Source organism: Alloactinosynnema sp. L-07 (assembly GCF_900070365.1).
Classification (GTDB): Bacteria; Actinomycetota; Actinomycetes; order Mycobacteriales; family Pseudonocardiaceae; genus Actinokineospora.
Genome location: NZ_LN850107.1, coordinates 3,660,890 through 3,717,062, shown reverse-complemented (window position 1 = coordinate 3,717,062; position 56,173 = coordinate 3,660,890). Strand labels below are relative to the sequence as shown.

59 protein-coding genes (2 of these 59 cut by a window edge) are annotated in these 56,173 nt (G+C 70.3%); 35 read left to right on the top strand and 24 right to left on the bottom strand.

What is annotated here, in order from left to right; translation table 11 throughout:
- A protein-coding gene (locus BN1701_RS16330) for a DUF4097 family beta strand repeat-containing protein (protein WP_054049802.1) crosses the window boundary here: on the bottom strand, window positions 1-725 show its 5' portion. It extends 82 nt beyond the left edge of the window; 725 of the gene's 807 nt are visible here — the first part of the coding sequence; it begins with the start codon at window positions 723-725; the stop codon falls past the left edge of the window.
- Entirely contained in the window at window positions 722-1,216 is a 495-nt protein-coding gene (locus tag BN1701_RS16325) for a toxin-antitoxin system HicB family antitoxin (RefSeq protein ID WP_054049800.1), read from the bottom strand. Before BN1701_RS16325 ends, BN1701_RS16330 begins: the two co-directional genes overlap by 4 nt.
- Before the next feature lie 98 nt (window positions 1,217-1,314).
- Here BN1701_RS16325 and thyX point away from each other — a divergent pair, with 98 nt between their 5' ends.
- The 9 genes from thyX (at window position 1,315) to BN1701_RS16285 (ending at window position 8,506) form a co-directional block, all read left to right on the top strand.
- Window positions 1,315-2,067, top strand: coding sequence for an FAD-dependent thymidylate synthase (gene thyX, locus BN1701_RS16320; RefSeq protein WP_054049798.1), 753 nt, complete (start codon window positions 1,315-1,317; stop codon window positions 2,065-2,067).
- A gap of 4 nt (window positions 2,068-2,071) precedes the next feature.
- Window positions 2,072-2,458 (top strand): ACT domain-containing protein, encoded by a 387-nt coding sequence (locus BN1701_RS16315; RefSeq protein WP_054049796.1) that lies wholly within the window; start codon window positions 2,072-2,074, stop codon window positions 2,456-2,458.
- 56 nt (window positions 2,459-2,514) lie between these two features.
- Window positions 2,515-3,981, top strand: coding sequence for a serine/threonine-protein kinase (locus BN1701_RS16310; protein ID WP_054049795.1), 1,467 nt, complete (start codon window positions 2,515-2,517; stop codon window positions 3,979-3,981).
- Between the two features lie 23 nt (window positions 3,982-4,004).
- Entirely contained in the window at window positions 4,005-4,631 is a 627-nt protein-coding gene (locus BN1701_RS16305) for a TIGR03085 family metal-binding protein (RefSeq protein WP_054049793.1), read from the top strand.
- Between the two features lie 45 nt (window positions 4,632-4,676).
- A complete protein-coding gene (locus tag BN1701_RS16300; protein WP_054049791.1) occupies window positions 4,677-5,354 on the top strand; it encodes a hypothetical protein in 678 nt (225 codons plus the stop codon).
- Between the two features lie 50 nt (window positions 5,355-5,404).
- Entirely contained in the window at window positions 5,405-5,527 is a 123-nt protein-coding gene (locus BN1701_RS37855; RefSeq protein ID WP_255364629.1) for a hypothetical protein, read from the top strand.
- A gap of 80 nt (window positions 5,528-5,607) precedes the next feature.
- Complete coding sequence (gene dapA / locus BN1701_RS16295; protein ID WP_054049789.1) at window positions 5,608-6,624, top strand: 4-hydroxy-tetrahydrodipicolinate synthase; 1,017 nt, start codon at window positions 5,608-5,610, stop codon at window positions 6,622-6,624.
- An 8-nt stretch (window positions 6,625-6,632) separates the two neighbouring features.
- Entirely contained in the window at window positions 6,633-8,318 is a 1,686-nt protein-coding gene (locus tag BN1701_RS16290; RefSeq protein WP_157368442.1) for a ribonuclease J, read from the top strand.
- An 8-nt stretch (window positions 8,319-8,326) separates the two neighbouring features.
- Window positions 8,327-8,506: a 2-hydroxymuconate tautomerase gene (locus BN1701_RS16285; protein ID WP_054049785.1), complete on the top strand. Its 180-nt coding sequence runs from the start codon at window positions 8,327-8,329 to the stop codon at window positions 8,504-8,506.
- A gap of 22 nt (window positions 8,507-8,528) precedes the next feature.
- On the opposite strand, the gene BN1701_RS16280 is transcribed toward BN1701_RS16285, so the two are convergent.
- The 3 genes from BN1701_RS16280 to BN1701_RS16270 all read right to left on the bottom strand — a co-directional run bounded on the left by BN1701_RS16280 (window position 8,529) and on the right by BN1701_RS16270 (window position 13,226).
- Complete coding sequence (locus BN1701_RS16280; RefSeq protein WP_231949614.1) at window positions 8,529-9,620, bottom strand: ScyD/ScyE family protein; 1,092 nt, start codon at window positions 9,618-9,620, stop codon at window positions 8,529-8,531.
- 202 nt (window positions 9,621-9,822) lie between these two features.
- Window positions 9,823-12,081: a SulP family inorganic anion transporter gene (locus tag BN1701_RS16275; protein WP_157368021.1), complete on the bottom strand. Its 2,259-nt coding sequence runs from the start codon at window positions 12,079-12,081 to the stop codon at window positions 9,823-9,825.
- A gap of 185 nt (window positions 12,082-12,266) precedes the next feature.
- Complete coding sequence (locus BN1701_RS16270; RefSeq protein ID WP_054049781.1) at window positions 12,267-13,226, bottom strand: DMT family transporter; 960 nt, start codon at window positions 13,224-13,226, stop codon at window positions 12,267-12,269.
- An 82-nt stretch (window positions 13,227-13,308) separates the two neighbouring features.
- Here BN1701_RS16270 and BN1701_RS16265 point away from each other — a divergent pair, with 82 nt between their 5' ends.
- Window positions 13,309-14,205, top strand: coding sequence for a spermidine synthase (locus BN1701_RS16265; RefSeq protein WP_054049779.1), 897 nt, complete (start codon window positions 13,309-13,311; stop codon window positions 14,203-14,205).
- 64 nt (window positions 14,206-14,269) lie between these two features.
- Here the strand turns inward: BN1701_RS16265 and BN1701_RS16260 are convergent, their stop codons facing one another.
- Entirely contained in the window at window positions 14,270-15,094 is an 825-nt protein-coding gene (locus BN1701_RS16260; protein ID WP_054049777.1) for a 1-acyl-sn-glycerol-3-phosphate acyltransferase, read from the bottom strand.
- Between the two features lie 98 nt (window positions 15,095-15,192).
- Here BN1701_RS16260 and BN1701_RS16255 point away from each other — a divergent pair, with 98 nt between their 5' ends.
- Window positions 15,193-17,598 (top strand): DNA translocase FtsK, encoded by a 2,406-nt coding sequence (locus BN1701_RS16255; protein ID WP_054049774.1) that lies wholly within the window; start codon window positions 15,193-15,195, stop codon window positions 17,596-17,598.
- A gap of 108 nt (window positions 17,599-17,706) precedes the next feature.
- Window positions 17,707-18,177 (top strand): hypothetical protein, encoded by a 471-nt coding sequence (locus BN1701_RS35605; protein ID WP_157368019.1) that lies wholly within the window; start codon window positions 17,707-17,709, stop codon window positions 18,175-18,177.
- A gap of 21 nt (window positions 18,178-18,198) precedes the next feature.
- Here the strand turns inward: BN1701_RS35605 and BN1701_RS16245 are convergent, their stop codons facing one another.
- The 9 genes from BN1701_RS16245 to BN1701_RS16205 form a co-directional block, all read right to left on the bottom strand.
- Window positions 18,199-18,654, bottom strand: a complete 456-nt coding sequence (locus BN1701_RS16245; protein ID WP_067520758.1) for a phospholipase — start codon at window positions 18,652-18,654, stop codon at window positions 18,199-18,201.
- Between the two features lie 91 nt (window positions 18,655-18,745).
- Window positions 18,746-19,495, bottom strand: coding sequence for a nitroreductase family protein (locus tag BN1701_RS16240; RefSeq protein WP_054049771.1), 750 nt, complete (start codon window positions 19,493-19,495; stop codon window positions 18,746-18,748).
- 4 nt (window positions 19,496-19,499) lie between these two features.
- Window positions 19,500-20,690: a YcaO-like family protein gene (locus BN1701_RS16235; RefSeq protein WP_054049769.1), complete on the bottom strand. Its 1,191-nt coding sequence runs from the start codon at window positions 20,688-20,690 to the stop codon at window positions 19,500-19,502.
- Window positions 20,687-21,190 (bottom strand): hypothetical protein, encoded by a 504-nt coding sequence (locus BN1701_RS16230; RefSeq protein WP_157368018.1) that lies wholly within the window; start codon window positions 21,188-21,190, stop codon window positions 20,687-20,689. Before BN1701_RS16230 ends, BN1701_RS16235 begins: the two co-directional genes overlap by 4 nt.
- Window positions 21,187-21,693, bottom strand: a complete 507-nt coding sequence (locus tag BN1701_RS16225) for a hypothetical protein (protein WP_054049766.1) — start codon at window positions 21,691-21,693, stop codon at window positions 21,187-21,189. The genes BN1701_RS16230 and BN1701_RS16225 overlap by 4 nt, the downstream gene beginning before the upstream one ends.
- On the bottom strand, window positions 21,690-22,469 hold the full coding sequence (locus BN1701_RS16220; protein WP_054049764.1) for a hypothetical protein: 780 nt from the start codon (window positions 22,467-22,469) through the stop codon (window positions 21,690-21,692). Before BN1701_RS16220 ends, BN1701_RS16225 begins: the two co-directional genes overlap by 4 nt.
- Window positions 22,466-23,338 carry a MerR family transcriptional regulator gene (locus tag BN1701_RS16215; protein WP_067520756.1) on the bottom strand — a complete coding sequence of 291 codons (873 nt, stop codon included), beginning with the start codon at window positions 23,336-23,338 and terminating at the stop codon, window positions 22,466-22,468. The genes BN1701_RS16220 and BN1701_RS16215 overlap by 4 nt, the downstream gene beginning before the upstream one ends.
- 62 nt (window positions 23,339-23,400) lie before the next feature.
- Window positions 23,401-23,901, bottom strand: coding sequence for an amino-acid N-acetyltransferase (locus tag BN1701_RS16210; protein WP_255364628.1), 501 nt, complete (start codon window positions 23,899-23,901; stop codon window positions 23,401-23,403).
- 9 nt (window positions 23,902-23,910) lie between these two features.
- Window positions 23,911-24,198 (bottom strand): hypothetical protein, encoded by a 288-nt coding sequence (locus tag BN1701_RS16205; protein WP_054049762.1) that lies wholly within the window; start codon window positions 24,196-24,198, stop codon window positions 23,911-23,913.
- 112 nt (window positions 24,199-24,310) lie between these two features.
- Between BN1701_RS16205 and BN1701_RS16200 the strand changes: the two genes are divergently transcribed.
- The 9 genes from BN1701_RS16200 to BN1701_RS16160 all read left to right on the top strand — a co-directional run bounded on the left by BN1701_RS16200 (window position 24,311) and on the right by BN1701_RS16160 (window position 32,741).
- On the top strand, window positions 24,311-25,519 hold the full coding sequence (locus tag BN1701_RS16200; RefSeq protein ID WP_157368017.1) for an acetyl-CoA C-acetyltransferase: 1,209 nt from the start codon (window positions 24,311-24,313) through the stop codon (window positions 25,517-25,519).
- A gap of 194 nt (window positions 25,520-25,713) precedes the next feature.
- The gene (gene rimO / locus BN1701_RS16195; RefSeq protein ID WP_054049756.1) at window positions 25,714-27,111 is read left to right on the top strand and encodes a 30S ribosomal protein S12 methylthiotransferase RimO; all 1,398 of its coding nucleotides are present in this window, start codon (window positions 25,714-25,716) and stop codon (window positions 27,109-27,111) included.
- Complete coding sequence (gene pgsA / locus BN1701_RS16190; protein WP_054049754.1) at window positions 27,108-27,743, top strand: CDP-diacylglycerol--glycerol-3-phosphate 3-phosphatidyltransferase; 636 nt, start codon at window positions 27,108-27,110, stop codon at window positions 27,741-27,743. The genes rimO and pgsA overlap by 4 nt, the downstream gene beginning before the upstream one ends.
- Window positions 27,740-28,249 carry a CinA family protein gene (locus tag BN1701_RS16185; protein ID WP_054049752.1) on the top strand — a complete coding sequence of 170 codons (510 nt, stop codon included), beginning with the start codon at window positions 27,740-27,742 and terminating at the stop codon, window positions 28,247-28,249. The genes pgsA and BN1701_RS16185 overlap by 4 nt, the downstream gene beginning before the upstream one ends.
- A gap of 235 nt (window positions 28,250-28,484) precedes the next feature.
- Window positions 28,485-28,940: a helix-turn-helix domain-containing protein gene (locus tag BN1701_RS16180; RefSeq protein ID WP_054049749.1), complete on the top strand. Its 456-nt coding sequence runs from the start codon at window positions 28,485-28,487 to the stop codon at window positions 28,938-28,940.
- 189 nt (window positions 28,941-29,129) lie between these two features.
- Entirely contained in the window at window positions 29,130-29,969 is an 840-nt protein-coding gene (locus BN1701_RS16175; protein ID WP_054049747.1) for a PspA/IM30 family protein, read from the top strand.
- A gap of 10 nt (window positions 29,970-29,979) precedes the next feature.
- Complete coding sequence (locus tag BN1701_RS16170) at window positions 29,980-30,750, top strand: hypothetical protein (protein WP_054049745.1); 771 nt, start codon at window positions 29,980-29,982, stop codon at window positions 30,748-30,750.
- A gap of 346 nt (window positions 30,751-31,096) precedes the next feature.
- On the top strand, window positions 31,097-31,318 hold the full coding sequence (locus BN1701_RS16165) for a hypothetical protein (protein WP_054049743.1): 222 nt from the start codon (window positions 31,097-31,099) through the stop codon (window positions 31,316-31,318).
- A 151-nt stretch (window positions 31,319-31,469) separates the two neighbouring features.
- Window positions 31,470-32,741 carry a uracil-xanthine permease family protein gene (locus BN1701_RS16160; RefSeq protein WP_369800676.1) on the top strand — a complete coding sequence of 424 codons (1,272 nt, stop codon included), beginning with the start codon at window positions 31,470-31,472 and terminating at the stop codon, window positions 32,739-32,741.
- On the opposite strand, the gene BN1701_RS16155 is transcribed toward BN1701_RS16160, so the two are convergent.
- Window positions 32,716-33,729, bottom strand: coding sequence for a quinone-dependent dihydroorotate dehydrogenase (locus BN1701_RS16155; RefSeq protein WP_054055897.1), 1,014 nt, complete (start codon window positions 33,727-33,729; stop codon window positions 32,716-32,718). The two genes, BN1701_RS16160 and BN1701_RS16155, sit on opposite strands and share 26 nt — an antisense overlap.
- A gap of 43 nt (window positions 33,730-33,772) precedes the next feature.
- Between BN1701_RS16155 and BN1701_RS16150 the strand changes: the two genes are divergently transcribed.
- Window positions 33,773-34,561, top strand: coding sequence for a hypothetical protein (locus BN1701_RS16150; protein WP_157368016.1), 789 nt, complete (start codon window positions 33,773-33,775; stop codon window positions 34,559-34,561).
- Window positions 34,562-35,194: 633 nt separating this feature from the next.
- On the opposite strand, the gene BN1701_RS36480 is transcribed toward BN1701_RS16150, so the two are convergent.
- From BN1701_RS36480 to BN1701_RS16135, 3 genes are read right to left on the bottom strand one after another with little or no spacing between them, the layout of a single operon-like run.
- On the bottom strand, window positions 35,195-35,512 hold the full coding sequence (locus BN1701_RS36480; RefSeq protein WP_067520753.1) for a hypothetical protein: 318 nt from the start codon (window positions 35,510-35,512) through the stop codon (window positions 35,195-35,197).
- Window positions 35,513-35,555: 43 nt separating this feature from the next.
- Window positions 35,556-36,353, bottom strand: coding sequence for a DNA-formamidopyrimidine glycosylase family protein (locus BN1701_RS16140; RefSeq protein WP_054049740.1), 798 nt, complete (start codon window positions 36,351-36,353; stop codon window positions 35,556-35,558).
- A gap of 3 nt (window positions 36,354-36,356) precedes the next feature.
- On the bottom strand, window positions 36,357-37,211 hold the full coding sequence (locus tag BN1701_RS16135; protein ID WP_054049738.1) for a ParA family protein: 855 nt from the start codon (window positions 37,209-37,211) through the stop codon (window positions 36,357-36,359).
- 34 nt (window positions 37,212-37,245) lie between these two features.
- Here BN1701_RS16135 and BN1701_RS16130 point away from each other — a divergent pair, with 34 nt between their 5' ends.
- Window positions 37,246-37,971 carry a bifunctional 2-polyprenyl-6-hydroxyphenol methylase/3-demethylubiquinol 3-O-methyltransferase UbiG gene (locus tag BN1701_RS16130; RefSeq protein WP_054049736.1) on the top strand — a complete coding sequence of 242 codons (726 nt, stop codon included), beginning with the start codon at window positions 37,246-37,248 and terminating at the stop codon, window positions 37,969-37,971.
- A gap of 31 nt (window positions 37,972-38,002) precedes the next feature.
- Window positions 38,003-39,286 (top strand): DNA polymerase IV, encoded by a 1,284-nt coding sequence (locus tag BN1701_RS16125; protein ID WP_054049734.1) that lies wholly within the window; start codon window positions 38,003-38,005, stop codon window positions 39,284-39,286.
- 38 nt (window positions 39,287-39,324) lie between these two features.
- Here the strand turns inward: BN1701_RS16125 and BN1701_RS16120 are convergent, their stop codons facing one another.
- A complete protein-coding gene (locus tag BN1701_RS16120) occupies window positions 39,325-40,050 on the bottom strand; it encodes an NAD-dependent deacylase (RefSeq protein WP_082860355.1) in 726 nt (241 codons plus the stop codon).
- Window positions 40,051-40,173: 123 nt separating this feature from the next.
- Between BN1701_RS16120 and BN1701_RS16115 the strand changes: the two genes are divergently transcribed.
- The 5 genes from BN1701_RS16115 to BN1701_RS16095 all read left to right on the top strand — a co-directional run bounded on the left by BN1701_RS16115 (window position 40,174) and on the right by BN1701_RS16095 (window position 43,273).
- Entirely contained in the window at window positions 40,174-41,127 is a 954-nt protein-coding gene (locus BN1701_RS16115; protein WP_054049729.1) for a hypothetical protein, read from the top strand.
- Between the two features lie 145 nt (window positions 41,128-41,272).
- Complete coding sequence (locus BN1701_RS16110) at window positions 41,273-41,704, top strand: ATP-binding protein (protein WP_067520750.1); 432 nt, start codon at window positions 41,273-41,275, stop codon at window positions 41,702-41,704.
- Window positions 41,701-42,444 carry a SigB/SigF/SigG family RNA polymerase sigma factor gene (locus BN1701_RS16105; RefSeq protein ID WP_054049725.1) on the top strand — a complete coding sequence of 248 codons (744 nt, stop codon included), beginning with the start codon at window positions 41,701-41,703 and terminating at the stop codon, window positions 42,442-42,444. Before BN1701_RS16110 ends, BN1701_RS16105 begins: the two co-directional genes overlap by 4 nt.
- 43 nt (window positions 42,445-42,487) lie before the next feature.
- Window positions 42,488-42,790 (top strand): STAS domain-containing protein, encoded by a 303-nt coding sequence (locus tag BN1701_RS16100; protein ID WP_054049722.1) that lies wholly within the window; start codon window positions 42,488-42,490, stop codon window positions 42,788-42,790.
- A gap of 78 nt (window positions 42,791-42,868) precedes the next feature.
- Window positions 42,869-43,273, top strand: coding sequence for an ATP-binding protein (locus tag BN1701_RS16095; RefSeq protein WP_172803264.1), 405 nt, complete (start codon window positions 42,869-42,871; stop codon window positions 43,271-43,273).
- A gap of 10 nt (window positions 43,274-43,283) precedes the next feature.
- Here the strand turns inward: BN1701_RS16095 and BN1701_RS16090 are convergent, their stop codons facing one another.
- Window positions 43,284-44,291 carry a PHP domain-containing protein gene (locus BN1701_RS16090; RefSeq protein WP_054049719.1) on the bottom strand — a complete coding sequence of 336 codons (1,008 nt, stop codon included), beginning with the start codon at window positions 44,289-44,291 and terminating at the stop codon, window positions 43,284-43,286.
- 36 nt (window positions 44,292-44,327) lie between these two features.
- On the opposite strand from BN1701_RS16090, the gene BN1701_RS16085 reads away from it, so the two are divergent.
- The 3 genes from BN1701_RS16085 to BN1701_RS16075 all read left to right on the top strand — a co-directional run bounded on the left by BN1701_RS16085 (window position 44,328) and on the right by BN1701_RS16075 (window position 47,437).
- Window positions 44,328-44,864: a hypothetical protein gene (locus BN1701_RS16085; protein ID WP_054049717.1), complete on the top strand. Its 537-nt coding sequence runs from the start codon at window positions 44,328-44,330 to the stop codon at window positions 44,862-44,864.
- Between the two features lie 28 nt (window positions 44,865-44,892).
- Window positions 44,893-46,887, top strand: coding sequence for an acyl-CoA dehydrogenase (locus BN1701_RS16080; RefSeq protein WP_054055896.1), 1,995 nt, complete (start codon window positions 44,893-44,895; stop codon window positions 46,885-46,887).
- A 133-nt stretch (window positions 46,888-47,020) separates the two neighbouring features.
- Window positions 47,021-47,437: a DUF3040 domain-containing protein gene (locus tag BN1701_RS16075; protein WP_054049715.1), complete on the top strand. Its 417-nt coding sequence runs from the start codon at window positions 47,021-47,023 to the stop codon at window positions 47,435-47,437.
- A gap of 175 nt (window positions 47,438-47,612) precedes the next feature.
- Here the strand turns inward: BN1701_RS16075 and BN1701_RS16070 are convergent, their stop codons facing one another.
- The 3 genes from BN1701_RS16070 to BN1701_RS16060 form a co-directional block, all read right to left on the bottom strand.
- Window positions 47,613-49,994: a DUF3488 and transglutaminase-like domain-containing protein gene (locus BN1701_RS16070; protein ID WP_067521224.1), complete on the bottom strand. Its 2,382-nt coding sequence runs from the start codon at window positions 49,992-49,994 to the stop codon at window positions 47,613-47,615.
- 165 nt (window positions 49,995-50,159) lie between these two features.
- The gene (locus BN1701_RS16065) at window positions 50,160-51,425 is read right to left on the bottom strand and encodes a DUF58 domain-containing protein (RefSeq protein WP_054049710.1); all 1,266 of its coding nucleotides are present in this window, start codon (window positions 51,423-51,425) and stop codon (window positions 50,160-50,162) included.
- Window positions 51,426-51,434: 9 nt separating this feature from the next.
- Complete coding sequence (locus tag BN1701_RS16060) at window positions 51,435-52,526, bottom strand: MoxR family ATPase (protein ID WP_172803263.1); 1,092 nt, start codon at window positions 52,524-52,526, stop codon at window positions 51,435-51,437.
- A 569-nt stretch (window positions 52,527-53,095) separates the two neighbouring features.
- Between BN1701_RS16060 and mraZ the strand changes: the two genes are divergently transcribed.
- The 3 genes from mraZ to BN1701_RS16045 form a co-directional block, all read left to right on the top strand.
- Window positions 53,096-53,527, top strand: a complete 432-nt coding sequence (gene mraZ / locus BN1701_RS16055) for a division/cell wall cluster transcriptional repressor MraZ (RefSeq protein WP_054049708.1) — start codon at window positions 53,096-53,098, stop codon at window positions 53,525-53,527.
- 152 nt (window positions 53,528-53,679) lie between these two features.
- Entirely contained in the window at window positions 53,680-54,639 is a 960-nt protein-coding gene (gene rsmH, locus BN1701_RS16050; RefSeq protein WP_054049705.1) for a 16S rRNA (cytosine(1402)-N(4))-methyltransferase RsmH, read from the top strand.
- Window positions 54,640-55,454: 815 nt separating this feature from the next.
- Window positions 55,455-56,173: the 5' portion of a hypothetical protein gene (locus tag BN1701_RS16045; protein WP_054049703.1), read on the top strand. 166 nt of this gene lie beyond the right edge of the window; the window shows 719 of its 885 coding nt (coding positions 1-719); its start codon is at window positions 55,455-55,457; its stop codon lies off the right edge, out of view.

Below are 56,173 nucleotides of genomic sequence, written 5' to 3'. Positions count from 1 at the left end.
CTGTTGGTGAGCGGCAACTCGCTGCGTGCGGTGCCCGAGCCGGACGACAGGTCGATCTCCGCCGTCGAGTCCGCCCGGACGCTGATCCGCAGATCGCCGGAGCCGCTGGTCAGCTCGACCTGGCCGGACACCGCGTCCGCGATCGTCACGTCGCCGGTGCCGGTGCGCACCATCACGTCGCCGGTCACCGTGCCCAACCACACGTTCCCGCTGCCCGTGTGCACCGAGGACGACCCTGCGACCACGGCGGACTCCACGTCTCCGCCGCCCGAGCGCAGCTTCACCGCGGCCGCGTTCGCGACCCGGATCGCGGCCACGGCGGTCGCCTCGACACGGCCCGCGTCGCCGGTCACGGTGACGGGCGCGCTACCCGCGCGGACCTCGACGTGCGATCCCTTGGGAGCGGTGACGACCACCGCCAGCGGCACGCCGCGCAGCGGGAGGGTCTGGGGTGAGCGGACCACGAGCCTGCCCGCGCCGAACTCGATCCGCGTCTGGCGGATCGCCTCGGCGGGGACATCGGCGGGCGCGTCCTCGCCGAGAGCTCCGCTGACCCAGCTCATCAGGTCGGCCAAGGGGGAGGCGTCGCCCGGTGCGTGCCGGACGGTCACGGTGACACCCGGTTCGTCGGCGAGCCGGACCTCGATCGAGCCGGACCCGATGGTCAGCGAGAGTTCGACCGGGCCGTCGGCCTCGAACGCGCGGGTGCTGATGGGGTCGGTCATCCCTCGTACCAGCCCTGCACTCGGGAGCCGTCTTTCTTGTCCCAGCCCTTCTCCCAGGCCTTGTCCCACTTTCCCCGGCCCTGCAACGCGCCCTGGACGGCCTGCTGGACGAAGGTGTTGAGGGACACGCCCTGGGAGGAGGCGGCCTGTTCGGCCTTGGCCTTGAGCTCCTCGAACAGGCGCAGGGTCATGCGGCTCATGTCGCCGCCGTCGAAGGGCGGCGGCTTTGGTGTCTCGGTGGTGTCACTTGGCGTCTGGGTGACGACGACACGCACATCACGGCCGTCCAAGCGGAGTTCCACAACCTGGTCGGGAAGTGCCGCTGTGACCTCGGCTGCGAGGTCGGACAGGGCGTTCATCAGGGCCAGACGGGCCGCGGGCTCGATCGCGGCGCCCAGAACAGCGGCGGCGCGGCGCATCGACTCGTCGCCTGCCGACGCCGTTGTGGTGAGGTCGTCGCGCAACGTGGCTAGATACTGGTTCAGGTCCATGACACCACCATGACACCACACATGACATCGGTCAAGGAAACCCGGGATCTCGACTACGCTGGCCGCGAAGTCGCAGACGGAAGAAGAGGACGGGCCACGTGACCGAGACGGTGTCGCCGAAGGTGCAGCTCATCGCCAAGACCGAGTTCTTCGCCCCGGCGGACGTCCCGTGGTCCACCGACGCCGACGGCGGCGAGGCGCTCGCGGAGTTCGCGGGCCGAGCCTGCTATCAGTCGTGGAAGAAGCCGAACCCGGCCACGGCGACCAACGCCGGGTACATCAACCACATCATCGAGGTCGGCCACCTGTCGGTGCTCGAACACGGCAGCGTCAGCTTCTACATGACCGGGCTGTCGCGCTCGCTCACCCACGAGTTGATCCGCCACCGCCACTTCTCCTACTCGCAGCTCTCCCAGCGCTACGTGCCGGAGAAGTCCGCCGCGATGGTCGAGCCGGACGTCATCGCCGAGGACCCCGAGCTGCACGCGAAGTTCCTCGAAGCCGCGCAGGCCGCGCAGGACGCCTACAACGAGCTGCTCGCGGGCCTGGAGAAGAAGTTCGCCGACGTCAAGAGCGCCACCCTGCGCAAGAAGCAGGCCCGCCAGGCCGCCCGCGCGATCCTGCCCAACGCCACCGAGACGCGCATCGTGGTCACCGGCAACTACCGCGCCTGGCGTCACTTCATCGCCATGCGGGCCACCGAGCACGCCGACGTCGAGATCCGCGCGCTGGCCGTGGAGTGCCTGCGCCAGCTGCAGAAGGCCGCGGGCAACGTCTTCGCCGACTTCACCATCGCCGCGCTGCCCGACGGCACCGAGGTCGCCTCCAGCCCGCTCGTCGCCGAAGGCTGAGCCGGTGAAGCGGCTCGTCGTCGACGTCGTCCCCGGCGCCTACACCGTCACCCGGCTCGACCCGGGCACCCCGGTCCCCGCGGCACTGTTCGAGGTGGACGGTCTGGTGTCGGTCACCCGGACACCGGCCGAGGTGTCGATCGTGTCGCCGTCGTCGGCCGCGCCAGAAGGCGGGCAGGCCGAGGCAGGTTGGCGGCTGCTGACCGTGCGCGGGCCGCTGGAGTTCACCCTCACCGGAATCATGGCGTCGCTGGCGGGTTCACTGGCCGCCGCCGGGGTGTCACTGTTCGCGGTGTCCACCTTCGACACCGACCACATCCTGGTCCACGATGCCGACCTCGTCCGCGCCACCGCCGCGCTGAAAGAGGCGGGTCACGAGGTCCACGGATAACGGCGACCCCGCCGCGAGCGACACACTAGGATCTCCCCGGCTGAGGAGGTACACCGGTGTCGCAGGAGCACGGACCGACCGTGGCGCACGGCCCCCGCATGGTCGCGGGCCGCTACGCCATTCTCAACGAGCTCGGTCGGGGCGGGATGGGCATAGTCTGGCTCGCCGAGGACACCATGATCGGGCGGCACGTCGCGATCAAGGAACTGCACCTGCCCGAAGGCGTGCCGCACAGCGAGCGCACGACCTTCGAGCAGCGCGTGCTGCGCGAGGCCCGGACCGCGGGCCGCCTCAACGACCCGGCCGTGGTGACGGTGTTCGACGTCGTGCAGGAGTCCGGCGCCACCTACATCGTCATGGAGCTGATCCAGGCGCCGACGCTGTCCGATGTGGTCAAGGAGCGGGGCCCGCTGCCCGCCGACCAGGTCGCCAAGGTCGCCGACCAGCTGCTGTCGGCCCTCGAAGCCGCGCACCAGGCCGGGATCATCCACCGCGACGTCAAGCCAAGCAACATCATGCTGGCCGCCAACGGCCGGGTTAAGCTCACCGACTTCGGCATCGCCCAGTCCCTCGACGACCCGCGCCTGACCAGCAGCGGAATCCTCATCGGCTCGCCGTCCTACATGGCCCCCGAGCGCATCCGCGGCGAGGAGGCGGGCGCGCCTTCAGACCTGTGGGCGCTGGGCGCGGTGCTGTTCTACGCCGTCGAGGGCTATTCGCCCTTCGAGCGCGCGACCACCGCCGCCACGATGCACTCGATCCTCAGCGAGGTCCCCTACCTGACCAGGGGTCAGGGCGCGCTGGCCTCGGTGATCACCGGCCTGATGATCAACACCCCGCAGGCCAGGCTCACCTCCGGCCAGGTGCGCGGCCTGCTCGGCCACGTGCAGACGGGCCCGGTGACCGGCCAGACGATGATGAACGGCGGCACGGCGTACTTCCCGCACGGCCAGCAGACCCACGCGCTCGCGGCGGCGGGCCCGAAGAAGAAGAGCATCAACTCGTCGGTCGCCTTGACCCTGGCGGCCGTGCTGGCTGTGCTGGCCGGCGTCGGCGGGTACTTCCTGAGCAGCGCCATCAACACGCCGTCGTCGAGCGACACCTACGTCGCGCAGAAGTTCACCTACGGTCCCAACGGCGATCTTGGGGACTTCGGTATCAGCGACGGCTACTGCAGCGAGAGCAAGCTGCAGAACGGCACCTCCTTCGACTCCGGCGACGACTGCAAGAAGCCGTTCTACTTCCAGGTATACGGATATCTGGAACCCACCAACTCCTCGAACAAATTCACCTACGCGGGCGACGAACTCAAGGAACTGGGCGACCGGTACTGCGCTTGGCTGTTCAAGTCCGAGCGGGTCAAGGACGACATCAAGGCGAGTCTGGGCTACGCGGTGATCGTCCCGTCCAAGGACAACTGGGACACCGACACGTCCGACGGCGGCGACCGCACGGTGTTCTGCGTGGTGCTCGACAAGTCGGGGAAACTGCTCGACGAGTCCCAGATCACCGCGCGCAGCTAACTTACTGCGGGTAAGTTAGAGGTATGGGTGTAGCCAAGGACGAACGTGCACAGCTCAGCGACCTGTTCGCCGAGGTCGGCCCCGACGCGCCCACGCTCTGTGGCGAGTGGAAGACCCGCGACCTCGCCGCGCACCTGGTCGTCCGCGAACGCCGCCCCGACGCCGCGGGCGGCATCCTGCTCAAGCCGCTGGCGGGCTACCTGGACCGTGTCCAGGACTCCTACGCCGCCAAGCCGTGGACCGAGCTGGTCGACCTGGTGCGCTCCGGCCCGCCGCTGCTGTCGGTCTACCGGCTCCCGATGGCCGACGACCTGCTCAACACCACCGAGTTCTACGTCCACCACGAGGACGTCCGCCGCGCCACACCCGGCTGGGCGCCGCGCCCGGCCGACCGCCACCGCGAGGCCGTCCTGTGGGCCGCGCTGGTCCGCGCGGGGAAGATGATGTTCCGCAAGAGCCCGGTCGGGATCATCCTCCAGACCCCCGAGGGCAAGTCCACCACGGTCAAGCGCGGCGCCGACACCGTCACGATCACCGGTGCCGCCAGTGAGCTGCTGCTTTACGCGTTCGGTCGCTCGGAGTCCGTTGTGGACTTCGAGGGCGACCAGTCGGCCATCGGCAGGGTCAACGGTCTCAACCGCGGTCTTTAGCTAATCGCCTGGCAAGGGCGAGTGCGGTGGTCGAGACTGTCGACCATGGGCGATGTTTCGTGGATCTTCGACCTCGTCTCGCCCGATGACTCGGTGCGCGGGCGGGCCTTGGCGCGTCACCAGGCCGCCGTCGCCGAGGGGCGCACGGCGCTGCACTGGATGAACTCGGTGTGGGCCAGGGCGGGCACCCCCGCGCCCGCCGAGCCCTGGCTCGCCGCCGAGATGGACCAGGCCCGCGCCGCGATGGACTGGCACAACAAGCAGACGATCTTCGGCCTCCTCGACGGGTTCCACAGCGACGACGCGCTGGTCCGGGAGATGCACGCCCCCTTCGTGGTCCTCTACCTGGTGTGGGAGGGCAGCTTCCCCGACGAGTGGCGCGACCCGGCGTCGTGCTCCTGGTCGCCGTGGACGCGCAAGGCGGCCCTCCTGGCGTCCCTGGCCCGCGAGGGCGTGCCTGACGTGATCCGGTCGCAGATGACCGACCTGCTGATCGGCGCGCTCTACCGGTCGTATCGATGCAAGGACTGGATCTACGCGGCGATGGTGCGCCACCTGAGCGACCAGTCATTCGTCGCCAAGATCACCGAACTGCTCGACGCCGAGGATCCGCTGGTCCGACTTCGCGCGGAATACATTCTGTACTTGGCGGAATTCCCTGAGACCGTGGTCCGACGCAAGACCTGGCGACGCTGGCTCGCGGGCGAGCTGCAACGGCGCTGAGCCCGCAGGCGATGTCTCGTAGTGGATCACGAGACTCAGGGAGCTGACCTGTGCGTAAGAACCCGGCGTTGACCTTCCAGGGCGCACTGCGGATCTTGGGCAAGTACGACTCACCCGCGATCAACAAGCTCCTCGGCGGCGCCCGGCTGTGGGCGGCGGCGCCGTCGCGTTGATCGCACCAGAAGGTGACAAGAGTCGCTGGCCAGCAGGTCGCGAGCGGCGGGACAGTGACCAGCGGGTAGCGTCTTGTCCTATGACCGCAAGTCCCACCGCCGCACCCGGCAGGCCGTTCGGCCGGGTGCTCACAGCCATGGTCAGCCCGTTCGACGCCGAGGGGGCCGTTGATCTCGGGCGGGCTCAAGAGCTCGCCGTGCGCCTGGTCGACCTGGGCAACGACGGCCTGATCGTCAACGGCACCACGGGCGAGTCGCCGACGACATCCGACCAGGAGAAGGCGGACCTGGTGCGGGCCGTGGTCGAGGCGGTCGGCGACCGGGCGACGGTGGTTGGCTCGGTGGGCACCTACGACACCGCCCACAGCGCGCACCTGGCCAGGGCGGCCGAGAAGGCGGGCGCGCACGGGCTGCTCGTGGTCACCCCCTATTACTCCCGCCCGCCGCAGGCCGGGCTGCTCGCGCACTTCACCGCCGTCGCCGACGCGACCGCGCTGCCGGTGATGCTCTACGACATCCCGCCGCGCTCGGTGGTGCCCATCGAGGTCGACACCCTGCGCAGGCTCGCCGAGCACCCGCGGATCAAGGCGGTCAAGGACGCCAAAGGCGACCTCCTGGCGGGCAGCCAGGTCATCGCAACCACCGACCTCGCCTACTACTCCGGTGACGACGCGCTGAACCTGCCGTGGCTGTCCATCGGCGGGGTCGGGTTCGTCAGCGTGATCGGGCACGTGGTCGCCGACCGGCTGCGGTCCATGGTGGACGCCTACGAGTCCGGCGACGTCGCCGCCGCCCGAGAAGTCCACAATGGACTTCTCCCGGTGCTGCGCGCGTTCAGCCGGGTCGGCGGCGTGGTCTTCTCCAAGGCCGCGCTGCGACTGGGCGGACTCGACGCGGGCGACCCGAGGCTGCCGCTGGTGCCCGCCACCGCGGAGCAGGTCGGCGCCATCGCCGCGGATCTGGCCGAGGCCGGGCTTCCGCACACCGCGGAGACCCGGGGCGCCGACCCCGCCACCGCGCGCGTCGCGCACACCGACGCCAACGCCGCGTACGTCAACACCACGACACACACGAGCGCCGGGACGGTCCATAAGTGAGCAGCGAGATGTCCGGTAAGCGGCCCGCCAACCAGCCAGGCCCGCTGCCGGAGGGGGGCCTGCGCGTCGTCGCGCTGGGCGGTATCGGCGAGATCGGCCGGAACATGACCGTCTTCGAGTACGGCGGCAAGTTGCTGATCGTCGACTGCGGCGTGCTGTTCCCCGAGGACCAGCAGCCCGGCGTCGACCTGATCCTGCCGGACTTCCGCGCCATCGAGGACCGCCTGAGCGATATCGACGCGCTCGTGCTGACCCACGGCCACGAGGACCACATCGGCGCCGTTCCGTTCCTGCTGCGCCTGCGGCCGGACCTGCCGGTGATCGGCTCGCGGTTCACCCTGGCCCTGGTGGCGGCCAAGTGCCGCGAGCACCGGCTCACCCCGAACCTGCACGAGGTCAAGGAAGGCGAGCGGCGCGCGTGGGGCCTGTTCGACTGCGAGTTCTTCGCCGTCAACCACTCCATCCCTGACGCGCTGGCCGTCGCCATCCGCACGCCCGCGGGCCTGGTCCTGCACACCGGCGACATCAAGCTCGACCAGCTCCCGCTCGACGGCAGGCTCACCGACCTGGCTGGTTTCTCCCGCCTCGGCGACGAGGGCGTCGACCTGTTCCTGGTCGACTCGACCAACGCCGAGGTCCCCGGCTTCGTCATCTCCGAGCGCGAGATCGGCCCCGTCCTCGACAGCGTCATCACCCGCGCCACCCAGCGCGTCATCGTGGCGTGCTTCGCCAGCCACGTGCACCGCGTTCAGCAAGTCCTCGACGTGGCCGTCGCGCACGGCCGCAAGGTCGCGCTGGCTGGCCGGTCGATGGTGCGCAACATGGGCATCGCCGCCGACCTAGGCCTGCTCACCGTGCCGCCCGGCCTGTTCGTCGGCATGGACGAGGCCATGGGCATGCCGGAGGACCAGGTCCTGTTCGTCTCCACCGGCTCCCAGGGCGAGCCGCTCTCGGCCCTGTCGCGGATGGCGCGCGGCGAGCACCGGCAGATCTCCATCCGCCCCGGCGACACGGTCATCCTGGCCAGCTCGCTGATCCCCGGCAACGAGACCGCCGTGTTCGGCGTGGTCAACGGCCTGGTCCGGCTCGGCGCGCACGTCGTGCATCAGGGCAACGCCAAGGTGCACGTCTCCGGCCACGCCCCCGCGGGCGAGCTGCTGTTCCTCTACAACGCGGTGCGCCCGAGCAACGTCATGCCCGTGCACGGCGAGTGGCGCCACCTGCGCGCCAACGCCGCGCTCGCCGTGCAGACCGGGGTGCCCGCCGACCATGTGGTCATCGCCGAGGACGGGGTGGTGGTCGACATGGTCGACGGCCGCGCCAAGATCACCGGCCGGGTCGAGGTCGGCCACGTCTACGTCGACGGCCTGTCGGTCGGCGACGTCGGCGAGTCGACGCTGTCCGACCGGCTCGTCCTGGGCGAGGGCGGCTTCATCTCGATCACCGTCGTGGTCGAGTCGGCCACCGGCCGCGCCGTGTCCGCCCCGACCGTCTCCGGCCGCGGCTTCTCCGACGACCCGAAGGCGCTCGACGAGGTCGTCGCGCTGGTCGAGATGGAGCTCTCGCACACCGAGTCCGAAGGCATCACCGACACCCACCGAATCGCCCAGTCGGTGCGCCGCGTGGTGGGCCGCTGGGTCGCCGACACCTACCGCAGGCGGCCGATGATCGTGCCGACCGTCATCCCGGTTTAGGAGATAACGTGCCGTTGATCTCGGTATCGATGTATCCGGGGCGCACGCCCGAGCAGAAGGCCGAACTGGTCGCCAAGCTGACCGACGCCTTCGTGGAGACCTGCGGCGGCACCCGCGACGGCGTGTGGGTCATGGTGAACGAGGTCGCGCCAGAAAACTGGGCCGTGGGCGGGGAGCTTCGCGGATAGTCCCCGGCCCACAGCTCAGCGACTAGAGCGGGATCCGCAGGACGGTTCCGCCGCCTGGGCAGACACCGCAGTTCGACACGTACGCGGCGCCGTGGCGGAAGGTCACGCCGCCCGGCAGGAACAGGCCTTCGCTCATCACGACGGTCTGCTGTCCGTTCTTGCCGACCCGGATCAGCGCACCGGTCGGGTCGCCGGAGAGCAGGCCGTTGGTGGCGATCTCCAGCACGTAGAGCCTCCCGCCGGAGAATCCCAGGTCGACGATGTTGGTGAACCCACTCGCCACGACCTTCGCCGAGTTTCCGGACACCCGCCAGACGCGCGCGGCGCCGGGCTGGAACGGGAAGCCGGTCAGCTCGCCGACGTAGTACGCGCCATCGGGGCCTATGACGACCGACGTGGGCACCGACTGCGCGGGCATCTTGCCCGGCGGCAGGAACGGCGGCGCGTCGACCAACTGGTCGGGGAAGACCGCCAAGGTGGTGAACGATCCGTTCGGCCGGACCTTGACCAGCGCGTTGCCGCCCGCGTCGGCCACGACGACCCCGGTGGGTCCCGCGACCAACGAGTTCGGGTTGCTGTCGGGCAGCCCGCCGTCGGGGTTGGCCGCTGCCTCGTAGCCCGCGACGTCGGCGACCTGGCGCCAGCCCTGTGGGTGCTTCTTGAGCAGCCAGCCCATCGCCGCCTGGCCGGTGGCGGGCAGCCCGGCCCGCTCTGCCGGGTCCGCGCCGAGGCCGACGGTGAACAGCAGCTTGCCGCCGCTGAAGTCGACGTCGGACGGGCCGAGCGCCTGCGAGCCGTCCGGGTGGGCGATCGACGGCAGGCCGCTCACCACGCGGTGCGGCACGCCATGGTGGATCGCCGACACCGAGCCGGACGTGCCGAAGCAGACGTCCTCGCCCTCCGGCCCCGGGAAGCACGGGCCCGCTCCGCCGGTGCCCGCCTCGGCCACGTAGAGGGTCCCGTGGTGGTCGAAAGCCAGGCCGCGGGGGTTGTTCAGGCCAGTGGCCACCGTGGTGACACCGCCGCCGTTCGCCTGTGCGGTCCAGGGCGTAAGCAGCGACATACCCATCGCCGCGGCGAGCACCGCGACCGATCGGGTTCGGGGCGGGCGCATGTCGAACTCCTTTCGGGCAGGGGGTGACCCGGCCAGTCTTGTCCGGGTTCACCCACCCGCTAGGGCCAAAGGCCCACCGAAAGTCTCTATCCGCGTCGAGCGGCTCGCGCCAGAACGACCGCGATGGTGGCGGCGGCGAGTTGTCGCAGCAGCTGGTTCCGCTCCCGCCGCCGCTCGCGTTTGGTCAACCGCATGCTCATTCCTAAGACGTCGTCGGACGCACGTCCGATGTGACGGCGCCCACCTGTTTGCCGGGCAGTGGCTCGAAGTGTTCGCTGGTCTCGTCCAGCATCAGCAGAGTGCCGGTGGGGATGTCGAAGAACAGCCCGACCAGCCGCACCCGGCCCGCGGTCGCCGCGGCGGCCACGTCCGGCATCCCGCGCAGCGACTCCAGCTGGACCGACACGTTGACCATGGCGAGCTGGTCGACCTCCGACCACCCGGCCGCCGCGGCCTGCCGACCCAGTGGGTGACCCTCGCGCCAGGCCCGCAGGCTCGGGCCCGCCCAGCGCAGCCAGCGGCCGATCGGGTCGTTCTCCGGGCCCGACAGCAGCGCGGTCATCGCCCCGCAGCGGGAGTGCCCGCAGATGATCATCGTTGGCACGTGCAGGTGGTCCAGCGCGTAGAGCACGCCCGCCCGCATCGACAGGTCGCCGGGCACCAGGTTGCCGACGTTGCGCAGGGTGAACAGGTCGCCGGGGCCGGAGGTGGTGATCACGTTCGGCACGATCCGGGAGTCCGCGCAGGTCAGGAACATCGCGTGCGGCTGCTGCGCGGCGGCGAGCTTGCGTAGGTGCGGGCGCAGCATCGGCGCCCCCCGGCGGTGGTACTCGCGGGCGCCGTCGAGCAGTGGGCGCAGGACGTGGTCGCGGGTCTGCCGGGGGATCGGCACCCCGGCGGCCGCGACCGGGAGCTCGCCCTGCCAGTGCGACCACGGCGAGAACCACCGCGGCGCGGGGCCGGTCCGCTTGCGCCGGGCCGTCGGGCCGGGGCCGCCGATCTCATCGACCACCACGGTCCCGCCGGTCGACTCGTGCTGCCGCTGCCAGGCCGAGAGGTGTTCGTAGGCGGCGTGGTCGAGGTAGTCCACGACCAGTTCCAGGTGCACCGCGCTGCCGTCGGGCACCTGCGCGAGCACGCGCGACAGCCGCGGCAGCGACAGGAAGCACAGCGTCCCTTCCACCACGACCGCGCAACTGGCGTCGTCAGGGCCGCGCTCCACGCGCACCCGCGCCCACACGATCCGGCGCAGCGTGGCCAGCAGCGCCACCGCGAACCCCAGCAGCACCCCTTCGAGCAGGTTGAGCAGCACCACCCCGGCCACCGTCACCACGTAGACCGTCAGCTCGCCGTGTCGGCGGGCCGTGCGGATGTCGGTGAGCTTGACCAGCTTGATCCCGACGACCACCAGCAGCGCGGCCAGCGCCGCCAGCGGTATCCGCTCGACGATGTCGACCAGCAGCACGGTGAACAGCAGCACCCAGACTCCGTGCAGCGTCGCTGAGGCCCGGGTGCGTGCCCCGGCCCGCACGTTCGTCGCGCTGCGCACGATCACGCCGGTGATCGGCAGGCCGCCGAGCATCCCGGAGACGATGTTGGCGCTGCCCTGGCCGACCAATTCGCGGTTGAGGTCGCTGCGGTGGCCGTCGCGCAGCTTGTCCACCGCGACCGCGGAGAGCAGGCTCTCGACGCTGGCGATGATCGTCATGGTGAACACGCCGAGCAGGAACGGGAACCACTCGCCGTGGGGCAGGGTGGGCAGGGCGATGGCCGACAGCGGCGCGTCGGGCAGCGACACCCTGGCCACGTCGACCCCCGACGTGAACACGGTGACCAGCACGATCGCGACCAGCGGGCCCGGCACGGCGCGCACCCGGGCGGGCAGACGGGGCCACGCCAGCAGCAGTGCGATCACCGCCAGACCGATCACGGTCGCGGCGCCGTGGTGGCCCATGACGCTCGCGGGCAGGTCACGGAAGTTGTGCAGGGCGCTGGCCACCGGCGATCCGCCGAGCAGCACGTGCACCTGGCTGATCACGATCGTCACACCGATGCCCGCGAGCATGGCGTGCACGACCGTGGGGGAGATGGCGAGCGCGGCGCGGCCGATCCGGCAGGCGCCGAGCAATACCTGGAGCACGCCCGCGCACACGGTGATGGCGCAGGTGACGGCCCAGCCGAACTGGCTGATGAGTTCGGCGACGACGATGGTGAGTCCGGCGGCGGGGCCGCTGACCTGGAGGCGGGAGCCGCCGAGCGGCCCGGCCACGAGCCCGCCGACGACGGCGGCGATGAGGCCCGCGAGGACGGGGGCGCCCGAGGCGGTGGCGATGCCGAGGGAGAGGGGGACGGCGATCAGGAAGACGACGAGCGAGGCGGGCAGGTCCTTGCGAAGATCACTGAGTCGGTAGGTGTGGCGCGGCGGGGCGTGGGCCGGGCCGCCGGATCCAGGTGTGCCCATCGGGACCTCCATTGCGTTCGGTTGTCATGGACTCCACGGTGAAGACCGGAGATGAGCACATGGTGACCGATCGAACACGATGTGTCGCCTTCGGAAAGTAAACATCTCTTTACCGAGGCGCGGTTCGTGACGCGTTTGAAGATCGACTCTCACTCGACCGCGTGAACTTCGACGTGACCGAGGTCTCAATCGGTGGGTAGCGGATCGGCGGGCGTGACGGGACCGTGGGCCGCGACCTGCACCAGCGCGGCGCCGGTCAGCAACACCGCCATACCGCCGATCTGGACCGGCGTCAGTGTCTCGCCGAGCATCAGCCACGCCAGTACGGTGGCCACGATCGGCTCCGAGAGGGCCAGCACACTGGCCACTGTGGACGGTAGATGGCGCAGGGAACTGATGCTCAGCGCGTAGGCGAGCGCCGTGCTGATCAACGCGACCGCGACCAGCAGCGTCCACACCGGCACGTGCCACTCGCCGAACGGCTGGACCGTCCCGGCCGCGGCGAAGTCGATCTCCCAAGGCGGGGAGACCACGAAGATGCCCGCCGCTCCGATCACCATGCCCCATGTGACCATCCCGATCGGGTGGTGCTCGCTCGCGCCCCGTTCCCCGAGCAGGTAGTACGACGCCGAGCACAGTGCCGCGCCCATCCCGGCGAGCAGTCCGACGCCGTCGAGGTCCAGCGACTTCCACACCTGCGCCACCAGCGCGAGCCCGGTGAACGCCAATCCGGTGCCGATCCAGGACAGCAGCGGCAGGTGGACGCGGCGGACGAACCGGACCCAGAACGCCACCAGCACCGGTGAGGTGTACTCCAGCAGCATCGCGATGCCGACGGGCAGCCGCGAGACCGCGATGAAGAACAGCAGCTGCACCAGCGCGACGCCGAGCAAGCCGTAGGCGATCAACAGCCGCCACTGGTCCCGCCGCACCCGCAGGATCGACGGCTTGATCAGCATGACGCCGACCAGTAGAACCACCGCGGCCAGCCCGGCGCGGACGCTGGCCACCTGCTGCGGGGTCATCCCGGACTGCATCGCCGCCTTGGCCAGCGGGCCCGAGCTACCGAACGCGACGGAGGCCATCAGGATGTAGAGCGTCCCGCGGCCTCGGTGCGTAACCGGCTTTTCGAGTTCGATAGTCACGGGGACAGTCTGCCTCACATCTCGGGTGCAATGGTTGGATGGTAGGACGTTTGTCCGGCGAAGCGTTAGCCGCGGGACCTCTATGCTTCGCGCGGAACGCGCGGAGGTGACATTGCACGGCGAACGACCGCGGCCGGTGCCTGGGCTGCACCGGGTCCGGTTCGGCACCGCGGAACTGCTGGCCGACCTCGACCGCGACAACGGCTGGCTGCTCACCGTCGAGGGCGTCGCACAGTCCTATGTGGATCTTGACGACCCGTGGCACCTGGAGTTCGACTACGTCCGGCGCATCGGCGACATCATCGACGCCCTACCGTCGGGACCGCTGGACGTGCTGCACATCGGCGGCGGGGCGGCCACCCTGCCGCGCTACCTGGCCGCCACCCGACCCGACTCCGACCAACTGGTGATCGACGCCGACGGCCCGCTCATCGACCTGGTCCGCGCCGAACTGGGCCTCGACACGATCCCGGGGCTGCGCGTCATGGTCGCCGAGGGTCGCCCGGCGGTCGCCGAACTGCCCGACGCCGACTACGACCTGGTCGTCCTCGACGCCTACGAGCGGGCCGCGATGCCCGGCGGCCTGGCCACCCGCGAGTTCCTCGCCGACGCCCAGCGCACCCTGCGGCCGCACGGGACGATGGTGGTCAACATCTCCGACGGGCCCGGCCTGCGCTTCGCCCGCCGGTTCGTGGCCACCATGCTGTCGCTGTTCCCGCACGCGCTGCTGCTCGCGGAACCGACGGTGCTGCGCGGCAGGCGCTACGGCAACCTCGTGGTGGCGGGTTCCGCCGACGAACTGCCGGTCCGAGACATCGCCTCCAGGGCCGCGGCCGCGGCGTTCCCGGCCCGCTGCGTGCCGACCGAACAGCTCAAAGCCTTGGCCGCCAGGGCCGTCCCGATCACCGACGCGAACCCGATGGCCACGCCCACCCCGCCGGAACACGCCTTCGGCCTACCCGATCGGTCCGGCCAGTAGCACCCGGTCCCGCACCTCGGCCTTCGCCCGCACGGGGGCGCGGCGCCAAGGTAAGGCGGCTGATCTACGGCCGCCAGGGGCTCTTGGAGTCGCACGGACGGGTCGGATCGTGGAACTTGGGCGTGTCCGGCTCGTCCGCGCGCAGCGGGATCAGATCCGCGGTGATCGCCTGCATGATCCGGGTGTGCGCCCGCATCGCGTCGCCCGGCTTGTCCAGGGTCAGGCCGGACAGGTCGACCCGCGGCCCAAAGTGCACCCTGAACACCGGGCGGTCGCGCATCGCCCGGAAGAACGAGAACAGCAGCGGCTTGACGTCCTTCCAGCCGGAGACGACCTCCGAGCCCCAATAGACCGCCTCGTGCGCGCCCCACTGGCTGATCGTCACCACCGGCACGTCCCCGGCCAGCGCCATGCGCGCCACGCCGGTCTTGCCGCGTTCCGGCCACAGGCCTGGCTCCCGGCTGACCCGGCCCTCCGGGTAGACCAGCAGCGGAATCCGCGCCTCGCCCAGCGCCTCGGTGGCCCGGTTGAACGCCTCGGCGACGTTGGCCTTGCCCCGGTCGACCCGCAGGTGGCCGGACTTGCGCAGGAACGCGCCGAGCACCGGGGCGTCGAGCAGGCCCGCGGTCAGCATGAACCGGGGCGGGAAGCCCGCCTTCGCGCACGCCGCGATCAGCACGAACGGGTCGAACATGCCGATGTGGTTGGCCGCGACGAGCACCGGTCGGCCGCGCAACTCGGGCGGGAACTCGCCGGTGATCTCGATCCGGCCGACCGAACGCACCAGCGCTCGATCGATCCAGATGCCGATCCGCCAGACCAGTGGCGTGTCGATGGCCTTCACCCTTCGGCGTGTCGACTGTTCAGCGTGGCTCCGCAGCGCAACCATGGCCAGAGCATCGCATGTCCCAGGCAGGCGGCTCGAATGCGCCCTGTGGCCAGAGTGACCCCTGGGGCGGGAGGGTAGGGCCGACTACCGTGTGGGCTATGGCGACGACCTCCAAGACCCCGGGCAAGAAGGCGCCCGCGCGCAAACCGGCTGCCAAGCCCGCCGCGCGCAAGCCCGCTGCCCGCAAACCCGCCAAACGCCCGAACGTCCTGGTGGCGCTGGTCGGCGGCGGGTGGGGTCTGCTGGCCAAGGGTGCGGGGTCGATCGCCCGCGCGATCGGGCGCACCAAAGAACTCGACCCGGGCCACCGCCGCGACGGCATCGGCTTCACGCTGATCGCACTCGGCGTCGTGCTCGGCGCGGCGGTCTGGTGGCGCGCGGCCGGGCCGGTGGGCCGGGGGATGGAGGACGGCGTCCGCACGGTCTTCGGGGCGTTGACCGTCGCGCTGCCGCTGGTCCTGTTCGTCACCGGTGTGGTGCTGATGCGCACGGACCCGGCGCCGGAGAAGCGTCCGCGCTACGTCGTGGGCACCTTGCTGATCGCCCTGGCGATGATGGGCATCCTGCACGTGTTCAGCGACATGCCCACCGACAACGAGGGCCGCATGTACGCGGGCGGCGCGCTCGGTTTCGTCTCCGGCGGGCTGCTGGCCAAGGGCGTCACCGCCTGGGTCGCGCTGCCGGTGCTGGTCCTGGTGCTTGGCTTCGGCGTGCTGGTGTTCACCGGCACCCGGATCAAGGACATCCCGACGCGGCTGCGTGAGCTGGGCATGGACCCGCAGGACCGCGAGGACGCGACGCCGGTCGAGGAACCCGAGCCGGAGCCGGTCAAGCTGCGCAGGCCGTCGCGGCGCAGGCAGGCCGCCGCGGTCGAGACCGAGCAGCCCGAACTGCCGCTCGACGAGCCCATGCCGCCGCGGGTGCGCGCGGAGCAGGTCAAGGAGAACAAGCCCGCCGAGACGAAGAAGCCCAAGGACGAGATCAGCGTCACCCGGGTGGTCGACGGCGACTACACCCTCCCCGACCCGTCGATCCTGGCCGACGGCGACGTGCCGAAGACCCGCAGCAAGGCCAACGACCTGATGATCGAGGCCATCAGCGGGGTACTCGACCAGTTCGCCATCGACGCACAGGTCACCGGCTTCACCCGCGGCCCGACCGTCACCCGGTACGAGGTCGAGCTCGGCCCCGGCGTGAAGGTCGAGAAGATCACCGCGCTGACCAAGAACATCGCCTACGCCGTGGCCACCGACAACGTCCGCCTGCTCGCGCCCATCCCCGGCAAGTCGGCGGTCGGCATCGAGGTTCCCAACAGCGACCGCGAAATGGTCCGCCTCGGCGACGTCCTGCGCAGCGCGACCGCGGTCAAGGACACGCATCCGATGGTGGTCGGCCTCGGCAAGGACATCGAAGGCCACATGATCACGGCCAACCTGGCCAAGATGCCGCACCTGCTGTGCGCGGGCTCCACCGGCTCCGGCAAGTCCAGCTTCGTCAACTCGATGCTGGTCTCCCTACTGGCCAGGGCGACACCGGACGAGGTCAGGATGATCCTGATCGACCCGAAGATGGTCGAGCTGACGCCGTACGAGGGCATCCCGCACCTGATCACCCCCATCATCACCCAGCCGAAGAAGGCCGCCGCCGCGCTGACCTGGCTGGTCGAGGAGATGGAGCAGCGCTACCAGGACATGCAGGCCAACCGGGTCCGCCACATCGACGACTTCAACAAGAAGGTCAAGACCGGCGAGATCACCGCACCTCCGGGCAGCGAGCGGATCTACCGCCCGTACCCGTACATCCTGGCCATCGTCGACGAGTTGGCCGACCTGATGATGACCGCCCCCCGCGACGTCGAGGACGCGATCGTCCGCATCACCCAGAAGGCCCGCGCGGCCGGAATCCACCTGGTCCTGGCCACCCAGCGCCCCTCGGTCGACGTCGTCACCGGCCTGATCAAGACCAACGTCCCGTCCCGACTGGCCTTCGCCACCTCATCGCTCACCGACTCCCGGGTCATCCTCGACCAACCCGGCGCCGAAAAGCTGATCGGCATGGGCGACGGCCTCTACCTGCCCATGGGCGCCTCCAAACCAGTCCGAATCCAGGGCGCCTACGTCAGCGACGAGGAAATCTCGGCCATCGTCAGCTTCACCAAGGAACAGGCACAGCCGGACTACACCGTCGGCGTCACCGCCGCCAAGGCAGGCGAGAAGAAGGAGATCGACGCCGACATCGGCGACGACCTGGACCTGCTGATCCAGGCCACCGAACTGATCGTGACCTCCCAGTTCGGCTCCACCTCGATGCTGCAACGCAAACTCCGCGTCGGCTTCGCCAAGGCAGGCAGACTCATGGACCTCCTGGAGACACGCGGCGTCGTCGGCCCCTCGGAAGGCTCCAAGGCCCGCGAGGTCCTGATCAAGCCGGACGAACTCGAAGGTGTCCTGTGGACCATCCGAGGCGGAGGCCCCACAGACACCGACGACGATCAGGAAGACTAAGTAGGCAGGCGCAGACGTAAGGGGCCGAACCGAACGGCCCGAGCGGGCACCCACAAGCAACCCCGCCCCCCGTAACTTCCGTCTCAGCGGTGAGAAGAAGGAGCAACCATGCTGAACGGTGTAGTCCGGGTCATCGCGCTCGCGGCTTTGGTGACGGTGACGGCGTGCGCCCCCGCAGTCCAGGCGGGCGCCCCCGGCGGCGGTGGTGGTGGTAATGGTGGGGCCATGACATCCCAGACCACGCCCAGTTCCCCGCCCGCCGACCCCGGTCCAGCCCTGGGAGCATCCTTCCCCGTGAACAAGGGCGCCACAGTCCGCCTGGAAGCCCCCAACGTCACAGTCGGCTACCAGGAACTCGTCGAAGACAGCCGCTGCAAACCCGGCAACGTCTGCGTCTGGGAAGGCGACGCCAAAGTCAAGGTCTCGGTCACCGTCGCCAAAGCGGCCCCCCAGATCCTGGAACTGCACTCGAACAAGAAATTCACCACCGCCGCGACCGCGGGCCCCTACCGCGTCGAGGTGGTCGACCTCGACGTCGACGCCAAGGTCCTCACCCTGAAGGTGACCCAGGCGGGATAGCCCGCCCGGGTCAGCCGAAGATCAGGAACCGCCGCCGAAGGTCCGCACGGCCTGGTAGTACACGTCAGCGGTCCGGTTGCACGCCCAGTTGCCGTTGCAGATCGTGTAAAGGTCGCTCTTGAACTTGTTGTCGATGCTCAGGCGGGTCGTCTCGTTGAACCGGCCCTGCTTCTTGTAGTTGCGGTAACCGAAGTCGTGGCGGTAGCACGCCTTGACGAAGTTGAAGCCGAACGGGTTGTCGGGGGAGTTCGAGCAGCCGTCGGAGGACCAGTCGAGCTGCGTGGCGTAGGGCCGCGCGTTGCGGGTCGAGATGAACGTGTTCAGCGACTGGTTGAACAGGTAGCTGTCGGTCGTCGTGCGCAGCTGGGTGGGGCTCAGGTCCGCGGAGGCGGTGCCCGCGCCGAGGATGAGCGCGAAAGCGGCGACGATGGCGGCGAGCGCACCGCGCGTGGTGTGTCGCAGGGTTGACGTGGCCACGGATCTCCCTTGAGACCGTCGGTCCACCCGCTGTGGACCGGATGTGGCCAATTACGCCCTGTCCCAACGGTTTTCGGCACCACCGTTCGGGCTAGGTCACCTCAAGGATGGGTGACCGGCGCGTGAAAACGCGGCCACGGTTGGCTTTCCGGCCGCAGACGTAGGTCGTGGCCACCCTTACCCGGTCCGATGTCAACCCCAGCAACCCCAGTAGTTCCCGGTCCGCACCCCCTCCGAGCAGGTATCCGGCCAGGCCCCGTTCGGCCACCCGCAGCGCGAGCGACTGTGCCGCCGCACCTGCCTCGACCAGTCCAAACCGGCCTGCGCGCGGCCCGTACTTGGTGAACTGCTCCTGGTCATCCAGAACCAGAACGATGACCAACTGAGGAACGTCACCGACGGTGCCGATCAACCGGGACAGTTCACTCCACTGAGGACACTCGGTCAGGTCCTGCAGCGAGTGTCCGGCCGGGTCGTAGCGCGTGACGCGGCCGGTCAGCTCGTGGTCGGCGTCGACCAGGATCGGGTACGCGCGCACGGCGTTGAGTCCGCCCGCCGACGGGTAGGACCGCCGCCCTGGTTCGGGTTCGGCGAGTGCGCTCAGGACGCTGCCCAGGTCGCGGTTGGACAGCGGGCCCCGGCCGAACTCGCGCTCGCTGCGACGCAGGCCGAATAGGCGGGCGAGCCGGTCCCGCGGCCGGTGCAGCGCGACCGGCGGCGCGGGCAGGACGAACGGGTCCAAGGTGCGCGGCGCGGCGCGGTGGTCAGCCAGCCGGTCGGCGAAGGCGCGCTGCGTCAGGGTGGTGAGGCTGGTCTCGGTCCAGAACTCGTCGAATGTCATCGGCTCAGCCCAACGGGTGCGGGTAGGGGGACGGGAACGCCGTGTGCGCTGTCAGCTCCGGGTAGCGCCAGGACACCTCGGCCGCGCGGCCGCCCACGTGGGGCCAGCGGTGGTCGGAGTGCAGCGGGGTGAGGTTGGGGGACAGCGCCCGGACGCAGTGCAGGCCGACTGCGGCCAGTTCCGGGGTGGTCAAGTCGCGGTAGGCGAGCCGGATGTCCGCGCCGGTGAGCGCGTCGACCAGGGTTCGCAGGTCGCGGTCGGGGGCGTCGGCGGGCGGGTCGCCCGCCTTCCCGCGCCAGAGCGGCAGGTCGGCCCACTCGTCGGCGTGGGTGTAGTAGACGGCGTGCTTGTCGAAGTCGGTGACCTGGTCTGGGCGCAGCGGTCCGGTGTCGCCGAGGCGGACCCGGATGAACACGGTGCCCTGGCACCACTCGGCCCACGCCTTGTCGACGGCTTCCCGCCAGGTCGGCTTGCACGCCAGTCCGAGGGTGGGCCGCGCGACGCCCGCCACCGGCAGCGTCCCGGCGATAGCGGCGACCGGGTACGGGCTGTAGGCGGGGGTGAGGTCGAACGCGGTGATCTCGCCGCCGAGCGCGGTGACCGGATCGGCGAGCCGATCGGGGACGGCGACCCGCGTGGGCGCCAGGCCGTGCAGCCAGACCGTCGTGAGCGCGTCGCGTTCGATGAGTTCGCTGACGGCGGCGGTGAGCGCGGCCGTGGCCGATGGGCCCGCCGCGAGCCCGGAAGACGTCGAGGGCAGACCGTGGCGGGCGTCGAGCGAGAGCAGGCCAGCCGGGACCTGGACCGGCCGGTTGTCGGGGAGCGTCCAGGCGTGGGTGTATTCCGGATCCCGGTATCCGGGGAACGGAAAGCCGGGGACGGCGCGCTGGGCCGGGGAATGCAGGGTGAAGGTGTCAATAGGCCACCGCGGGCCGTCGGTGTCGACAGTCTCAAGTGGACAGCGGGTGGCGGCGTGCCGTTCCAGCGCCTCGGCGATGGCGGCCAGGCGGGCGGACTCGGGGTCCAGACTCACGCCGCCAGACGTGCCGCCCGTGGTGGACGGGTCGGGGATCGCCGCGTAACCCGGTATGTCTACATCGGACAGTGAGTGTGGGGTCTCCTGGAGGCGGGACACGACACCCTGGCGCCAGCCGACCGCGCGGTCGAGGAGCAGCGAGGACAGCGGGAGCCTCATCGGTAGGCCCTGATCGCGAAGACGACGGCTACCAGCGCGAGCAGGGGGCCGACGACCAGATAGACGCCGGAGAGCAGCAGGTATGCCCCGACGACGAACTCCATCCCGAACAGCACGGCGAACAAGAGGATCCTGGCGACCGCCGCGTACGGCCGAGGTGCTCCGGCCCGGGAAGCCACAGCCCACGTGAACACCGACGCGCCGATCAGGGTGACGGCCGCGAGCAGCAGGTCCCAGTCGATTGACAGGCCGATCGGGCCGAATACCACGACGAGCAGCGCAGGCCAGACCGCCGCCGCCCACCACGGCGCGGCCGTCCGCCGCGACTCGGGAGCGTGCGACTCGCGCAGATCGTTTCGCATGCCGCTGTGCAGGACGATCGGTGCCGACAGAGTGGTGGCCAGGCAGCAACAACAGCAGCAACAGCAGGTCGGCGTCGCCGCGGTGGCGGCCAGTGCGTCGGGGCTGAACTGGTCGGGCAAGCGCAATGGTGCGCTCATCGGTCCCTCCTGAGCGAGTGGGAGATGCCTGCCAGCGCCACCAGCGGTCCGACCACCAGGTAGAGGCCGAAGAACAGCAGGAGCATGCCGCCGAAGAAGAACTCGACGACGAACAGCAGGGCGTAGAGGAGCAGCCTGCCCCCGGCGGCGGCGGGTCGAGGGGATCCGGCCGCGGCGGCGACCAGCGCGGAGATCACCGCCGCGCCCGCCGCGCAGGTGATGATGATCAGTGGCCAGGAGTCCACGCTCGCGGAGTCGAGCAGCGTGTACGTGGCGATGAGCGACGTGAACCACACCGCCACCGCCCAGACCGGGCCTGCTGCCTTTCGCCGATCCGGACTTGGCGTGCGGTCAAGGTCCCGGCGGAGGTCGCCGTGCAGGGCGATCGGGGCGGTCAGCGTGGTGGCCAGGCAGCAACAGCAGCAGCAACAGCAGGTCGGCGTGGCCGCGGTGGCGTCGAGCGCGTCGGGGCTGAACTGGTCGGGCAGGCGTAAGGCGGTCATTCCTGTTCCCACGGCAGTGCGATCCGGCCGGGATGCGGGCGCGAGCAGCTCTGACAGTCCGCGCTGGGCAGGACGTCCTCGGCGGTGGTCGTCAGCGTTCGCAGGTCGTAGGCGATGGTCCGCTGCAGCAGCGCCAGTGAGCCGTCGCCGAGTTCGCGCAGGGCGTGCGCGGCCAGGGTGACCGGGAGGTCCGGCCACGCCGCGGCTTTCGGGGCGGGGGGCGGCTTCGGGTCGCCCCAGCGCTGTCCGGCGCGGCGGGCCAGGCACTCCAGGCAGGAACTCGCGCCGGGGACCACCAGTGGGCCGAGCACCACCGTGTGGTGGAAGGCCACGTCGAGCAGCACATGGATCTGTCCACTCTGGACCAAACCGGCACTCAGGCCGACCAGCTCGGCCAGCCGTGCCGTGGTGCGCACGACCACCAGCACATCCGGCGACGAGACCGGCGGGAACGCAACGGCCAGGGCCGCGGTCAGCTCGGGGGAGGCGTCGCCGAGGACCTGGGTGCCGACGCTCAGCGTCCGAGCCGCGCCGTCGCGCGGCAGCGACGCCGGTCGAAGGGCGCCGAGGGTCTGGAGTTGGGGCAGCACGGCCCTGGTCGACTCCGGCAGGTCGGCGGGCTCGACGTCGCGGCCGTCGAACAGGTCGGCGAGGCGGTGGGCGTCGGCGGCGGGGACGTCGGGAACGAGATATACGAGGTCGGCGCCCGCGAAGACGACCAGCCCCTCGGCGCGGGCTTGGGCGTGCCAGGCCGGGTTGACGGTGAGCGCGGTCATTGGTCTTCCCTGGTGTTCTCAGCGGCCGCGGTGGCCTCGGCGATGTAGGCCTCGATGTCGGCGTCCAGCGGCTCGTCCGGGTGCGGGCGCGCACCTTCCAGACGTTCGGCCAGCACGGGCACGGTGTGTCCGGCCCATGTCGGCTGACCGTCGTCGGGGAGCAGGTCGTGTTTGCGGGCGAATCCCTCGGCGGCGTCGCGGATCGACTCGCGCAGGGCGCCCGCGACCACACCCTGGGCGGCCTCGGTGAGTTCCACCAGCAGCGCTTTGACCCGGTCGAGCTGGTCGTCGCTGGCGGCCCGGTTCGACACGTCCGGCCAGAGGACGCGCTCGAACACGTCGACGAAATCGGCGGCGATCCGGTCGGTCTGGGCGCGCAGGCGCTCGAAGGCGTCGAGGATCTCGACAGGCGGCACGGTCAGCCGGGTCATGGCCATGCCGGTGTCCAGGGCCCAGCGCCGGACGAACGGCCTGCCGCGCTGCCAGCGCACCAGACCCATCCGGCTGGCCCGGCGGAACAGCTGCGGACGCAGGTCTCGCGTGGAGACCAGCGTCCGCAACTCCCGCACACCGACCGGGACCCAGTCATCCGGGCCACCCGATCCGGTGAGGCCGAGCACGTCGCCGACGCGAGCCCCCAGGTCTCGCGCGGCGATCAGCTCGGCGATCGCGGGCAGCGAGAAACCCCGCTGCTGCAACCTGTTGACCAGCCCGAGCCGCTCGACATGCGACGCGTCATAGCGGGCCGTGCGGCCCTCGCGCCGGGGCGGATGCAGCAGTCCCCTCGTCTGATACATCCGGATGGTGCTGGTCGGCAGCCCGGCCTCGGCGGCCAGCTGCTCGACAGTCAGCGCGGTTTCACGTCGCACACCACGATCCTGTCGGACCGCCACTAGTCTAGTCAAGACTCTTCGAGTGATTACTCGAAGAGTCAGAGCTTTAGGAGCATCCGGGTGTTGCCGAGGGTGTTGGGCTTCACATAAGGCAGGTCCAGGAACTCCGCGACACCCTCGTCCATCGAACGGCGCATCTCGTCGTAGACCTCCGGTGTCACCGGGGTGCCGTCGATCTCCACGAACCCGTGCCGGGCGAAGAAATCGATCTCGAACGTCAGGACGAAGATCCGGGCCAGGTCCAACTCGCGCGCGGTCGTAAGCAACTGGTTGACCAGCGCGTGGCCGACCCCGAGTCCGATCGCCGATGGCAGCACCGCGATCGTGCGGATCTCGGCGATGTCCTCCCACAGCACGTGCAGCGCGCCGCAGCCGACGAGTTCGCCGTCGACCTCGGCCACCCAGAACTCCTGCACGTCCTCATAGAGCGTGACGAGTTCCTTGGCCAGCAGGACACGGCCGACATAGGTGTCGATGACGGCCTTCATGGTTCGGACATCGGTGGTCCTGGCGCGACGCACCACAACGGACGGCTTCACACCGAGGATCTAAACAGGTGGCGGAACTTGTTTCCGCTCGCCAGTGCTGAGCGCGCCGAAGAAGCCGAGGAACGACGCCAGACCCGCCAGCGCGGTGTAGTAGGCGGCCGTTCCCGAGATCAGGATCCCCGCGAAACAAGCGGCCGACAGCAGCACCCAGCCGAGCGGATGGGCCCAGCGCAGCAACCAGGCGCGCGCGCCGGTCGCGTCCTCCCGTGGATGGATGAACAGGAACACGGCGGCGGGCACGAGTGCCGCGCCGCCCAGCAGCCACAGAGATACTCCGGCGAAGGTCACACCTCCACCATCACCCCGCCGGCCCTGGCGGGCATCGGGGGCCGCCCCCGAGTTTTCCCTGATGACGCGGGGTGGCCGGGGCGGGCTGCGGGACCCAGGCAGAATGGCCCGCATGCGCGATGCCGTGATCTGTGAGCCCGTCCGCACCGCCGTCGGGCGGTTCGGCGGGGTGTTCAAGGACGTGCCGGTGACCACCCTGGCCGCCACCGTCATCCAGGAGCTGCTGCGGCGCACCGCCATCGCGCCCGAGGTGATCGAGGACGTCGTCTTCGGCCAGTGCTACCCCAATGGCGACGCGCCCGCGCTCGGCCGGGTCGCGGCGCTGGACGCGGGCCTGCCGGTCACTGTGCCAGGGCTGCAGCTCGACCGGCGCTGCGGGTCCGGGCTGCAGGCCGTGCTGGACGCCGCGATGCGGGTGCAGACCGGCGTCAACGACGTCGTGCTGGCAGGTGGCGCGGAGAGCATGAGCCAGGTCGAGTTCTACTCGTCGGCGATGCGGTGGGGCGTCAAGGGCACCGGCGTCGAGCTGCACGACCGGTTGGCCAGGGCGCGCGTGACGGCAGGTGGGGTCAACCACCCCGTCGACGGCGGGATGCTGGAGACCGCCGAGAACCTGCGCCGCGAGTACGGCATCCCGCGGGTCGAGCAGGACGAGGTGTCGGTCCGGTCGCACGAGCGGGCGGTGGCCGCGATCGAGGCGGGACGCTTCGCTGACGAGATCGTGCCGGTCGTGGTGCCTGGCCGCCGGGGCGACACCGTGGTCGACCGCGACGAGCACCCGCGCCCGGAGACGACCATGGACAGCCTCGGCGCGCTCAAGCCGATCATGGGACGGCAGGACCCGGACGCCACGGTCACCGCGGGCAACGCCAGCGGACAGAACGACGGCGCCGCGGTCTGCCTGGTGACCACGCCGGAGAAGGCCGCCGAGCTCGGTCTGCGGCCGCTGGCCCGGCTGGTGACGTGGGCGAGCGCGGGTGTGCCACCCAAGACGATGGGCATCGGCCCGGTGCCCGCCACCGAGAAGGCGCTCTCGCGCGCCGGGCTGACCCTGGCCGACATGGACCTGATCGAGCTGAACGAGGCCTTCGCCGCCCAGGTGCTCGCCTGCACCCGCGAGTGGAAGTTCGCCGAGTCGGACTGGGCGCGGACCAACGTCAACGGGTCCGGGATCTCGCTGGGCCACCCCCTCGGCGCCACCGGCGTCCGCATCCTGACCACGATGCTGCGGGAGCTGGACCGCCGCGAGGCCCGGTACGCCCTGGAGACGATGTGCATCGGCGGCGGGCAGGGCCTCGCGGCGGTGTTCGAGCGGGTCTGACCACATCATCCAGGGGTTGACGGGCGGTGACCGCCGGGGCAGTGGCACCATAGAGGCGGCGGCCGGTGGCATTGACCAACCCCAGTGCCCCGGTCGCCCCAAGCGCCGGGGTGCGTGCCGCCGTGTCAAAGTCGCAGTCCAAAGGCGGTTACCCTGTGTCCGTGCCCTCTCCGTCGACGTCGCGTCGTGTCGCCATGCTCACCCTCGGCTGTGCCCGCAATGAGGTGGACTCCGAGGAACTGGCCGGACGCCTCTCCGGTGGGGGCTGGGAACTGGTCGACCTCGATGACGCCGCGCCCGACGTGATCGTGGTGAACACCTGCGGGTTCGTCGAGTCGGCCAAGAAGGACTCCGTCGACACGCTGCTCGCCGCCGCCGACACCGGGGCCAAGGTCGTCGCGGTGGGCTGCATGGCCGAGCGCTACGGCGCCGAGCTGGCCGAGAGCCTGCCGGAGGCGAGCGCCGTCCTCGGCTTCGACCACTACCCCGACCTGGCCGAACGCCTCGGTGACGTGGTCGCCGGGCACGCCATCGAGTCGCACACCCCGGTCGACCGCCGCACCCTGCTGCCCATCACGCCGGTGAAGCGCCAGACCGCCGCCCAGGAAGTGACCGTCCCCGGCCACGGCTGGGTGCCGCGCGTGCGGCTCGCCGACGGGCCGGTGGCCTCGGTGAAGATCGCCAGCGGGTGTGACCGCCGCTGCTCGTTCTGCGCCATCCCCTCCTTCCGCGGGTCCTTCGTCTCCCGCACGCCCGACGAGATCGTCGGCGAGGCGGCCTGGCTGGCGGGGGAGGGCGTGCGCGAGCTCGTCCTCGTCAGCGAGAACTCGACCTCCTACGGCAAGGACCTCGACGGCACCGGCGTGCTGGAGGCACTGCTGGCCCGCTTGGCCGCGGTGCCCGGCATCGACCGGGTGCGCGTGTCCTACCTGCAGCCCGCCGAGACCAAGCCGAGCCTGGTGAAGGCCATCGCCGCCACCGAGGGTGTCGCCGACTACTTCGACATGTCCTTCCAGCACTCCAGCGGGTCCGTGCTGCGCCGGATGCGCCGCTTCGGCGACACCGAGTCCTTCCTCGGGCTGGTCGAGCAGATCCGCGCCGCGGCCCCCGAGGCGGGCATCCGCAGCAACGTCATCGTCGGGTTCCCCGGCGAGACCGAGGACGACGTCGACGAGCTGGCCCGGTTCCTCACCACGGCCCGGCTCGACGCGGTCGGCGTGTTCGGCTACTCCGACGAGGACGGCACCGAGGCCGAGCACCTCGACGGCAAGCTCGACGTCGACACCATCACCGCGCGGGTCGCGCGGATCTCCGCGCTCGCCGAGGAGCTCACCGCGCAGCGCGCCGAGGACCGCGTCGGCACCGAGGTCGTCGTGCTCATCGAGCACGAGGAGACCGACGACGAGGACTGCACCGGCCGCGCCGCGCACCAGGCCCCCGAGGTCGACGGCGAGTGCGTAGTGGTCAACGCCGACGACTTCGACTTGGCCGCCGGTGACCTGGTCCGCTGCCGGGTGATCGACACCGAGGGCGTCGACCTGGTCGTCGAGCCCATCGAGATCGTGCCGCGCGTGGCACCGGCGTCGCCATGAACCCGGCCGCGACCGGCGACGACGCCGCCGCCGAACCGGTCCGCCCGGTCCTGCCAGAAGCCACCGTCGTCCCCGTGCTCAACGTCGCGAACATCCTGACGCTGTCCCGGCTCGCGCTGGTCCCGGTCTTCCTGCTCGCGCTGTTCGCCTACGACGGCCACGACCCGACGTGGCGGCTGATCGCCACCGCCGTGTTCGGCGTCGCGTCGATCACCGACCACATCGACGGCAAGCTCGCCCGCAAGCTCGGCCTCATCACCGACTTCGGCAAGATCGCCGACCCGATCGCCGACAAGGCCCTCACCGGGGCCGCGCTGATCGGCCTGAGCGTGCTCGGCGACCTGCCGTGGTGGGTGACGTTGGTCATCGCCGCGCGCGAGGTCGGGGTCACGCTGCTGCGGTTCTGGGTGATCCGGCACGGCGTTATCCCGGCCAGCCCCGGCGGCAAGCTCAAGACGCTGACCCAGATCTTCGCGATCACGCTGTTCCTGCTCCCGCTGCCCGAGGCCTGGCTGCCCGTCGCGTGGACGGCCATGGCGCTGGCGGTCGCGCTGACCGTGGTCACCGGGGTCGACTACGTCGTGCGCGCGGTCCGGCTGCGCGCCCGCGGCAAGCGAGCCATGGGCACGTGACCCAGCTGCGGCTGGTCCCCGGCCTGTCCTACGAGCCCGTCGCGGCCCTGATCGACCGGCTGCGTGAGTGCGGACAGACCGTGGCCACCGCCGAGTCGCTCACCGCGGGCCTGGTCGCGGCCGTGCTCACCAGCGTGCCCGGGTCCAGCGCGGTCGTTCGCGGCGGTGTCGTGGTCTACGGCACCGATCTCAAAGCCGACCTGGCCGGGGTCGACGCCGACCTGCTCGCCGAACGCGGCGCGGTCGACGAGGAGGTCGCCCGCCAGCTCGCCGACGGCGCTCGGACGCGGTGCGGGGCGACCATCGGTGTCGGGCTCACCGGGGTGGCCGGTCCCGACCCGCAGGACGGTGTGGCGGTGGGCACGGTGTGGGTCGCGCTGAGTGGTCCGCGCGGGTCACGGGCGGTGCGGCTGACGGTGTCGGGGGGCCGCGAGGACGTGCGCGCGGCGGCCGTTCGAGGTGCGCTCGACCTGCTCGCGGCCGAGGTCGATACGCTCATCGAGTGAGGTTGCGCTCACCGACTGTGCCTGACCGGATCATGCCCACCGGCGTCTAGCTGGGAACATTCGGCGCCTACGGATCGTTCGCTCTTGGCGGACTACCCGCGAAGGCGCTGCGCTCCGGCCGTGCCTGTCGGTAACGTTGTCAAGGTGACGGCCACGCGCTGTCCTCGCCCCGGCTACCCAAAGCCGGACGGGAACGGCGCACGGACAGCAGTCCGCCGAGGAAGGGAGGTGCGCGATGACTGTGCTCTTGCGCGAGGCGATCGGTGATCGGCTCCGACACGCCCGCACCAACCAGCAGCGCACCCTGCGGGAGGTCTCCCGCAGCGCGCGCGTCAGCCTCGGCTACCTCTCAGAGGTCGAGCGCGGACGCAAGGAAGCCTCCAGCGAACTGCTCGCCGCGATCTGCGACGCACTGGCCCTGCCGATGTCCGAACTTCTGCACCATGTGGCCGCCGACATCAGCGCGCTCACCGCGGTGGAGAACGGCATGGTCGAGCACGGCCTGCCCGAGCAGGCCGCCGTCGACGCCGAGACCAGGGCCAATGGCCCGCGCGCCGCGGCCGAGGGCGGCAGGCTGGTGCCAGCCGTCGTCGGCGAGAACCTCGCCGACCTGCGTATCCAGCCCGCGCTCTCGCACCGCATCGATACCTCGCTCGGCGGCACTCGCGCGGGCGCGGTCTTCGCGGCTTGAGTCGCCCCGGCTCAGGGCTCTCAGGGTCGACCTCAGAGTGATCCCTGAAATGTGGCGGGTCTGGTGGTCTGGTCGCGGCGTACCTGACACGATGGAACCCACAAGGGTGCCGGGGCGTTGCCGTATCGGTGGCAGCGCGGACTCCGGTGAGTCCGCAAACGGCAGGTACGAAGAAGGCAGGCGGAGGAGATGGCCAACCCGTTCGTGAAGTTCTGGAAGTACCTCATGGCGTCGTTCTCGTCGAAGATCGACGAGCACGCCGACCCGAAGGTGCAGATCCAGCAGGCCATCGAGGATGCGCAGCGCCAGCACCAAGCGCTCTCGCAGCAGGCGGCGGCGGTGATCGGCAACCAGCGGCAGTTGGAGATGAAGCTCAACCGCCAGCTCGGTGACGTCGAGAAGCTGCAGGCATCGGCGCGTCAGGCCCTCGTGCTCGCCGACGAGGCCAGGAGCAAGGGCGACGAGCAGAAGGCGACGCAGTTCGAGAACGCCGCCCAGTCCTTCGCCACCCAGCTCGTCACCGCCGAGCAGGGCATCGAGGACCTCAAGACGCTGCACGACCAGGCCCTGCAGGCCGCCGCGTCGGCCAAGACCGCCGTCGAGCGCAACGCGATGATCCTGCAGAACAAGCTCGCCGAGCGCACCAAGCTGCTCAGCCAGCTCGAGCAGGCCAAGATGCAGGAGCAGGTCTCCAAGTCCCTGAACCAGATGAGCGAACTCGCCGCGCCGGGCAACACCCCGTCGCTGGAGGAGGTCCGCGACAAGATCGAGAAGCGCTACACCACCGCGCTCGGCCAGGCCGAGCTGGCGCAGAACTCGGTCCAGGGCCGGATGATGGAAGTCCAGGCATCGACGACGGAGATGGCGGGCCACTCCCGCTTGGAGCAGATCCGCGCCTCCATGGCGGGCGGCTCGGTCGCGGGCCAGGTCACCTCCGGCCCGGCCGCGTCCACCCCGAGCAACATCCAGGCCGAGATCCAGCAGCGGGTGGCCAAGGAACAGCAGGCCAACCCGCAGTCCGGCGCCTGACAGACGCGCGATGGGGCCACGCAGACATGAGCTGATCAAGCTCGGAGAGTTGGCAGCCCAACAGCTGCGCGGCCCCTACGCGGACCAACTCCGCGGCAAACTCGCCGAATGGCGCGACCCCCGCGCCAAGGTCCTACGCCAACGACGGCGCGCCCAGCGTCGCACCCGCCTCTGGACCGCCACCGGCGTCACCACCGGCGGCGGCGCCATCATCGTGGAGACCGCCGCCACCAACCCCGGCGTAGCAGGCGGCCTCCTGATCGGCGGCGCGGTCGTCTCAACGTTCATGGCCGTCACCGCGGGCATAAAATCCTGGCGCCTCCACAAGGAACCGCTGCCAGACCCGATCCGCATCCCCAAACCCCTCCCCGCCAGAGGCTCCGCAGCCCGCGAACCCATGCGCCGCCTGGACGAGGCCGAAGACACCCTCCACGAACTACTCAAACAGCTGTCGCGAGGGGCGATGGTCCCCACGGACTCGGTCACCCAGGCCCGAGAAACCGGCGCGGAGGCAGCCACCGCCCTACGGGCCCTAGCCGCCCAACTCCACGCCGTAGAGCGCGCCCGAGACCACGCACCGGCAGGCGACCGCCAGGCGCTGTCAGCAGGCATAGACCGCCTCCGCCACCAACTGGACGAGGGCCTGGACGCCTACGGCCGCCTGGTAGCCGCCGCAGGCCACGCCCTAGCCGCCAGCTCCCAACCAGGCCCCCGCCTGGAACTAGTGGACGCAACAGACCACCTAGCCGCCCTAGCCCACGCCCTACGCGACCTGTCGTAGCAAGACGCAAGAACGCGCGGGAAACGGGGCAAACAACGGCAATGGGCGGGCCGAAGGAAACCCCACAGAACGCAAGGGGCGCAACAGAACGGCCGGTTTGGGTGGTTCGCCTTGATTTGGGGGAAATGGGCCTAAAATCGCGGTGCGGGTGAGGTTCCTTGAGCTCGCCTTTTGACCCGCACAGGCCCATTTCGAGGGGTCCCCAAATCAAGGCGAACCACCCAAACAGGCGCCCGCCAACAGAGCCGGCCACCCAGCAAGCCCACTGTGCCCGCGATCACCAGAAACCCACGTCAGAACCAAGAAACTCCCCCGTCCCATCACCACGACCCGAGGGGAGCCAGCCATGGACACCATGATCAACCCAGCCGAACTGCACGAGATCGTGTCCGAGCACGTCATCACCATGCCCGCCTACGAAGACCGCTTCTGGGCGATCGTCGACAACGCCCAAATCGACCGCTCCAGCGCCACCCGCATGCTCGACGTCGCCGTCGATTGGATCGCGAACGGGCGGGGCGAACTAGTCGACCCCTACGCCCTCGCGCTCACCTGGATGCCGCGCTGACGTTGCTTCACCTGGCCTAACGCCCCCGACACCCTCACAAGGTCGACTAGGGCATCTGTGTGAACATCACAGTGTCGTATCGACTCGCCGAGTACCCCGTGTGGCACCATGCACCGACAAATCCCCGGGCGTGGTGGAGGCGGCGTTGACGGTGTGGTCCGTGCACGGCGACGGTCGCCGTGTCCGTGACGGGGCTGCCGTCGCCGCGAACGAGCGGCTGAGCTGGCCGTTGACCGTCGGACTCGGCATGCAGCACGTGGCGGCGATGTTCGGCGCGACGGTGCTCGTGCCCGCCGCGACCGGGTTCCCGGTGACCACCACCCTGCTGTTCTCCGGGGTGGGCACACTGCTTTTCCTGCTCATCACCCGCAACCGCGTCCCCGGCTATCTCGGCTCGTCGTTCGCCTTCATCGCCCCGCTCGTGGCCACCCGCGACGAAGGCATGGCCGCCCAACTCGGTGGCGTTCTGGTGGCGGGTCTGCTGCTGATGGGCGTCGGCATCGCGGTCAAGGCGCTCGGTGTCCGGCTGCTCGAATCGGTCATGCCGCCCGTGGTGACCGGCGCCGTGGTCGTCCTGGTGGGGCTCAATCTCGCGCCAAAGGCGACCGAGGCGTTCGGGCACCAGCCGGTCGTCGGGATCGTCACGCTCGGCGTGATCCTGTTCTGCGGGGTCGCGCGCGGGCTGGTCGCGCAGGTGTCGGTCCTCATCGGGGTGCTCGCCGGCTGGGTCTACGCGGCGGTCACCGGCGCGCTCGACGACGACCGTGTCGCCGCGCTGTCGGCCGCGGGCTGGTTCGGGCTGCCGGAGGTGAGCGGGCCCGTGCTGAGGCCGTCGGTGGTGCTGCTCGTCATCCCGGCGGTGATCGTGCTCGTCGCCGAGAATGTCGGACACGTCAAGGCCATCGGCGCGGTCACCGGCCGCGACCTCGACGGCAGCGTCGGCGACGCGCTCATCGCCAACGGGCTGAGCACCACACTGGCGGGCGCGGGCGGCGGGTCCGGCACCACGACCTACGCCGAGAACATCGGCGTCATGGCCCTCACCAAGGTCTACTCGACCGCCGCCTACGCCGTGGCCGCGATAGCCGCGATCATCCTGTCGCTCTCACCCAAGGTCGGCGCGCTGGTCAACACCGTGCCAGAAGGGGTCGTCGGCGGGGCCACCCTGCTGCTCTACGGCATGATCGGGCTCATCGGCGTGCGGATCTGGCTGGCCAACCGGGTCGACTTCGCCGACCCGGTCAACCTGCTTGTGGTCAGCGCCGCCGTGGTCGCCGGGGTGGGCAACCTGACGCTGACGATCGGGCAGATGCGGATCGAGGGCATCGCCTGGGGATCGGCCTTCGTCGTGCTGGTCTACCCGTTCCTGCGCTGGTGGCGGGGGCGCGGCGCCGAGGTCAGCGACCGGCGACCGCGCGGTTGATCCGTCGGACCAGCGGCGGTCCCTGGTAGATGAACCCGGTGTAGAGCTGCACCAGGCTCGCGCCCGCGTCGAGCATCCGCAGCGCGTCGTCGGCGCTGAAGATCCCGCCGACGCCGATCACCGGCAGACCGCTTTCCCGGTGCACGAACGAGACCACGGCCCGCGCGCGGTCGGCCAGCGGGCGTCCGCTGAGCCCACCCGCCTCCGCGCCGGTCGCGACATCGGCCGCGGCGAGACCGTCCCGGCTGAGCGTCGTGTTGGTGGCGACGATGCCGTCGACACTGTGGTCGGCGCACACCTGCAGGACCTCGGCGATGGTGTCGTCGGTCAGGTCGGGGGCGATCTTGACCAGCAACGGCTTGGTCGACTCGCGGCGGAGTTCGCCCACCAGCACGTCGAGCGCGTCCTTGTCCTGCAGGCCGCGCAGGCCAGGAGTGTTGGGGGAGCTGACGTTGATCGCGAAGTAGTCGCCGTGGTCGCGCAGCGCGCGCAGCGAGTGCCGGTAGTCCTCGACGGCCTCGTCGACCGGGGTCACCTTCGACTTGCCGATGCTGATGCCCAGTGGAACGCCGATGGGCCCGGTGGCGCGCAGCCGCTCGGCCAGCGCGTCGGCGCCCGCGTTGTTGAAGCCCATGCGGTTGATCACGGCGTCGCTGCCGGTCAGCCGGAACAGCCGGGGCTTGGGGTTGCCCGGCTGGGCGTGCCGGGTCACGGTGCCGACCTCGACGAACCCGAACCCGAGCGCCGGCCACGCCCGCAGCGCGTGGCCGTCCTTGTCCATGCCGGCGGCCAGGCCCACCACGCCGGGGAAGTCGACGCCGAAGACTGAGGTGGTGTCCTTCGTGCCGAAGTAGCGGCGCAGGACGGCCACGGCGGGCCGGACCTTGGCCAACCGGGCCAGTCCGGCCATGGTGCGGGTGTGGGCGATCTCGGGATCGCCGCCGCCGAGCTTGAACAGGGTGCGTCGGGTGAGCTGCTGGTAGACCACGTCCACATCGTGTCACCCGCCCGGTTCGGCCATGATGGACGGTGTGACCCTCGACGACCTGTACGGCCTGCCGCAGGAGGACTTCATCGCCGCCCGGCGTGACTTGGCCCGCCAGGCCCGCACCGGCGGCGACCCCGAGGGCGCCGCCGCCATCGAGAAGCTCGCCAAGCCCACCAAGGCCGCCTGGCTGGTCAACCGCCTGGTCCGCGAACACCCGGACGAGATCGCCACCCTCACCGACCTCGGCGACGACCTGCGCGCAGCCCACACCGGCGCCGCAGGCGAATCGCTACGTGAGCTGACCCAGCGGCGGACCACCCTGATCAGGGAGTTGGTCGGCCTGGCGGGAAAGTCACTGAGCGAGTCGATCACGCGCGAGATCGAGGAGATGCTGACCGCCGCCATCGCCGACTCGGGTGCGGGGGAGGTCCTGCGCACAGGTCGGGTGTCGTCGGTGCGTGACCTGTCGATCGCTTCGGCTTGGCCAGGCTTGGAGATCGCCGCTGTTCCACGTCCCAAGCCTGCCGCCAAACCGGCGCCCGTGAAGGTGGACGCGGCCAAGGCCCGCCGGGAGGCGCTCGCCGCGGCCAAGGCTCAGGTCAAGGCCGCCGAAGCCGACCGGGCGGCCGCTGAGAAGACGATCGAGAAGACCGAGAACGCCGTTGCCGCCGCCGAGAAAGAGGTTCGCGACCTCAACCAGGCGTTGGACGCTGCTGAGGTAGCCGAGATGGAGGCCCGCAGAGCGCTTCAGGTGGCCCGCCGAGACGCCAAGGATGCCGAGCGGGCGGCCGGTTTGGCTTGGCGAAAGCTCCAACAGGCAGAGGACGCCTAAGTCCGCTGCCCTGTCGCCCAACGAAAGCAAGCCCCAACGAACGCACGCCCCTGGAAACTCAAGCCCCTGGGAACGTGAGCCAAGGTGCCATGAACCACCCGGACAGGCACACCCGCCAACCCAGGTGCCAACCAAGCGCGGAAAAGGTGCAGCCCTCGGGTCGGCTCCCGACCGAAACGGCCGGGCCCGGGGCGGACTTGTGTCCCGGGGACCCGAGGGCTGGGTGACTGTCTGGTATTCGCCGACCACACGCCCGCGCCTACGGCACCGGGTTAGCGGTGTCAGCCGTGTGCGGAGCCGGCAACCATCTTCGATGGGTGGTCCTAGCGGACAGCCACCTCACGTGTCCTGAGCGAAATCACCGTTGGACCACCTCCTCTCTCGTGTACTTCGGACCGTAAGCGGTCTTCGCCGCTCGGACAACGGGTTTTCTTCAACGACGAGGGCCGTTTCTCCCCCGAACGGGGGACTGATAAGGTCCCCGGACACACGCAGCGTGGGTGGTTACACACACGTGGTTGACCGTAGATCGGCTGATCGGCGCGGAGGGACCGGACAAGTGCGGAACCTGCTGAACCAGCCGAACCGGACAGCTCTGGGCATGGTCATCGGCGCCGCGACCGCGGCCCTCTTCTACCAGGGTGTCATCGCCGATCCGGTGTTACGCGGGCCCGTCGAGGCCGCGTCGAAGGTCGAGCCCGCGACCGAGCAGACCTCCTCCGAGCGGCCAGTGGAGTCATCGGCGAAGGTGCCGACGGGGACCGTGTTGACGAGCGCTCTCACCAGTTCGGCGACGAGCACGACAACCACGACGGCCACCACCACGACCACGCAGGCGAACACCGCCACGACGGTCATCACCCAGACCACGACCACCACCACGCCGCCCCAGGTCACCACGACCACGACCCGGCGGCCCACGACCACCACGCCGCGGCCGACGACGACCACGACGACGACGCAGCCGCCGTGTTGGCTGTTCTGGTGCTGACGGTCAGCCAGTAGGTCCGGGCTGGCAGTGCGGGCAGTAGTAGGCCACCCGCTCGCGTACGCCTTCTCCTTGTGTCCCAGCCATGACGCGGCCGCCGCAGCGCAGGCAGCCGGTTCGGGTTCGGCCGTAGACCCACAGTGCCCGGCCTCGTCGCGGATCGCCGGTGGTGTTGCGGTCGGGGGTGAGTTTGTTGCGATCCAACAGTTCCCGGCTGATTCTTATCGCCTCGACGCAGTCCACATCGGACACCGGGGTCCACGGGGACACGCCGAGCAGGTGGCAGACCTCGGCCCGGTAAACATTTCCGATGCCCGCCATCACGCGTTGATCGAGCAGCGCGTCGCCGATCTCGCGGTCGGGGGTGGCGGTGAGGCGCTGGAGTGCGCGGGTCGCGTGGGTGTCGTTCCAGGTGGGGTCGAGTAGGTCTGGGCCAAGGTGGCTCACAAGTCGGTCTTCCTCGCCGGTGGGCACCAAAGCCATCTCGTGCAACAGGAATCCGACGGCCTGGTGTTCGGCTGTCGCGAACACCGCGCGCGCCTGGAACGCCGGTTTGCGCCAGCGGGCGGAGCGTGGCAGGACCTGCCAGGTGCCGTCGAGGCCGAGGTGGCTGTGGAAGCTCAGCTCCCGGTCGAACCGCAGGAACAGATGCTTGCCGACGGTTCGCGGCGCCAGCGCCAACCGGCCCTTGAGGTCCACAGTGGACAGGTGCGGGTGGCGCAGTTCGCCGGTGGTGAGCACTCGGTCGGTCAGCACCGCCGCGAGCCGCGCGGCGGCCTGGTAGACCGTGTCGCCTTCAGGCATCCGTCACTCGGCCGCGGCTTCTTCGCTCGTCTCGTCCGGCGGCCACTCGGCGGCCTGGTGTCTGCCCCGGCCGCGGCCGGTGCGCAGGACGCGGGCGAGTAACAAGTTGAAGGCGAGCGCGACCTCCCGCGCCCCCGGCGTGCCCCACTGGTGGATGGGCATGCACGCGCCTTGGGCCTGCTGGACCGCCAGCCGGTCGGGCAGCGCCACCGGCATCACCAGTCTGCCGAAGCTCTCGCGCAGCTCCTGGATGCGGAACTGGTGCTCGTAGGAGTGCGTGCGGACGCGGTTGACCACCACGCCCAGCGGCACCAGGCCCGGGTTGTACTCGTCGCGGGTGCTCTCCACCGCCTCGAACGCGCGCTGGGCGCCCGCGACGGCGTAGATCGTGGGCTCGGTCACCAGCAGCGCGCCCTGGGCGGCGACGAGGGCCGAGCGGGTCAGCCTGCCCAGCGACGGCGGGCAGTCCATCAGGACCAGCTGATAGGGCAGTTCGCCCTCGGCCAGCATGGCCCTGACCTGCGCCAAAGCCCGTCCCAGCTTCTCCAGTCGGTGTGTTCCGGGGTCCGGGTCGTTGAGCGACTCCAGTTCCTCGGACCCGACCATGACGTCGACGTCGCCATCCCACGAGCTGGGCGCGATCGCCGCCCGCAGGACCGCTGGTCGGGGGGTCTCCAGCACGTCGGCCAGGGTCGCCGTGGTCTCCTCCGGGTCGAGCGTGGTGGTCGCGTTGCACTGCGGGTCGAGGTCGACGACCAGCGTGCGCGCCCCCCGCCGCAGCGCCGCCGACGCGAGGCCGAGCACGACCGTGGTCTTCCCCACGCCGCCTTTGAGGCTGAGCACTGCCACCGTTTGCACGCCTTAGACCTTAGAGTCTCTACAGTTCCATCTCATGCGACCGGATGCCGTACGCCGTGTGCTCGACCTTGAGCTGACCGCCGCCCGTGAGCGGCGCCACGGCCAACCGCCCAGGGTGCTCGACGTCGGGGGCGGCAGCGGCGTGTTCGCCGTGCCGCTGGCCGCCGCCGGGTGCGAGGTCACCGTGGTCGAGCCCAGCCCCAACGCCCTGGCCACGCTGCAGCGCCGCGCCCAGGAAGCGGGCGTCGCCGACCGCATCACCGCTGTTCAGGGCGACAGCGACGCCCTCGACCAGCTCGTCGATCCCGGCTCGGCCGACCTGGTGCTCGCCCACGGGCTGCTGGAGGTCGTCGACGACCCGAAGCTGACCGTGGCCGCCATGGCGGGCGCGGTGGCCCCTGGCGGCGCGCTGTCGCTGCTGGTGGCCAACCGGTTCGCCGCGATCCTGCACCGGGCGATCTCCGGCAAGCTGGTCGACGCCCGCAAGCTGCTCGACGACCCGGCGGGCCAGATCACCGGACCGGGCGAATCGCTGCTGCGCCGGTTCGACACCGATGGCCTGCGCGCGCTCATCAGCGGGGCGGGCCTGACCGTCGAGCTGATCCAGGGCTACGGCGTGGTGGCCGACCTCGTTCCTGGCTCGGTCCTCGACGCCAGCCCCGGCGCCCAGGACGCGCTCGCCCAACTCGAACTGGTCGCCGCGACCACACCGCCGCTTCGGGACGTGGCCACCCGACTGCACGCCATCGCGCGGCGCTGATCTGTCGGTTCCCTGTGGCAGGCTCGGGGCCATGGGGAGAAGCGGTGACCTGCCGAAAGGCTTGGTCGACAGGTTCAAGGCGCGGGACGGGCGATGGCCGGACGACACCGGCTGCCCCATGCTGCACGTCGACATGGACGCCTTCTACGCCTCCTGCGAGATCCGCGAGCGCCCCGAACTGCGCGAACGCCCAGTGGTCGTCGGAGGCGTCGGCACCCGAGGCGTCGTGTCGGCGGCCAACTACATCGCCCGCGAATACGGCGTCCGCTCCGCCATGCCCACCGGCCAGGCCCGCAGGCTGTGCCCGCACGCGGTGTTCCTGCCACCGAGCTTCGACCTCTACCAACGGATCTCCTCGGGTGTCATGGCGATCTTCCGAGACATCACCCCCCTGGTCGAACCCCTGAGCCTCGACGAAGCCTTCCTCGACGTCTCCGGCGCTCTCCGCAGGCTCCGCACCACCCCGGCCGCCGTCGGCGCCCGAATCCGCGCCCGAGTCGCCGACGAGTTCGGCATCACCTGCTCGGTCGGCGTCGCCCCGACGAAGTTCGTCGCGAAACTGGCCTCCGGCCTGGCCAAACCGGACGGAATGCTCGTCGTCTCCGCCGACCAGGTCACCGAGTTCCTGCACCCACTCCCGGTCTCGGCGCTCTGGGGAGTCGGCAAACGCACCGCGGAACGCCTCTTCGACGTAGGCCTGGAACGAGTCTCGGACGTCGCCGCAGCCCCGCTACCCCGCCTACGCCGAATGATCGGCGTCGCTTTGGCCGAACACCTGCACGCGCTCGCCAACGGCCACGACCCAAGGTCAGTGGTCCCGGAGTCAGCAGAGAAGTCGGTCGGCGCGGAGGAGACCTTCGAGACCGACCATTACGACCGCGACCTCCTCAAACGCGAGCTCTTGCGACTGTCGGAACGCACGGCGGCGACCCTGCGATCGAGGGGGCTGCGAGGCCGAACCGTGTCGATCAAGGTCCGGTACTCGGACTTCACGACGATCACGAGGTCACGGACCCTCCCAGTAGCGACCGACGTGACGCGGGAGGTCTACCAAATGGCGTGCAAGCTGCTGGACGAACAGGTCCCCAACGGCGCGGTGCGGCTGATCGGGGTGCGCATGGAGCAGTTGGGCGCGGGGGAGTCGGAACAACTGCTGCTGGACGCCCCACAACAAGGCTGGCGAGAGGCAGAACAGGCAGCGGACAAGGCAAGATCGAAGTTCGGCACAGCAGCGGTCCGCCCAGCCGCCCTCCTGGGAAACCGGCCTGAGCGGGCGGGGGCTACCGAGCCCAAGCCTGCGAGGGCTTCGGAATGACGGTCCGGCAAAGTCGCACCCCGAGCCTGCGGACCCGCTCAGGCGGTTGGTGCGGCTAGGAGGGCGGGTAGTGCCTCGCTCAGAGGTTCACGGACAACCGCTACCGCCAAGCCGTCATACGGGGTTGGCGAGGCGTTGCAGATGACTACTGGGGCGCCCGCTCGTGCGGCCAACCCGACCAACCCCGCCGCAGGCTGCACAGTCAGCGAACTCCCGACAGCCAACATCAAATCCGCCGACTCAGCCGCCGCCCGCGCCTCATCCAGCACCGCCCGATCAAGCGCCTGCCCGAACGACACCGTCGCCGATTTCAAGATCCCCCCACAAACCAGACACGGCGGATCGACCTCCCCAGCCCGCACCCGATCCAACGCCTCCCGCATCGGCCGAACGTCCGGACACGACAAGCACACCGTCTCGAACATCGTCCCGTGCAACTCGATCACCCGCCGCGACCCCGCACGCTGGTGCAGCCCGTCGATGTTCTGAGTCAAGATCGCCACCAGCCGCCCGGTCTCCTCCAGCCGCGCCAACGCCCGGTGGGCCGCGTTCGGCTTCGCCGTCCATGCGGGATTGACCGTGCGGGCCTGCCACGTTCGCGCACGTAAAGCGGGGTCGCGCCGGTATTCGGTGATGTTCGACATCCGTTCCGCGCCGGGGTCGCGGGTCCAGAGGCCGTTGGGGCCGCGGAAGTCCGGGATGCCCGAGTCGGTCGAGACGCCCGCGCCGGACAGCACCACGATCCGGCGGGCCCGCTCGATCAGTTCCACCCCCTGATGATGCCCCTAAAACCTCCACTGATCATCGCTTGGACGGGGAATGGTCACCGCCCGGTCGTGACGCTCCGGTAATCAACCGACTACCCGATTTCATGGAGGTAGCAGCTGATGAAGGCTTTACGCCGTCTTGCCGCGTTGTGCGCAGGAGTGGTCACGTCCGCGAGTCTGATCGTGGTCGCCGCCCCGAACGCGGTCGCCGTGACCGACCTGGAACTCGCCACCCGCTGGGCGCCGATCCACTACCAGGACACCGATTCGTCCGACTACGACGCCGACTACCTCTCCAAGATCGACTTTGACCTCGAGTGGGACACCCTCAACAACTGGGAGCACCAGGACGACGTCCTGTCCCGGATGACCGGCCACGTGTACTACTCCGTCGTCGAGACCTCGACCCACTGGTTCGTCGGGTACGGCTTCTACCACCCGCGCGACTGGGAGGACTTCGCCGACCCGTTCTCCCTCTACACCCATGAGAACGACATGGAGGGCGTGCTGCTGACCGTCCGCCGCGACGGCTCGACCTACGGCAAGTTCGAGGGCATGGTGTCGGTGGCCCACACCGACTTCTACTCGTACGTGCCCGCGGGCAGCCCGTTCGTCAGCGGCCGGGAGAACGTCGACGGCACGGTGCCGATGCAGACCTACAACGGCGCCGCCCACCCGACGACCCGCCAGGAGGCCAAGGGCCACGGTGTCTACGCGTGGAACGGCTCCGGGTTCCCCGGTGGCGACGGCGTCGTCTACTACCCCAGTGGCACCGCCGAGGTTCCCGCCAGCGGCACCGACAGCTCGGTCGGCTACAAGCTGGTCAACATCTTCGACGCAGGCGGCCTGTGGGTGCGGCGCGACAACAGCGCCACCTTCGCCGGCTTCGGGACGTTCCGCGGTGACAACGGCAAGGACAACGCGGCCAACGCGCCGTGGGGCTGGGACGACGGCAACGACGGCGGCGACATCCCGCGCGGCCTGCTGGCCACTGACCCCGCGTACCTGGTCAGCCAGTACTTCAACGGCGAAGGCACCTTCAGCCTGGCCTACACCCGCAACTCCTACCGGTAACCACGTTTGACCCGTGCCGTGGCCGGGTATCCACGGCACGGCCCGCGAACGACGGCGAGCGGGGTGGACCAGCGGGTTCGCCCCGCTCTCGGTCGTCTCACCGGGAGTAGGTTGCGCGGAGGTCCGCGACGGTAGGAGGAACCAGGTGTCCGAGGTCGAGACGAGTGCGCCCGCCCGACCCAATGGGGTGCGGCAGGCCGACGTGCGCGTGAGCGCGGACGCCGAACAGGTTCCGCTGGTGCGGTCCTTCGCCGCGGACATCGCGATGCGGCTCGACTTCGACCTCGACGCGATCGAGGACGTCCGGATGGCCGTGGACGAGGCCTGTTCCCTACTTGTCCGCACCGCAGCTGAGGGTTCCTCGCTTTTCTGCTCCTTCCAGCCGGAATCCGACTCGCTCCGGGTGCTGGCGCAGGTGGAGTCCGCCGCCCCGGTGCCGCCGTCGGCTGACCTGATGAGCTGGCAGATCCTGACCACCCTGGCCGAATCGGTGTCCGAGCACGTCGAGACCGCGGACGGCGGTCACCGGGTGTCCATCGAGCTGGTGGCGCGCCCCGGCGAAGCGGCCGCCCGGTGACCGAGGCCGAAGACGCCCGGTTCCGCGAGCTCGCCGAACTGGGCGAGCAGGATCCGCGCCGCGTCGCGCTGCGCGCCGAACTGGTCGAGTCCTACCTCGACCTCGCGCGCAACCTCGCCCGCAAATTCGACCGACGCGGCGACCAGCTCGAAGACCTCGTCCAGGTCGCCACGATCGGGCTGATCAAGTCGGTGGACCGCTTCGAGCCAGAACGCGGCAGCTTCTACGGCTTCGCCATCCCCACCATCATGGGCGAGCTGCGCAGACACTTCCGCGACACCGGGTGGGCCGTGCGGGTGCCGCGCCAGCTCAAGGAACTGCACCTGACCGTCGCCGCCGGACGCGCCGAGCTGAGCCAGCGGCTCGGCCGCGCGCCCAAGCCCAGCGAACTGGCCGACCACCTGGGCATCACCAAAGACCAGGTCTACGACGCCCTGCTGGCCACCGCGGCCAAGGAGGGCACCTCGCTCGACGCGCGGCTCGCCGAGCCCGGCGGGGACCGCTTCGGCACCGACGACGCCGAGATCGAGCACATCGACGACCGCGAGGCGCTGCGCCCGCTGCTGGCCGAGCTGTCCGAGCGCGACCAGCGGATCATCGTGCTGCGGTTCGTCCGCGGCATGAGCCAGTCCGACATCGCCCGCCGGGTCGGCGTCTCGCAGATGCAGGTCTCCCGCCTGCTCACCAAGATCCTGGAGCGGCTGCGCGTCGCGCTGGGCAGCGACACGCTGACGGGGTGACGATGCTTAACGTGATCACTGAGCAGGTCAGGAAGGACCGATAGTGGAGATCAACAGCGAGGGCGTCGACCCGGTCGTGATCTCGGTCGAGGGCGAGGTCGACCTCGCCACCTCACCTCGACTGGCCCAGGCACTCGACAGCGCGCTGGGCGCGACCGCGACCACCACGATCCGCGTCGACCTGTCGAAGGTCGAGTTCATGGACTCCGCGGGCCTGCGCGTCCTGGTGGCCGCCCGCCACCGCGCCGACGAAGCCGGGGTCGGCTTGGTCCTGCATGAGCCGCACGACCGGGTCCGCCGGATCATCGAGATCACGGGCCTCACGAGCGTGTTCGGCCTTGGCTGATTCAAGCGCGCGAGCGTTGGGTATCTCTGAGTCCACACGGGGGGCAATTCCCGTGTGGACGCGGAGCTAGGGGCAATGGTGGATGAGCTGATCGCGAGGCTGCCGCCGACGACGCGGTCGGCAGGTGAGGCCCGAGGCTTCGTGACCGAGGCACTGCGATCCTGGTCGGTTCGGCCAGACCTGATCGCCGACATCGTGCTCGCCACATCCGAGCTGGTGACCAACGCCATCGAACACGGCCAAAGCGAGGTCACCGTCGACCTCCGCCTGAGCGACGGCCGCGTCTTGCTCCGGGTGACCGACGGCGGCCCAGGCACACCCGTGGCGCTCACCGCCGACGCCAGGTCCCCGCGGAGCCGGGGCCTGACGATCGTCGAGGCACTGAGCCGCGACTGGGGCTGGCAACTCGCCCCAGAGGGCAAGGTCGTCTGGGCCGAGTTCACCTTCAAACCCGCGAACGTGGCCAGCAAAAGCATCCTCTAGCGCGGCAGGCCTACCGCCCAGCGATGTGGCTCAACAGATCCGCCGCCGTCTTCGTGTTGATGACCCGCTCCGCGGAGATCCCGCACTCCTCAGCCCGCTCACATCCATAAGGCAGCCAATCCAACTGCCCAGGCGCGTGCGCGTCACTGTCGATGGCGAACTCGCACCCAAGATCAGCCGCGACCCGCAACAGCCGCCGCGGCGGGTCGAGCCGCTCCGGCCGCGAATTGATCTCCACCGCCACCCCGTACTCCGCACAAGCGCTGAACACCGCGTCAGCGTCGAACGTCGATTCCGGCCGCCCCTTGCCCATCACCAGCCGCCCAGTGCAATGCCCGAGCACATCCACCTGCGGATTGGCGACCGCCGTCAGCATCCGCTCGGTCATCTCCTTCTTCGGCATCCGCAACTGCGAGTGCACGCTCGCCACGACCACGTCGACCTGGGACAGCAGTTCCTCGGTCTGATCGAGCGCCCCATCCAGCAAGATGTCGACCTCGATGCCGGTCAGGATCAAGAACGGCGCCAGCTCGACGTTCAGCTCGGCCACCACCTCCAACTGCCTGCGCAGCCGCTCGGCGCTGAGACCGTTGGCGACCCGCAGCCGCGGGGAGTGGTCGGTGAGCGCCATCCACTCGTGGCCCAAGGCGATGGCGGCCTCGGCCATCTCCCGGATCGGGCTGCCGCCGTCGGACCAGTCGGAGTGCGTGTGGCAGTCCCCGCGCAGCGCCGAGCGCAGGGCGGCCCCGCCCGCGACCGGTTTCGCGGCACTGTCGGTGAGTTTGGTCAGGTAGCCGGGTTCGCCTTGGGCGACGGCTTCGGTGATGGCCGCGGCGATGGACTTGCCGATGCCGGGCAGCGCGGTCAGTGTGCCCGCGCGGACGCGTTCGGCCAGCTCGTCGGGGGGTAGCTCGCCGACTATTGCGGCCGCCTTGCGGAACGCTCGTACCTTGAACGTGGGCTCGCCCGCGCGCTCCAGGAAGAGCGCGATCTGCTTGAGCGCGGCGACGGGATCCATGGATTCAGGTAACCACAGCGCCTGCCGGGGGGATCGTTGACGCACGTTGACCGGGAGCGAATCGGCCGACGCGACGCCAAGTGGCTGATCGCGACCAGCCTCGTCGGCAGGCTCCCCAACGGCATGGCGCCGCTTGCCATCGCGATCTTCCTGCGCGAGCAGGGGTTCTCCTACGGCTTGATCGGCGCCTACCTCGGCCTGTTCGCCATCGCCGCGGCTGTCGGCGGGCCGCTGCTCGTCGGCTTGGCTGACCGGCGCGGCCAGTCGATCGTGCTCGTCGGCGCGGCGGTCGTGTCGGCCGCGGCGTTCACCACGCTGGCTCTCGCCGACGGTGACGAGCCATGGTGGGCCGCCCTCGACATCGTGATCGCGGGCCTGCTCGCTTTGCCGCCGCGCCCGGCTGTGCGGCCTGCCGCCGCCGGGGTCGGTTACGTCGTCGGGCCGCTGCTGGTCATCGCCGCAGCGGCCGCGGTGTCGCCGACCGGTTCCGCGCTGGCCGTCGCGGCGATGACGATCTTGGGTGCCCTCGCCGCCGTCGCCGCTGCCCGGCGCGAGCCCGCTCAGACAGCCTGACCCGCCCGACCGCACTAGCGTTTCCTTCATGGATATCCCGGCAACCGCACCGGCCGACCCGGCCAGGCTCACCGACCTGCTCGACGGCCGATGGGGCCACGTCCGCCGCGAGGCACGGGCCTGGCTGGCGGGCGAGCCCACGCCGCCGGGCGACCTGCCGACCGAGGAACACCGCGCCCAGGTGCTCGACGCGCTGCGGTCGCTGGTCGCCTCAGGTTACCCACGCGCGGGCTTCCCCAAGGCCTATGGCGGCGACGGCGACACGGGCGCGGCGCTGACCGCGTTCGAGATGCTCGGCTTCGGCGACCTGTCGGTGATGGTCAAGGCAGGCGTGCAGTGGGGCCTGTTCGGCGGCGCGGTCGAGGCGTTGGGCACCGAGGCCCACCACCAGCGGTACCTGCGCGCGATCATGGATCTCGACCTGCCCGGCTGCTTCGCCATGACCGAGACCGGCCACGGCTCCGACGTCCAGCACCTGCGCACCACCGCGACCTACGACCCGGCGACGCGCGAGTTCGTCGTGCACACCCCGCACGAGGGCGCGCGCAAGGAGTACATCGGCAACGCCGCCCGCGACGGCCACGCCGCCGTCGTGTTCGCCCAACTCGTCGTGGGCGGCGAGTCCCGGGGCGTGCACGCGCTGTTCGTACCGATCCGGGACTCGAACGGAACGGTGCCCGGGGTGCGGATCGAGGACTGCGGGCGCAAAGCCGGGCTCAACGGCGTCGACAACGGCAGGCTCTGGTTCGACCAGGTCCGCGTCCCGCGCGAGGCGCTGCTCAACCGATACGGCGACGTAAGCGACGACGGCGTCTACACAAGCCCGATCGAGGGCGACGGCAAACGCTTCTTCACCATGCTCGGCACCTTGATCCGCGGCCGCATCAGCGTCGCGGGCGCGGCGGGCAGCGCCACCAAGACCGCGCTGACAATCGCCGTGCGCTACGGCCTCGTCCGCCGCCAGTTCGACAACCCCGCCACCGGCGAGGAGATCGTCCTACTGGACTACCTCGCCCACCAGCGCAAGCTCCTGCCCGCACTGGCCACCACCTACGCGCTGCACTTCGCCCAAGAACAACTCGTCACCACACTGCACGAACTGGACCAGGGCGACGACCGCCGCCAGCGCGAACTGGAGTCGCGCGCGGCCGGGCTCAAGGCCGTCGGCACCTGGCACGCCACCCACACCATCCAGACCTGCCGCGAGGCCTGCGGCGGCGCGGGCTACCTCATGGAGAACCGGCTGCCCCGGCTCAAGGCCGACACCGACGTGTTCACCACCTTCGAGGGCGACAACACGATCCTGCTCCAGCTCGTGTCCAAGGGCCTGCTCACCGGCTACCAGCAGCACCTGCACACCCTCGGGAGCGTCGGCCTGGCCCGGTTCATCGCCGACCAGTTCGTCGAGACCGTGATCGAACGCACCGCCGCCCGCGCGCTCATCGACCGACTGATCAACGCGGTCACCCCACAGGACGAGGAAACCGACCTCCTGGACCGCGGCTGGCACCTGCGCCTGTTCGAGGACCGCGAGAAACACGTCCTCGACACCCTCGCCCGCCGCCTGCGCCGAGCCGGGGACGAGGGCGTAGACGCTTTTGGCGTCTTCAATCGTGCGCAAGACCACGTCCTGCGGGCCGCCCGCGCCCACGTGGACAGGGTCGTCCTGGAGGCATTCGTGGCCGGGATAGACCGATGCGGTGACGGCCCGGACAAGGAGTTGCTTGAGCGGGTGTGCGATCTGTACGTGCTCGCCAACCTGGAGGCCGACCTGGACTGGTTCCTCGGCCACGGCAGGCTCTCCACCGCCCGCGCCAAGGCCGTGACCAGCGCGGTCAACGACCTGTGCGCCCACCTGCGCCCCCACGCGGCCACCTTGGTCGACGCCTTCGCCGTCCCCGACGCCATGGTCGGAGCCCCCATCGCCTTGGGTGCCGAGCGTGACCGACAGAACGCGCAGCGGGCCCACGAGGCCTCGGGACTACCCCGTACGGAGGACTCCGCGCACGCAGTCACACCGTGATCCAGGATCGGGTAGTACTCGGGGGGAAGGGCCCGTATCCTGGAGGGGACAACCCCACAGCGGGTTGCCCGCCGGGTCCGGCGGCAACCGTGATCGCCCGGCGCCCGCGACCAATGTGCCGGAGGAGGAACATATGCCACTCTCCGAGCACGAGCAGCGACTGCTCGACCAGATCGAGCGCGCGCTCTACGCCGAGGATCCCAAGTTCGCCTCCACCGTCCGAGGCGCCCGCCTACGCAAGCCGTCCCGACGGCGCAGGCTGCAGGGCATCGCCCTGTTCGTCCTGGGTGTGGCGCTCCTCGTGTTCGGTGTGATGCTGCCGTTCAAACCGGCGGGTATCCCCGTGGTGAGCCTGCTCGGCTTCCTTGTCATGTTCGTCGGCGCCCTCATGACGCTGACGGCCCTCCGCCAGGGCGGCGACGCCGCCCCCGACCATGCCGACGCCCCCGGCGGCCCTCCAGGCACCGGCGACTCTCGCGGCGACCGCCGAGGCTCGTTCTCCCAGCGAATGGAAGAGCGTTTCAAGAAGCGGTTCGACGAAGACCATTAGCCAGCTTTCGCTGCTGACTTCCACAGGTAGCACTCATGGCCGTAGGGACCCCTACGGCCATAGAGTCATGTCTAGGCAGCAAGCAAGAAGAAAAGGTGACGGGTAGACCGCAGGCCCGACAAAACGCAAGGGGTACAACGGAACGGCCCAAATAGGCAACCACCAGCCAAGCAAACTACCGACGAGGCCGCAGCACAGATCGAGGCAACAGCCGAGCCTTCCAAGCCAACGGCGCAGTCCGCCTCATCCCCTTAACGACCTCATCAAACGCCGCAGCCAACTCCGGATCACGGTCCGCATTCCCCCCATACCAAGACCGCTCCACCGAATTCACCACAGTCCGCAGCGCTGTCTTCCCGGACTCATCCAAACTGTGCTCCCGAGCCAGCCGCCGAGCCGCCGTCCGCACCGTGTCGGCCTCTGAGATCGAAGCCCCCCGATCCCAGGACTCAGCCATCAGCTCGTCCCAAGCCGCACTGGCCGCCGACGGATCCGCCACAAGCACCGCATGCCGCCGCCCGTGCCGCCACCACGTGCGAACCAACGCGGGCACCGCCGCCGCGACCAACACCAGAACCAGCACCGCCAACCACCACGACACCGCCGCGGTGAGGAAGAACAGCGTCAACGTCCCGAAAACAGCGATCAACGGAATGAGATACCGCAGCAGCGAACGACGACGGGCAACAAGCAGCGCCGCCCCAGTCAGCACGAGAGAGACCAATCCCGCCCAGATCTGCCACGGCCACGACGTATCCGCCTGCCCGGTGACCGCCCCGATCGCGTCCGGGTCCTGGGTGTCGAGCTTGTCCTGCGGCGTCACCGCGCTCGTGCTCGGCGCTCCGGTCGGAACCTGCTCCTCAGTCGCCGACGTCGACGGTCCAGCGCTCGGATCCCCAGTCGTGTACGGCGGGACGAAGGTTCGGCCGTCGGTCAGTGGCGTCGGGTCGAACGAGACCCAGCCCTGGGCCGGGAAGAAGATCTCGACCCACGCGTGCGCGTCCTGCGTGGTGATCGACCGGTAGTCGCCGGACTGGAAGCCCGCCGTGTAGCCGATGGCCACTCGGGAAGGGATGCCGACCGCGCGGGCGAGGATCGCCATGGCGGAGGCGTACTGCTCGCAGTAGCCGACCTTGGAGCGGAACAGGAAGTCCTTGAGGGCGTCCTCGTCGCTGGCCGTGTCGGTCTGGGTCTTGTACTCGAAGCCGTTGGACCGGTCGAAGTACTGCTGCAGTGCCAGCGCCTTGTCGAAGTTCGTCTGCTTGTCCGCGGTGATCTGCCTGGCGAGCGTGACGACCTCAGGGTCGATGCCCTCGCTGGTGAGGTAGATCTGGTCGATCTCGCTGTGGTCGGTGCCCGCCAGCCGCAGGTCCTCGCGCGCGGGCTGGCTCATGTCGGCGTCTTCGGTGTACTTGCCGAGCTGGCGGGGGGTTCGGGAGTAGACCATCCCGCCGCTCTGGTCGTAGTACATGCCCTTGGGGATGTCCCGGAGCCTGCGCGGGGTGCCGTAGACCGGCGCCCACAGATCCTTGGGGGAGTTGATCGGCTCGATCTCGATGCGGGTGATCGTGCCGCCGCCGTCGTCACCGGGGGCGGGCGGCAGGTCGGCGTCGGCCGGGAAGTCGTCGGGCAGCGCGTCGACCGCGGTCCAGCCGCCGTTGCGGTCGTACCGGGGCAGGGTCATCGCGCGCAGGTAGCGGGCCTCGTTGCCGAGGTTGCGGACCCGGTAGAGCTCGATGTTGGTGCCCTGGTCGAGCATGCCGCGCAGCGCGGTGAACGGCTTGAGCGCCAGGCCGCCGCCACCGCCCTTGCCGCCGCTGCCGCCGGGCAGGCTGCCGACGGTGCCGATGCCGGTGATCAGCGCGCCCGCGAGCAGGCCCATCACCAGCGCCACCGAGACCATGGTCGTCGGCGAGCCGAACCCGGCCGCCGTGCCCGGCAGCGCGGGCCGGTTGCGCCACTGCTGATGGCGGTGGGCCCCGTCGACGGCCAGCAGGATCGCGAACGAGGTGGCGCCGAGGATGAAGGACCACCAGGGGAGCAGGTCGTCGGCCAGCGACGCCGGGACCGCGTAGACACAGAGAAGAACGAGCCCGCACGCGGCGGGCGCCCCTGCCGAGACGGCGAGGGTGTCGACCAGGACCGCGACCAACCCGATGGCGATGACCACGAGGCAGAGCATTGGCGCGGTCGCGGGTACCGGGGGCACTCCCAGCTGGACGGCCTCGACGGATCGCCGCAACACCTCACCCAACTCGGCGATGGCGGACGGGCCAGGGAACACACCGAGGATTCCGCTGTTGGTGAACAGGGCCACCACCAGGCACATCAGCGCGGCCATCTGCGCGAGCCCGACCACCAGCGTCGGCGTGCGCAGGGCCCGGAGCCCGAGCCCGGTGGCCGTGACGACCATGACGGCGATGCCCGCGTAGCCGAGCCAGCGCATCCCGTCGATCACCCCGGCCAGCGCGCTCGACGCACACAGTGTGGTGATCGCGGCGATCACCGGGGTCACGGTGACCGACCACTGGGCCTGCGGTGTGGCAACTTCACTCATGAGTCGCCCCCCGCGCGCCCGTTTGTCCACAAGGTCCGAGCCTGTCCACAGGCGAACCAGTTCGAAGATCATCAAGCCTCGCGGCCGATAGACTGGCCAGGGGCCGTCCCCCCGGGAAGGGTGGGGGCTGCGTGTTTGGGGGTTTGGGGGTTCGCGGGTTGGGGGTCATGAGCCGAACCCCGCGATCATGCTGTCGCCGCGTTTGGTGCCGCTGCGGCAGATGCTGCTCCACACCCTGGTCATCGGGATGTCCGGCCGGGCCACGGTGACGCCCCAACCCGCCGCGGTCAGCAGCGCGGCGGCGCCCTGCGGGTCGCCGTCGGGGCCGTCGCCCGGGCCCCACGCGGTCGCGTCGAGCAGAACAGCCAGGCTGCGGGTGCCGCGGGTGCGGTAGCGGATGAGCTGGCCGACCGACTCGGCGTCGGCCGCGCCGATGATCGCGATCAGTTCCTGGCCGTGGCCGGGGTCGGCCGGGCAGTTGATCTCCCGCTGGTGCACCGGCTGCAGCGCGGCCAGGGTGTCGAGCACCGCGTTGTCGCTGTGGCTGCCGTCGCCCGCGTCACTGACCAGGATCGCGCCGGTCTCGGTGACAAGGCGGATCTGCTGGCCGTAGCGGTGCAGGTGCACGCAGATGCTCGCCGCGAACGACACCGCCCACTCCAGGCTCGAACTCGCACCCGTGCCCCGGTGACCGGAGACCCGGTGGTCCAGAAGCACTGTCGTGCCGCCGCGCCACGGGGACTCCTCGACCCGGACCATCATCTCGTCGCGCTTGGCGGTGGAGCGCCAATGGACTTTGCGCAGGTCGTCGCCCTGCCGGTACGGGCGCACAATGGCGTCGTCCTCGCCGTGGCCGACGTTGAGCCGGATCGAACCGTCGTCGCCCGAGCCGAGACCCGAGCCGCCGGGGACGCCGGACAGGGGGACCACGCGGGGGACGACGACCAGCCGAGACGTGCGCGCCAGCTCCCGCTCGAACTCGGCAAGGCCGAACGGATCGGTGATCGTCGCCTTGAGCGGGCCGAGCTGCTGGATGCCGCGCAGCATCGGCTGCACCGCGTACCGCAGCTGCGTGCCGGTGTGGCGGGGCAGGTGCTCGATGACGAACCGGGGCTTGCCGCCCAACGCGTACGGCACGCCGTCGGACACCAGCAGTCCACCCGTGGGGAGCCTGCCCGTGCTGCGCACCGTCAACGCGACCTCCGCGCGGCCGCCGACCGGCACCCGCGCGGGCGCCAAGTGCCGCTCGGCCTGCAGGCCGACCTTGGCGATCGCGGTGAACCCACACACGATCAGCGGCAGCGCCACCACGAACACCGCGACCCGCAGCAGGTCACGCTCGTTGAGGACCACCGAACACAGCGCGGCGGCGACCCCGGCCGCCAACAGGCAGCGGCCCCGTGTGGTCAGCCCCGACAGCGCCCCGCCCATCGACCACTCCTACTGACGACCGCGCGCCCACTGCGCGGCCGGGTCGGCCTGCGGCACGGGGACGCGCTGGATGAGCCCGCGGATGAGCTCGGCGGGCGAGCGGCGGGCGGCCTGCGCCTCCGGCGTGAGGACCAGCCGGTGCGCCAGCACCGGGATGGCGACCAGGTGCATGTCGTCGGGGACCACGAAGTCGCGGCCGGACAGCGCCGCCTGCGCCCGCGCGGCGCGCACCAGGTGCAGCGTCGACCGGGGGGAGGCGCCGATGCGGATCTCGGACAGTCGCCGCGTCGCCGACACCAGCTCGACGGCGTACCGCCGGACCTCCTGGGCGATCTGGACACCCCGGACCGTCTCGATGAGACCGCGCACCTGGTCGCCTGTGGACACCGGCTTGAGCGTCTTGAAGACATCCTTCGCGGCGTGCTCGTCGACCATGGCCAGCTCGGCCTGCGGGTCGGGGTAACCGATCGACACCCGCGCGGTGAAGCGGTCGCGCTGGGCCTCGGGCAGGGCGTAGGTGCCCTCCATCTCGATCGGGTTCTGCGTGGCGATCACCATGAAGGGCGACTGCAGTTCATAGGTCTTGGCGTCGACGGTGACCTGGTGCTCTTCCATGCACTCCAGCAGCGCCGACTGCGTCTTCGGCGACGCGCGGTTGATCTCGTCGCCCACCACGATGTTGGCGAAGACCGGACCGGGGCGGAACTCGAACTCGCTGGTCTGCCGGTTGAAGATGGACACCCCGGTGACGTCGCTTGGCAGCAGGTCGGGGGTGAACTGGATGCGGCTCACCGAGCAGTCGATCGACCGCGCCAGCGCCTTGGCCAGCGACGTCTTGCCGACGCCAGGCACGTCCTCGACCAGCAGGTGGCCCTCGGCGAGCAGGGTGACCAGGGCGATGCGCACGACCTCCGGCTTGCCGACCAGGACCCGCTCGACGTTGGCGGCGATGCGCTGCGCGGTCGCGTGGAGGTCGTCCAGCCTGCTGATCGGCCGGTGGTTGTCGGCCGGGTAGGGCGAGGTCGGACCCGGCGCCTCGGGGCCGTGCCCGCCGTACGGGGGGTGCCCCGGCAGAGCGGCGGGCGGGGTACTCGACGTCACACGACCTCCTGATGCTTGTGCAGGGTCACCGGGCTCCGGGCACCCGATCGGGGCGCGGACGGGATCGGCGCTCGTGGGTCAGCCTGCCGTGGCCGCGACAGCCTTCCATGGAGTGTGTCAAACCGGGGCGAAGTACCCCAACGTTTCCGGCGCCGAATCGACCCGTGCGCTGGTGCCGATAGTGCCAGGTCGGCTCCGGCGGCGATCCGGCCGCTCCGTTGGTCACGCTGTGCGACTGGCCGTGCGGCCTGCGCGGCAACCCGTTCCCCACCCTCACCCACCGACGCCCCCACGTCCTTCCCCAGGGCCCCACAGCGGCCCACATTCACCTAGGACGCGTGGCGCGGGCGGGGGTTGCGTGGGGTTTTCGATTCACCCCGGGCGGTGGACTCCCCACCGCCCCCCACCTGACCCCTCGGCCGTCTAGCTGGGCAAACGCGATCTCGATCAGTCGAAATCCGACACGATTCGCGTTGACTGTGGTGAAAAGTGGGGTACTGTGGCGCCAAGTGGGGCGGACGGGAGTCCCATGGCCGATCCGACCGGTTCGGTGGGGAGGTGAGTGTCCGATGTTCCTCGGCACGCACACCCCGAAGCTCGACGACAAGGGGCGGCTGACACTGCCCGCCAAGTTCCGGGAAGCGCTCGCGGGTGGACTCATGGTCACGAAGGGTCAGGATCACTGCCTCTACGTGTTTCCGCGCGCGGAGTTCGAGGAGATGGCGCGCAAGGTGGCGGCGGCACCACTGACGAACGAGGCCGTCCGGGCCTACCAGCGGTACCTGTTCGCGGGCACCGACGAGCAGCGTCCGGACAGCCAGGGCCGGATCCCGGTCGCGCCGGAACTGCGGCGCTACGCCGGGTTGACCAAGGAGTGCGTGGTCATCGGGGCGATCACCAGGCTGGAGATCTGGGACGCGCAAGCGTGGCAGACCTACCTGGACGAACACGAGGACAGCTACTCCCAAGCGCGTGAGGAGGTTCTGCCCGGCGTGTTCTGAGTCGTGGGGGGAGCAGGAAGACGCGGGTGCCGTGAGGCCTCGGTCCGCTCGCTTTCGGCCCTGGCGCACCTTCCCCGGTGCCAGGTTCGACGAGCGGGCGGGGACCTGGCGGCACCCGGCCGTCTGGCTGGACTGAAAGGGGGTGTGGCCACATGACGGATCAGCCGCGGCACGTGCCGGTGCTGCTGGACCGGATTCTGGAGCTGTTCGCTCCGGCCTTGTCGGACCGCCCCGCCGTCCTGGTCGACGCCACTCTCGGCCTCGGCGGCCACGCCGACGCCCTGCTGTCGGCCCACCCTTCGCTCACGCTGGTCGGACTCGACCGCGACCCGAACGCACTGTCCATGTCGGCCGACCGCCTGGCCCGCCACGGCGACCGGGTGCACCTTGTGCACACCGTCTACGACGGACTGCCCGAGGCGCTGTCGTCGCTCGGACTGTCTCAAGTGGACGGCGTGCTGTTCGACCTCGGTGTGTCCTCGATGCAGCTCGACGTGCCTGAACGCGGCTTCGCCTACGCGCGCGACTCCCCGCTGGACATGCGGATGGACCCGACCACCGGCCCGACGGCCGCCGACGTGCTCAACACCTACGAGCCCGGCGACCTGATCCGCATCCTGCGCGAGTACGGCGAGGAACGCTTCGCCTCCCGCATCGTCAAGGCCATCGTCGCCGAGCGCGCGAAGGAGCCGTTCACCACGAGCGCCCGTCTGGTGGAGCTGCTCTACGCCGCGGTGCCCGCCGCCTCCCGCCGCACCGGCGGCCACCCGGCCAAGCGCACGTTCCAGGCCCTTCGCATCGAGGTCAACGCCGAACTCGACGTCCTGCGCCGCGCGATCCCCGCCGCCCTCTCGGCGCTTCGAGTCGGCGGCCGGATCGTCGTGGAGTCCTACCAGTCGCTGGAAGACCGGATCGTGAAGAAGGCGATCGGCGAACTGGCCAAGTCGACCACCCCGCCGGGCCTGCCGGTCGAACTGCCCGAACACGCCCCCTACTTCCGCCTCCTCACCCGCGGCGGCGCCGAACTGGCCGATGAGGCCGAGACCGAGCAGAACCCACGTGCCCAGTCGGTCCGACTGCGGGCCGCCGAACGGATCAGGGAGGCATCATGACCGCGCCCACGCGCAACAAGGCCCGAGCCTCTCGATCCGGGGACGAGCCGACCGGCACGCTGTCCGGCTGGGCGGACCGGGCGCTGGCCAAACTCGGCCGTGCCCGACCGGAACCCGAATCGGACCCGACCCCCCGCCGCAGTGCGCGCGCGGACGGCTCGGCGCCCCGCCGCCGACCCCGCCGCACTCCTGCGCACGACTCCCCGCAGGTGGAAGACATGTCCCTCGACATCACCGGACCGACGGTGGAAGCCGCCGATGGCGCGGAGGCCGCTCCCGCGACTGGGGCTCGGTCTGGTGGTCGGTCGGCTGGTTCGGAGGCTGGCGTTCGGTCTCGTGGTCGCGACTCGGAGGTCCCTTCGGCGAGCCGGTCTCGCGGTCGGTCGGCTGACGCGGAGGCGACGGCTGTCGCTGGGTCTCGTGGTCGTTCGGCTGACGCCGAGGGGATCTCGGAAGCTGGGGCTCGGTCTCGTGGTCGGAGGGCTGACTCGGAGGTCGCTTCGGCGGGCACGCGTGGTCGTTCGGCTGACGCGGAGGCGACGGCTGTCGCCGGGTCTCGTGGTCGTTCGGCTGACGCGCATGAGCAAGCTGGTCTCTCCGGTGTGCTGGGTGAGGCGGGCCTCTCGGGTGACCGTTCGCGGTCGGGTCGGTCTAGCCGGTCCGGCGGGCAAACCGCCCGTTCTCGGCGCCGGTCGCGCGCTGAGGATGAGCAGGCTGGTCGGTCTGGTCGCGGGTCGGGCGGCTCCGGGCGGGCGGCCGCGGATGGGTCGTCGGCCCGTTCTCGCCGTGCGCCGTCGAACAAGGCCGGGGTATCCGTGCCCCGCGACTCGAGCTCGGGCGCCGATGACGTGCGCGTTCGTTCCTCGCTCGACGCCTCGGACGAAGTTGCTGTTCCCGTACGCCGATCGGCTGTCGCGACCGCGACTATCGACGCGCCCACCGTCGCTCCGGAGGTCGAGCAGCCGGAACGGGTGGGTCGCCCCGCCCGCCCGCGCACAGCCGCCGCCGAGCGCGCCTACGCCCGCCGTGCGCACCGCGAGGGCCGCCGACCCGCGAGCCGCGCAGCCGTTGACCCAGAAGAGGCCGCCGCCGGGCGGGCCTCCTTCGTCGTACTGATCATCGCCCTGCTGGCGGTCGGCGTCGCCGCGACCCTGTGGCTCACCACCCAGGCCGTCGCCGACTCCTACCGCCTCGAGAACGCCAAGAAGGAAGCCAACCAACTAGCCGAACAAGCCGCCCAACTCCAGCGCGAGGTGACCCGAAAGGAGTCCGCCTCTGCGCTGGCCGAGCGCGCCCGCCAACTGGGCATGGTCCCGGCGGGTGACCCGGCACGACTGGTCGTCGGCCCAGACGGCACCGTCACCGTGGTCGGCGACGCGAAGCCCGTCCGCGCTCCCGCTCCGCCCGCCCCCGACCCGGCGGCCGCGGGCACGCAGCCCGTGGATCCCGCGGCAGGTGCGCAGGCTGCGGCAGGCACGCAGACTCCGGTGGGCGCGGTTCCGGCAGGCACCCAGGCTCCGGGTGGCGCGGTGCC

Coding starts and splice junctions, on each gene's coding strand:
- BN1701_RS16325 (WP_054049800.1), bottom strand. CDS start 1,216: ATGGACCTGAACCAGTATCTAGCCACGTTGCGCGACGACCTCACCACA.
- BN1701_RS16305 (WP_054049793.1), top strand. CDS start 4,005: ATGGGTGTAGCCAAGGACGAACGTGCACAGCTCAGCGACCTGTTCGCC.
- BN1701_RS16300 (WP_054049791.1), top strand. CDS start 4,677: ATGGGCGATGTTTCGTGGATCTTCGACCTCGTCTCGCCCGATGACTCG.
- dapA (WP_054049789.1), top strand. CDS start 5,608: ATGACCGCAAGTCCCACCGCCGCACCCGGCAGGCCGTTCGGCCGGGTG.
- BN1701_RS16290 (WP_157368442.1), top strand. CDS start 6,633: ATGTCCGGTAAGCGGCCCGCCAACCAGCCAGGCCCGCTGCCGGAGGGG.
- BN1701_RS16280 (WP_231949614.1), bottom strand. CDS start 9,620: ATGCGCCCGCCCCGAACCCGATCGGTCGCGGTGCTCGCCGCGGCGATG.
- BN1701_RS16275 (WP_157368021.1), bottom strand. CDS start 12,081: ATGGGCACACCTGGATCCGGCGGCCCGGCCCACGCCCCGCCGCGCCAC.
- BN1701_RS16265 (WP_054049779.1), top strand. CDS start 13,309: ATGCTTCGCGCGGAACGCGCGGAGGTGACATTGCACGGCGAACGACCG.
- BN1701_RS16260 (WP_054049777.1), bottom strand. CDS start 15,094: ATGGTTGCGCTGCGGAGCCACGCTGAACAGTCGACACGCCGAAGGGTG.
- BN1701_RS16255 (WP_054049774.1), top strand. CDS start 15,193: ATGGCGACGACCTCCAAGACCCCGGGCAAGAAGGCGCCCGCGCGCAAA.
- BN1701_RS35605 (WP_157368019.1), top strand. CDS start 17,707: ATGCTGAACGGTGTAGTCCGGGTCATCGCGCTCGCGGCTTTGGTGACG.
- BN1701_RS16240 (WP_054049771.1), bottom strand. CDS start 19,495: ATGACATTCGACGAGTTCTGGACCGAGACCAGCCTCACCACCCTGACG.
- BN1701_RS16235 (WP_054049769.1), bottom strand. CDS start 20,690: ATGAGGCTCCCGCTGTCCTCGCTGCTCCTCGACCGCGCGGTCGGCTGG.
- BN1701_RS16230 (WP_157368018.1), bottom strand. CDS start 21,190: ATGAGCGCACCATTGCGCTTGCCCGACCAGTTCAGCCCCGACGCACTG.
- BN1701_RS16225 (WP_054049766.1), bottom strand. CDS start 21,693: ATGACCGCCTTACGCCTGCCCGACCAGTTCAGCCCCGACGCGCTCGAC.
- BN1701_RS16220 (WP_054049764.1), bottom strand. CDS start 22,469: ATGACCGCGCTCACCGTCAACCCGGCCTGGCACGCCCAAGCCCGCGCC.
- BN1701_RS16200 (WP_157368017.1), top strand. CDS start 24,311: ATGCGCGATGCCGTGATCTGTGAGCCCGTCCGCACCGCCGTCGGGCGG.
- rimO (WP_054049756.1), top strand. CDS start 25,714: ATGCTCACCCTCGGCTGTGCCCGCAATGAGGTGGACTCCGAGGAACTG.
- pgsA (WP_054049754.1), top strand. CDS start 27,108: ATGAACCCGGCCGCGACCGGCGACGACGCCGCCGCCGAACCGGTCCGC.
- BN1701_RS16180 (WP_054049749.1), top strand. CDS start 28,485: ATGACTGTGCTCTTGCGCGAGGCGATCGGTGATCGGCTCCGACACGCC.
- BN1701_RS16175 (WP_054049747.1), top strand. CDS start 29,130: ATGGCCAACCCGTTCGTGAAGTTCTGGAAGTACCTCATGGCGTCGTTC.
- BN1701_RS16170 (WP_054049745.1), top strand. CDS start 29,980: ATGGGGCCACGCAGACATGAGCTGATCAAGCTCGGAGAGTTGGCAGCC.
- BN1701_RS16165 (WP_054049743.1), top strand. CDS start 31,097: ATGGACACCATGATCAACCCAGCCGAACTGCACGAGATCGTGTCCGAG.
- BN1701_RS16140 (WP_054049740.1), bottom strand. CDS start 36,353: ATGCCTGAAGGCGACACGGTCTACCAGGCCGCCGCGCGGCTCGCGGCG.
- BN1701_RS16130 (WP_054049736.1), top strand. CDS start 37,246: ATGCGACCGGATGCCGTACGCCGTGTGCTCGACCTTGAGCTGACCGCC.
- BN1701_RS16125 (WP_054049734.1), top strand. CDS start 38,003: ATGGGGAGAAGCGGTGACCTGCCGAAAGGCTTGGTCGACAGGTTCAAG.
- BN1701_RS16115 (WP_054049729.1), top strand. CDS start 40,174: ATGAAGGCTTTACGCCGTCTTGCCGCGTTGTGCGCAGGAGTGGTCACG.
- BN1701_RS16090 (WP_054049719.1), bottom strand. CDS start 44,291: ATGGATCCCGTCGCCGCGCTCAAGCAGATCGCGCTCTTCCTGGAGCGC.
- BN1701_RS16080 (WP_054055896.1), top strand. CDS start 44,893: ATGGATATCCCGGCAACCGCACCGGCCGACCCGGCCAGGCTCACCGAC.
- BN1701_RS16075 (WP_054049715.1), top strand. CDS start 47,021: ATGCCACTCTCCGAGCACGAGCAGCGACTGCTCGACCAGATCGAGCGC.
- BN1701_RS16070 (WP_067521224.1), bottom strand. CDS start 49,994: ATGAGTGAAGTTGCCACACCGCAGGCCCAGTGGTCGGTCACCGTGACC.
- BN1701_RS16065 (WP_054049710.1), bottom strand. CDS start 51,425: ATGGGCGGGGCGCTGTCGGGGCTGACCACACGGGGCCGCTGCCTGTTG.
- mraZ (WP_054049708.1), top strand. CDS start 53,096: ATGTTCCTCGGCACGCACACCCCGAAGCTCGACGACAAGGGGCGGCTG.
- rsmH (WP_054049705.1), top strand. CDS start 53,680: ATGACGGATCAGCCGCGGCACGTGCCGGTGCTGCTGGACCGGATTCTG.